This is a genomic window from Streptomyces sp. NPDC004610 (assembly GCF_040609715.1).
In the GTDB taxonomy this organism is placed as follows: Bacteria; Actinomycetota; Actinomycetes; order Streptomycetales; family Streptomycetaceae; genus Streptomyces.
The window spans coordinates 1-57,671 of sequence record NZ_JBEXLA010000037.1 but is presented as its reverse complement, the minus strand read 5'-3'; the positions used below and the strand labels follow the sequence as shown (position 1 = coordinate 57,671).

Sequence of the window (57,671 nt, the reverse complement as noted above, 5' to 3'; positions counted from 1 at the left end):
GAGCTGCGCCGCGATGTCGAGCGGCTCCAGGCGCAGTGGACCGACATCCAGAAGAAGGCCAGGAGCGGCAACGCCCCGACCCTGCTGTACGGCGAGCCGGACATGACCGTCCGGGTCGTGCGGGACATCTTCAACGAGGACTTCTCCAAGGTCATCGTCAGCGGTGACGAGGCCTGGGGGACCGTCCACGGCTATGTGGCGCATGTGGCGCCGGACCTCGCCGACCGGCTCTCGAAGTGGACCTCCGAGGTCGATGTCTTCGCCACGTACCGGATCGACGAGCAGCTCGCCAAGGCGCTGGACCGCAAGGTGTGGCTGCCGAGCGGTGGCTCGCTGGTGATCGACAAGACCGAGGCCATGGTCGTGATCGATGTCAACACCGGCAAGTTCACCGGCCAGGGCGGCAACCTCGAAGAGACCGTGACCAGGAACAACCTGGAGGCGGCCGAGGAGATCGTGCGCCAGCTGCGGCTGCGCGACCTGGGCGGCATCGTCGTCATCGACTTCATCGACATGGTCCTTGAGTCCAACCGGGACCTGGTGCTGCGGCGCCTGCTGGAGTGCCTGGGCCGGGACCGTACGAAGCACCAGGTCGCCGAGGTGACCTCGCTGGGCCTGGTCCAGATGACCCGTAAGCGGGTCGGCCAGGGCCTGCTGGAGTCCTTCTCGGAGACCTGCGTCCACTGCAACGGGCGCGGTGTCATCGTGCACATGGAGCAGGCGACCGCCGCCGGTGGCGGTGGCGGCGGCAAGCGCAAGAAGCGCGGGCGGGGCGGGGCCGAGACCCCGGACCACACCCATGAGGCCGAGCCGCTCACCCCGGCGGCCGAGACCGAGGCGGAGGTGGCCGCCGAGGTCGCCGAGCCGGTCGCGCTGACCTCCCCGGCCTTCGAGCCGGACGAGGAGCTGTTCAGCAGCATCGCCGAGGCGGAGGCCGCCGCGTCCCGGGGCGGCCGTTCCCGGCGCCGGGCCGGGCGTCGCGCGTCGGCCCCGGCGGGCGCCCCCCGCACCGAGGCGGCGGCCCAGGCCGTGGCGCCGAGCGAGGCACCGGCCGCCGCACCGGAGCCGCACGCGGAACCGGTCGCCGTGGAGGACCCGGTGGTCGAGGCCCCCGAGGCCGCCGCACCGACCCCCGAGGCCCCCGCCCCCGAGGAGAGCGCGCCGGCCGACGACGCCGCCCCCAAGGGCCGCACCCGGCGCCGGGCGACCCGGCGGGTCTCCGCACCGGCCGGAGCCCCGGAGGGCGCCGAGGCCACCGTCGTCACGGTGACCGAACCGGCCGCGAAGGCACCGGAGGCGACGGAGGCGACGGAGGCGACCACCCCGGTCGAGGCACCTGAGCCGCCCCAGGCACCCGAGGCCGCCCAGGCCCCCGAGCCCGCCGCCCCCGCCCGCCCCCGGCGCCGTGCCGTCCGCAAGGCCACCGCGCCGACCGCGTCCGAGGAGACGGCCGTCGTGGTCGTCCCGTCGGCCGCGCCGGAGGTCACCGGTGACACCCCGGTGGACGAGCCCGACGAGGCGGCGGCCGACGAGGCCCCCGCCAAGAAGACGGCGGCCCGGAAGACGGCGAAGAAGGCCACGGCGAAGAAGGCGGCCACGAAGAAGACGGCCGCCAAGAAGACCACGGCCAAGAAGACCGCCGCGAAGAAGGTCACGGCGAAGAAGGCCGCGACCAAGAAGACCGCCGCGAAGAAGACGGCGGCGGCGGAGCAGACCCTGTCCTCCGTGACCTCGGTGTCCGCGTCGACCGACGACTGAACCGAGGGTCGGAACCCACCGCGGAACCACCGCGGAACCACTGCGGAATCGATGATTCAGTAGCGGTTACAAGCCAGTTGACGGCCCGTCCGGTATTCACCGGGCGGGCCGTCGCCGTACCCCTGAGGCTGGCATGAACGCGATAGCGCCGATGATGCCTGTGAATACCAGGTGAATCTGTGATGGAGTGACAAGGTTATGATGTGGGCACAGACTGACGGTTAATTCAGAGAAAACGAGGAAGCGTGAACCTGGTTCGACCGGGTTCGACGAATCCGCGATTTCCCGCGATCAATGGGGTTTCCAGTGGTGCTAGGGGTGCGTTCGTGAAAGCTCTCGTCCTGTCCGGGGGAGCGGGCACCAGACTGCGCCCGATCACCCACACATCGGCCAAGCAGCTCGTGCCGGTCGCCAACAAGCCCGTGCTGTTCTACGGGCTCGAAGCCATCGCCGACGCCGGGGTCACCGAGGTCGGCATCGTCGTCGGCGACACCGCCGACGAGATCCGCGAGGCCGTCGGCGACGGCTCCCGGTTCGGCGTCGAGATCACCTACATCCCGCAGGAGGCCCCGCTGGGCCTCGCCCACGCGGTGCTGATCGCCCAGGACTTCCTGGGCGACGACGACTTCGTGATGTACCTCGGGGACAACTTCATCGTCGGCGGCATCACCGGGCTCGTGGACGAGTTCCGCGCGGACCGCCCCGACGCCCAGATCCTGCTGACCAAGGTCCCCAACCCCACCGCCTTCGGCGTCGCCGAACTCGACGCGGAGGGCCATGTCGTGGCCCTGGAGGAGAAGCCGCAGCAGCCCAAGAGCGATCTCGCGCTGGTCGGCGTCTATCTCTTCACCCCGGCGATCCATGAGGCCGTGCGGTCGATCAAGCCGTCCTGGCGCGGCGAGCTGGAGATCACCCACGCCATCCAGTGGCTGATCGACGCCGACCGCCGGGTCCGCTCCACCACCATCTCCGGGTACTGGAAGGACACCGGCAATGTCACCGACATGCTGGAGGTCAACCGCTCGGTCCTGGAGAGCCTCCAGCCGCTGAACGAGGGCACGGTCGACGAGGCCAGCGAGCTGATCGGCCGGGTCCGGATCGAGGCCGGTGCCACGGTCACCGGCAGCCGGATCGTCGGCCCCGCGATCGTGGGCGCCGGTTCGGTGGTCAACCAGGCGTACATAGGCCCGTTCACCTCGGTGTCCGAGGACTGCCGGATCGAGGACAGCGAGATCGAGTACTCCATCGTGCTGCGCGGCTCGTCCGTGACCGGGGTGCGCCGGGTGGAGGCATCCCTCATCGGGCGCGATGTCGAGGTCACGCCCGCCCCCCGTCATCCGTCGGCCCACCGGCTCGTCCTCGGTGATCACAGCAAGGTGCAGATCTCCTCATGACCCCGATCGACAGCACCCCCGGCTCCGGGCCCACCACCCGGATCCTGGTGACCGGCGGCGCCGGTTTCATAGGCTCCCACTACGTCCGTACGGTCCTCGGCCCCGGCGGCCCCGGCGATGTCTCGGTCACCGTCCTGGACAAGCTGACCTACGCGGGCAACCCGGCCAATCTGGACGAGGTCCGCGCGCACCCCGGATTCTCCTTCGTGCAGGGCGACATCTGCGACCCCGAGCTGGTCGGCAAGCTGATGGCCGAGCACGACCAGGTGGTGCACTTCGCCGCCGAGTCGCATGTGGACCGCTCGATCGACGGCGGCGCCGAATTCGTCCGCACCAATGTGGTCGGCACCCACACCCTGATCGACGCCGCCCACCGGGCCGGGATCAAGACCTTCGTGCACATCTCCACCGACGAGGTCTACGGCTCCATAGACGAGGGCTCCTGGCCCGAGACCCACCCCCTGGAGCCCAACTCGCCGTACTCCTCGGCGAAGGCGTCCAGCGATCTGATCGCGCTGTCCTACCACCGCACCCACGGCCTGGACGTCCGCGTCACCCGCTGCTCCAACAACTACGGCCACCACCACTTCCCCGAGAAGGTCATCCCGCTGTTCGTGACCAACCTCCTCGACGGGAAGAAGGTCCCCCTCTACGGCGACGGCGGCAACGTCCGCGACTGGCTGCACATCGACGACCACGTCCAGGGCATCGAACTGGTCCGCACCAAGGGCCGGGCCGGCGAGGTCTACAACATCGGCGGCGGCACCGAACTCTCCAACAAGGAGCTGACCGGGCTGCTGCTCGAAGCCTGCGGCGCGGACTGGGACACCAGCGTCGAGTACGTCGAGGACCGCAAGGGCCACGACCGCCGCTACTCCGTGGACTGCGCGAAGATCCGCGACGAACTCGGCTACGAGCCCCGCAAGAGCTTCACCGAGGGCCTCGCGGAGACCGTCGCCTGGTACCGCGAGAACCGCTCCTGGTGGGAGCCGCTGAAGGAGCGGGCCGCCCTGTGAGCGAGAACCGCCCCTGGCTGATCACCGGCGCGGGCGGCATGCTCGCCCATGACCTGCTGCCCGCCCTCGCCGCGGCGGGCGTCCCGGCCGTCGCCCTGGACCGCGCGGCCCTGGACCTCACCGACGACAAGGCCGTGCGCCGGGCCGTCGAGGAGCACCGCCCGGCCCTGGTGGTCAACTGCGCCGCCTGGACCGCCGTCGACGACGCCGAGACCCGGGAGAGCGAGGCCCTCGCGGTCAACGGCGACGGCCCCGCCCATCTGGCCGCCGCCTGCGCCGCCACCGGCGCGATCCTGCTCCAGGTCTCCACCGACTACGTCTTCGCGGGCGACGCCACCACCCCGTACCCCGAGGACGCCCCCACCGCCCCCCGCAGCGCCTACGGCCGCACCAAACTGGCCGGTGAGCAAGCCGTCCTCTCCGCCCTCCCCGAGACCGGCTATGTGATCCGCACGGCCTGGCTGTACGGAGCGGGCGGCCCCAACTTCGTCCGGACGATGATCCGCCTGGCCGGTGAGCGGGACACCGTCTCCGTCGTGGACGACCAGCGCGGCCAGCCCACCTGGACCGCCGATCTGGCCGCGCTGCTGCTCGCCCTCGGCCGCGGCGCCCTGGACGGCACCGCACCGGCCGGGATCTACCACGGCACCAGCGCCGGGGAGACCAGCTGGTACGGCTTCACCCGGGAGATCTTCCGGCTGCTGGGCACCGACCCGGACCGGGTCCGCCCCACCACCAGCGACGCGTTCGTCCGCCCGGCGCCCCGCCCCGCGTACAGCGTGCTCGGCCACGACCGGCTCCGCGCCGCCGGGCTCACCCCGCCCCGCGACTGGCGCGCGGCCCTCACCGAGGCGTTCCCCGCGATCCACGCGGCCCACGAGGCCCACGCGGCCCAGACGAAGGAGCGTCCGGCGTGACGGTCAAGGTCAGTGTCGTCATCGCGGTCTACAACCCGGGCAAGTACTTCGAGGACTGTGTCAACGGGCTGCTCCGGCAGAGCCTCACCCCCGACGAGTTCGAGGTCTGGTTCGTCGACGACGGCTCCACCGACGAGACCCCGGCCCGCCTCGACGAGCTGGCCGCCGAGCACCCGCACTTCCATGTCGTCCACCAGGAGTCCTCCGGCTGGTCCGGCCGCCCCCGCAACACCGGGATCGACGCGGCCCGCGGCGAGTATGTGATGTTCGCCGACCACGACGACTGGCTCGGCGACGAGGCCCTGGAGCGGATGTACGCCTACGGCCGGGCCAACGACGCGGATGTCGTCGTCGGCAAGATGGCCGGTATCGGCCGCCCGGTCCCGCAGGAGCTGTTCCGGGTCAACCGGCCCCGGGTCACCGTGGAGACCGCCCCGCTGATCGACAGCCTCACCCCGCACAAGATGTTCCGCCGGGCGTTCCTGGCCGAGCACGGCATGCGGTTCAAGGAGGGCAGGCGGCGCCTGGAGGACCATGTCTTCGTGGTCGAGGCGTATCTGCGGGCCAAGAGCGTGGCCGTGCTCAGCGACTACCTCTGCTACTACCACATCACCCGCGACGACGGCTCCAACGCCGGTTTCCAGCGCTTCGACCCGGTCGGCTACTTCAAGAACCTCCGCGAGGCGCTCGATGTGGTCGAGGACCTCACCGAGCCCGGCCCGGTCCGCGACCAGCTCTTCTCCCGCTGGCTGCGCAACGAGATGGTCGAGCGGCTGCGCGGCCAGCGACTGCTGAAACTCCCCGAGGACTACGCCGAGGAGCTGTACGGCGAGATCCGCGCGGTCATCACCGAGCGCTTCGGCCCCGGCGTCCTCGCCCGGGTCGCCCCCACCCAGCGGGTGGTCGCCGCTCTGATCACCGCCGACCGCTACGCCGATGTCCGCGCCCTCGCCCAGTGGGAGGCCGGTATCCGCCCCACCGGCCGCCTCACCTCCCTGACCTGGGAGAACGGCTCCCTGGCCATCGGCTTCAGCGCCGAGTACGAGGTCGACGGCACGCCCATGACCTACGGCCGTGACGGCGGGCGCGACCTGCTCGGGCTGCCGCTGTCCGAGGGTGCCCGCGAGGCCCTCGCCGCCCAGGACGTCTCACTGGCGGCCCCCGTGGACCGCAGCGATGTCGACCTGGTGATCCGGCACCGCGAGCAGGCCACCCAGTACTACCTCCCGCTGACCAGCGAGCGGCACCGCATCGACACCGACGGGACCGATGGCGCCTTCCGCCAGGAGATCACCGCGCGGGCGGTGCTCGACCCCGAGACCGCCGCCGCCGGGGGCCCGCTCCCGGCCGGTCTCTGGGATCTGCATCTGCGGATCAAGTCCTGCGGCTGGAGCAAGGAGACCCGGCTCGGCGCGGTCCGCGGCGACGACGTGGAGGCCACCCGGCTGCCCGCGCTCACCGGCGAGCCCCGCCGCCTGGTCCTGCCGTACTGGACCGACGGCCCCGGCAATCTCTCCCTGGACATCGACCAGCGGACCGGCAAGCTGGAGCGCGAGGCCGGGGAACTGCTGGACTGGGCTGAGGCCACCGTCGACGGCGGCACCCTGCGCCTCCCGCTGCCCCTGCACCTGGGCTCCGCCGCCGGTGCGCCGCTCCAGCTCCGCTTCGAGCGCAAGAACGTCGGCAAGTACCCGGCCGAGGCCGCCTCCGACGGCCGGGCGCTCACCGCCGCGCTGCCGCTGGAGCGGCTCACCGGCAAGCGCTGGGCCGTCCGGATGGGCATCCCGTCCCCCGCCCGGGGCGAGGTCCGCTGGACCCGGCTCCCGGTCGACGTGGTGGTGGACGCCCAGGGCCGTCCCCGGGTGATCGACCGCCACACCCCGCCCGCCAAGCCCGCCACCAGGGCCGCCGCCCGCCCGCCGCGCCCGCTGTGGCGCCGGGTGGCCGGCCGGATGAAGCGCGCGCTGGCCGGAGGACGCCGGTAGCCCCCGGCGGCGCCCGAAACCCGCCGCACCCGAAACCCAGCCGCCAGGGCGGCCCCGGCCGCCCCCGAAACCCACCCGACCCCGATCCGAGGACCCCGCGATGCGACCCCTCTCCCTTTCCGGCTCCTGGGTGCATGAGCCCAAGGTGTTCCCCGACGGCCGGGGCAGCTTCCACGAGTGGTTCAAGGCACCGCTCTTCACCGAGGCCGCCGGGCACCCGCTCACCCTCGCCCAGGCCAATATGTCCGTCTCCAGCCGGGGCACCCTGCGCGGCATCCACTTCGCGGATGTACCGCCGGGCCAGGCCAAGTACGTCAAGTGCGTGCGCGGCTCGGTACTGGACGTGATCGTGGACATCCGTACCGGCTCGCCCACCTTCGGCGAGTGGGAGGCCGTCCGGCTGGACGACCGGGACCATCACGCGGTCTATCTCTCCGAGGGCCTCGGGCACGGGTTCATGGCGCTCAGCGACGACGCCACCGTCGTCTACCTCTGCTCCGAGGGCTACGCCCCCGAGCGGGAGCACGGCATCCACCCGCTCGACCCGGCCCTCGGCATCGAGTGGCCCACGGAGCTGGCCCCGGTGCTGTCGCCCAAGGACGAGCAGGCGCCGACCCTGGCCGAGGCCCGTGAGCGGGGCATGCTGCCGTCCTACGCGGAGTGCGTGGCGTACCGGGAGAGCCTGGGCCGCTGACCCCTCGGGGCCGCTTGGGGCTCGGTTTGACCAGTCCTGGGGCGCCCCGTAACCTTGACCGTCGGTGTGTCCCTCGATATGGACACGCCACATCCCCGTAAACCTCTTCCTCCGGAAGTCGGCTATGTCCGGTGTTCTGGAGAGGCCGCCCGTGTTCGGGTGGCTGGACTTCGGGGGTGCCGTTCCCGAGCGAGAGAGTGAGATCCGCGTGTACGCCATCGTGCGCAGCGGTGGCCGTCAGCACAAGGTTGCTGTCGGTGACATCGTCGAGGTTGACAAGATTTCCACCGCCCAGGTGGGTGACACGGTAGAGCTCTCCACTCTGCTCGTCGTCGACGGCGACGCCGTGACCAGCGACCCCTGGGTCCTGGCCGGCATCAAGGTCCAGGCCGAGGTCGTGGACCACCACAAGGGCCAGAAGATCGACATTCTGCGCTACAAGAACAAGACCGGCTACCGCCGTCGCCAGGGCCACCGCCAGCAGTACACGGCGATCAAGGTGACCGAGATCCCCGCGGCTGCGAAGTAAGGGACTGAGGAGACATGGCACACAAGAAGGGCGCGTCGTCCACCCGGAACGGCCGCGACTCCAATGCCCAGCGGCTCGGCGTGAAGCGCTTCGGCGGTCAGGTCGTCAACGCGGGCGAGATCCTGGTCCGCCAGCGCGGCACCCACTTCCACCCGGGCTCGGGTGTCGGCCGCGGTGGCGACGACACGCTGTTCGCCCTCCAGGCCGGTTCGGTGCAGTTCGGCACCCACCGTGGCCGCAAGGTTGTGAACATCGTCCCGGTCGCCTGACCGGAACTCTCTGCGCGAGGCGGACCTCACTTCCCGGTCGGGAAGGCGGGTCCGCCTTTCGTGTGTTGACCTGTAGACGTCCTTGGATGCGTCTATCGATGTCATCAACCGATGACATCGACCGATGACGTATACCGATGACGTCTACCGATTCTCTGACTTTGACTTTCCGTACGTTTCTGGAGGCACCACCATGACCACCTTCGTGGACCGCGTCGAACTGCATGTCGGCGCGGGTAACGGGGGCCACGGCTGTGCCTCCGTGCACCGGGAGAAGTTCAAGCCGCTCGGCGGCCCCGACGGCGGCAACGGCGGACGCGGCGGCGATGTGATCCTCACCGTCGACCAGTCCGTGACCACGCTGCTCGACTACCACCACTCCCCGCACCGCAGGGCCACCAACGGCAAGCCCGGTGAGGGCGGCAACCGCTCCGGCAAGGACGGCCAGGACCTGGTCCTGCCGGTCCCGGACGGCACGGTCGTCCTCGACAAGGACGGCAATGTCCTCGCCGACCTGGTCGGACACGGTACGTCCTTCGTGGCCGCGCAGGGCGGCCGGGGCGGGCTCGGCAACGCGGCGCTGGCCTCCGCCCGCCGCAAGGCGCCCGGCTTCGCGCTGCTCGGGGTGCCCGGGGATCTGCGCGATGTCGTCCTCGAACTGAAGACCGTCGCCGATGTGGCGCTGGTCGGCTACCCGAGCGCCGGGAAGTCCTCCCTGATCTCGGTGCTCAGCGCGGCCAAGCCGAAGATCGCCGACTACCCCTTCACCACCCTGGTCCCCAACCTGGGTGTGGTCACGGCCGGCTCCACCGTCTACACCATCGCCGATGTCCCCGGACTGATCCCGGGCGCCAGCCAGGGCAAGGGCCTCGGCCTGGAGTTCCTGCGCCATGTCGAGCGGTGCAGCGTCCTGGTGCACGTCCTGGACACCGCGACCCTGGAGTCCGACCGCGACCCCGCCTCCGACCTCGATGTCATCGAGGAGGAACTGCGGCAGTACGGCGGCCTCGGAGACCGGCCCCGGATCGTGGTCCTCAACAAGATCGACGTCCCGGACGGCAAGGATCTCGCCGAGATCGTCCGCCCCGACCTGGAGGCCCGCGGCTACCGCGTCTTCGAGGTGTCCGCGGTGGCCCACACGGGGCTCAAGGAGCTGTCGTTCGGGCTGGCCGAACTGGTCGGCGAGGCGCGGGCCGCGAAGCCGAAGGAGGAGGCGACCCGGATCGTCATCCGCCCCAAGGCCGTCGACGACAGCGGGTTCACGGTGACCCGCGAGGACGACGGGCTGTACCGGGTGCGCGGCGAGAAGCCCGAACGCTGGGTGCGTCAGACCGACTTCAACAACGACGAGGCCGTCGGCTACCTCGCCGACCGGCTGGGCCGTCTCGGGGTCGAGGAACAGCTGATGAAGGCCGGTGCCCGCGCGGGCGACGGTGTGGCCATCGGGCCCGAGGAGAACGCGGTCGTCTTCGACTGGGAGCCGACGGTCATGGCCGGCGCGGAGATGCTGGGCCGGCGCGGTGAGGACCACCGGATGGATGCGCTGCGGCCCGCGGTCCAGCGACGCCGCGAGCGGCAGGCGGAGCGGGACGAGGCGGAGGAGGAATTCGACGGCTTCGAGCCGTTCTAAGGGGCCGGGTGAGGGTGCGGGGTGCCGGGTGCGGGTGGTGGGGTGGCTGGTCGCGCAGTTCCCCGCGCCCCTAAAAGCCTTGGTTCCGCCCAGCACCGGTCCTAGAGCTGCGGCTCCTTCCGGCGCCGGGCAGGGCCACGTCCCTTAGGGGCGCGGGGAACTGCGCGACCAGCCCCCACCACCCGCACCCGCCCACTCACCACGCCCCCCGTACCCCCAATCGGTCACCGCCCCTCCCCGAGACCGAAATGCTGCGGAATCTTAATGTGGAATTCCGCGGCACCGACCACCCCGAACCCACCCCGAACCCGCCCCGGATCGCACCCACGGCACCCCCACACCCCCCACACCACAATCACCCCTCGTCACCGCCCGGCCTGTGTAGTTACTCACAGCAATTCCGGGCCCCGATCTCACCCCAGAGGGAACTTTTCGTCCTTCACCAGCGTCAAAAGATGAATGAGAGGTTGCGTGCACATATGCGGCGGAGGTCGCTCACCTTGCATCGCGGTAACCACAAGTGGGAGCATTCGCAAGCTCCCGGACGCCCCAAGGTAGGTCACCTGTGTCACAGCACATTGCCAAGCCCCGTACCACCGCAGTGATCCTGGCCGGGGGTACCGGCCAGCGCGTGGGACTCTCGATTCCCAAGCAGCTGCTGAAGATCGCCGGCAAGGCAGTCATCGAACACACGCTGACCACCTTCGAGAAGGCCGACTCGATCGACGACATCATCGTTCTGATGGCGCCGGGCTATGTGCCCGATGTGGAGAAGATCGTCGCCAAGGCGGGCTTCAAGAAGGTCTCCCGGGTCATCGAGGGCGGCGCCACCCGCAACGAGACCACCGAGCGCGCCATCGCCGCCCTCGGTGAGGGCCTGGCCGAGGGCGAGGACCCCAATGTCCTGTTCCACGACGCCGTACGGCCGCTGCTCTCCCGCCGGGTGATCGACGACTGCGTGACCGCCCTGGAGCGCTACCAGGCCGTCGACGTGGCCATTCCCTCCGCGGACACCATCATCGTCACCCGCACCCATGGCGAGGACGGCGAGTTCATCACGGAGATCCCGGACCGCTCCCGGCTGCGCCGCGGCCAGACCCCGCAGGCGTTCAAGCTGTCCACCATCAAGCGGGCCTACGAGGTGGCGGCCGGCGACCCCAACTTCCAGGCCACGGACGACTGCACGGTCGTGCTGAAGTACCTCCCCGACGTCCCCATCCATGTGGTCGCGGGCGACGAGTACAACATGAAGGTCACCCAGCCCGTCGATGTCTTCATCGCCGACAAGCTGTTCCAGCTCGGCTCCACGGCCGCGCCCGAGCACAGCGGCGAGGACGCCTACCGCCGGCTGCTCGACGGCAAGACCCTGGTCGTCTTCGGCGGTTCCTACGGCATCGGCAAGGACATAGGCGAGCTGGCCGAGTCCTACGGCGCCACCGTCTACGCCCTGGGCCGCTCCACCACCGGCACCCATGTGGAGAACCCGGAGGAGGTCGACGACGCGCTGTCCAAGGCGTACGCCGAGACCGGCCGGATCGACTACGTGGTGAACACCGCGGGTGTGCTGCGGATCGGCAAGCTCGCCGAGACCGACAACGCCACGATCCAGGAGGCGCTGAGCGTCAACTACCTGGCGCCGGTGCAGATCGCCCGCTCCTCGTACAAGTATCTCGCCGAGACCAAGGGCCAGTTGCTGCTCTACACCTCCAGCAGCTACACCCGGGGCCGCGCCGAGTACAGCCTCTACTCCTCCACCAAGGCCGCCATGGTCAACCTCACCCAGGCGCTGTCCGACGAGTGGGCCGCCGACGGCATCCGCGTCAACTGCGTCAACCCGGAGCGCACGGCGACGCCGATGCGCACCAAGGCGTTCGGCCAGGAGCCCGCGGGCAGTCTGCTCTCCTCCGAGGCCGTCGCCAGTACCTCCCTCGATGTGCTGCTCTCCGAGCTGACCGGGCATGTGATCGACGTCCGCCAGCAGGACCCGACGGCCAGTGCCGGTCAGGCGTCCGGTTTCGAGCAGGCGCTGGCCGGGGTGCTCGACCGCCAGGACACCGTGGCCTAGCCACCCGCCCGTACCGAGTGGTTCAGCCTCCGGTACGGCGTGGCATAATCGACATCTCCTGGCCTTCTGTCATTCAGGCCCTTGTGGGTTCCGGTTCGCCGAGTATTCACAAGGGCCTGAGTCCGTACATTCCCCGTAAGTTTCCAGAACTCCACACTCTGGCTACACAGAATCTTCAGGAATTTACGGGCCTTGCCGACGCCCGCGGATTGTCGCCGAGGGCACCGCACCCCTCTCAGAGCAGGTTTTCCGTGATAACCACCGCTATTCGCGTCGCCCGGGTGGGCAGCGCCGCCGAGCTGGTCGCGGCGGCCCTGGTGATGCTGGGCTTTCCGGCGCTCATGCTGGCCGCGCTCGTGCCGAGCGTCCCCGCCTTCGCCGCCGCGGCGGCCGTGACCTACCTGGCGGACCACTATCTGCACCGCCGCGGCAGCTATCTGATCAACCGCCTGAGCAAGGTGCGCGCGGGCCTGTCGATCCGCTTCCTCATCCGTGAGCTGCTGCTGGTCCTGCTCCTGGCCCGGCTGTCCCTCTCCGACAATCTGATGTTCTACGGCGCGGTCGCCGGCTTCATCGCCTTCTACGGTCTCCAGGCCCCGCACGGCGCCCTGGTCACCCTGATCCGCAACCGCCGCCGGATGCCGGTCGCCACCCGCAATGTCGACCTCGCCTCCCGTATCCGCATCCCGGACGCCCCGCCCCAGTGGCTGCTGGACCGCTCCGCCGAGAAGATGCTCCACCTCGACCTCGCCGCCGTCGCCGGAATACTGATCTCCGCCCAGATCGACTCGACCGTCGCCGGATTCATCGGCATCGGTATCACCGTCGGCCTCGGCTGTGTCTATGTCCTCTCCCTCGCCCCCTATGTGCGCGGCAACCGCATACCGCCGCGCGCCGAGAAGGTGCTCGACGCGGTCGACGACTGGCTGCGCGGCTACCGGCCGGAGACGGTGCTGTACTTCTCCGGCTCCAAGGAGTCGGCGTACCAGGTCAACATGTGGCTGGAGACCATGGAGCAGCTGGACTCCAGGCCGCTGATCATCCTGCGCGAGCGGGCCATCCTGGAGCGGATGGCGCCCACCACCGCGCCCATCGTCTGCGTCCCCGGCGGGGTGCATCTGATGAACATGGACCTGTCGAACGTCCGGGTCGCCCTCTACGCGGCGAACGTCGGCAAGAACATCCACCTCCTGCGCGTCCCCACCATGAAGCATGTCTTCATCGGCCACGGCGACAGCGACAAGCTCGCCAGCGTCAACCCGTTCAGCAAGGTGTACGACGAGGTGTGGACCGCGGGCCGGGCCGGCCGCGACCGCTACGCCATCGCCGATGTCGGGGTCCGCGACGACGACATCGCCGAGGTCGGCCGCCCCCAGCTCGCCCCGATCCAGCTCTGGCACGGCGTCCCCGAGGACCGCATGCCGACGGTGCTGTACGCGCCGACCTGGGAGGGCTGGGACGACAACCCCGGCAACACCTCCCTCCTGCTGGCCGGCGAGAACATCGTCCGCACCCTGGTCACCACCGACCCCCCGGTCCGCGTCCTCTACAAGCCGCACCCCTTCACCGGCACCCGCAGCGCCGCCGCCAAGGCCGCCCACCAGCGGATCACGGCACTGGTCGGCCGATCCGCCGCCGAGCGCGCCACCGCCCCCGCCTTCACCGCCGACCCGGGCGCCGAGTCCGCCGCGGCGGCCGAGCTGACCCGGATCGAGGCCCGGCTCGCCACCCTGTCCAGCGCCGGTGAGGGCGGCGACGAGGCCGAGTCCACCCGGGACGGCGTGGTCGATGTGGCGAAGTTCCAGGAGATCGCCGCGCTGCGCACCGAGTGGAACGACGCCTACTGGCGCTCCTTCCCGACCTGGCAGCACCGGGTGATCACCGACGCCGAGCCCCGCCTCTACGACTGCTTCAATGTCGCCGACGCGATGGTCTCCGACATCTCCTCGGTGGTCTCCGACTTCATCGCCAGCGGCAAGCCGTACGCGGTGACGGACTCCGCCGGACTGGGCGCGGAGGAGTTCAAGCGGCAGAACACCGCCGTACGGGCCGCCGTGATCCTCGCCAATGACGCCGCCGCGCTGGACGGGCTGCTGGCCGCGGTCCGCGACCCGTCCACCGATCCGCTGGCGGTGGAGCGCGGCGAGCTGAAGCGCTATCTGCTGGGCCCGGACGAGCCGGCCTCGATCGTCCAGTTCAACACGGCGGTCAAGGACCTCGCCGCGAAGGCCGAGACCCGCAACCGGGGGCAGGAGACCCGGACGGCGACGAGCGAACTGACCGGCTGAGCGACGAGACCGCCCGCCTCATGAGCCCCGGAGAACCGAACGGACTCTCCGGGGCCTTCGGCGTTCTTCCGCTGCTTCCCCTCCCGGACCGCCGCCCGGACCGCCTTCTGTGCTTTCCCTCCCGGACCGCCTCCTGGACCGGATGAACCCCGGCCCCCTTTGTGCCGTCTTTGTAGGAGCGAAGGAGTGGACGCGGGGGGAACACCCGTGCCCCGGAGACGGCCCCCATGACCGGGAGGCGCTCGGTCCTCCTGGCCAAGACATAAGGGGAACAGGTGTGACGCAGCCTGATGTGAGCGTGATCATCGGGGCGTACGAGGCGATGCCGTATCTGATCGAGTGCCTGGCGTCCGTCGAGGCGCAGACCCTCGATCCGGGGCGCGTCGAGGTGATCGCCGTCGACGACGGCTCGACCGACGGCACGGGGGAGTACCTGGAGGAGTTCGCCGCGCGCGCCCCCATGCCGGTCACGGTGATCCGGCAGGCCAACTCGGGCGGCCCCAGCGGCCCGCGCAATGTCGGCCTGGACCGGGCGGCCGGGCGGTTCGTGTTCTTCCTGGACGCCGACGACCGGCTGGGCCCCGAGGCCCTGGAGCGCATGGTCGCCATGGCCGACCGCAACGGCACGGATGTGGTGCTCGGACGCGTCGAGGGCATCAACCGCAAGCCGCCCCGCTCGATGTGGCACCAGAGCTTCGACCGTACGGACGTCTACTCCTCCAACATCAAGTACACCCTGAGCGCGCAGAAGCTGTTCCGCCGCGCCCTGCTCACCCGGCACGGCATGCGCTTCGACGAGGCCCTGTGGACCGGCGAGGACGCGCTGTTCACGATGGAGGCGTATCTGCGGGCCGACGGCGTCTCCGTCATCGCCGACCACACCTGCTACTACCTGGTCGGCCGGGACGACGGCAAGCATGTCACCCGCACCGGCGGCTACACCCTGCGCTTCGACTCGGCCCGCGCCCTGATGGACCTGCTCGCGGAGCTGGTGCCGCCCGGTCCGCGCCGGGACGTGCTGATGCTCCGCCCGTTCCTGGTCACCCTGCTGCCCCAGTTCGGCCCGCGCTTCCTCAAGGACGGCGAGGAGGTGCGCCACCACAAACTGGAACTGGCCAAGCCGCTGATGGACGCCCACTGGAACGCGGAGGTGGCCCGCCGGCTGCGCGTCCATGAACGGCTGCGGCTGCATCTGATCGCCGAGCAGCGCGCCGATCTGCTGGTGGACGTGGTGGAGTTCGTCCACCGGAAGAAGAACCCGGCACCGCTGCTGGAGCGCCGGGGCAGCCGGGTCTACCTCCCGTACCCGCACTTCCGGGAGACCACGGCGGGGATACCGGACGCGGTCTATCTGGCCGCACCGCGCGAGGCCCGCAAGGTGCCGGGGTACCGGGAGAGCCGGGTGGGGTTCCTGATGCAGGCGGCAGCGCGGCGGGCCCGGCGGATGGTGGCGACGGACGGACGCCAGCTGACCGGAAACACCCGCTGAGGGGGCTGCGGCTGAGGGCGCCGACGGTTCGGTTCCGAGGCCCCCCGGAGACCGACCGTTCCTCTTCCCCCTGCCGCTGCCGCTGCCGCCGGTGACCGACCGCTACTGCCACGCCCCCGGAACGAACGCCCACCGTCCCTCGGAGAGCGACCGCCGCCGCTACTGCTGCCGCCCCTGGAACGCCCTCCGCAGCGGACGCCCCACCACCCGTCTCGCCCGGCGGTACACCGACCGGTCGCCGGTGCCGCCCGCCTTGCCCGCCGTACCGCGGGTCTTGGCCAGCTCCTTGCGCAGCCCGGCGTTCTCGGCGGCCAGTTCATCCATCCGGCTCTGGAGCCAGCCGAACCGGCTGCTGAGCGCGGTGATGTCGGCGTCGTTCCAGGGCCGGATGCCCGGCGGGAAGGACAGCGACCGCATCCGCTTCTCGAACGCCGCCCCGCCGTCGCCATGGGTGAACGTGTTGTCCAGGCCGTTCCTGGTCAGGAACCCGGTGAAGCGCTCGAACCGCTCCTGGTGACCGTCGATCAGCCCGCTCAGATCGGCCTCGTCGTACAGCTGCGCCGGATCCAGTTCCGGCGAGACCCGGTCGATGGTGCGGTGCGGGATGTCGAAGTAGCGGCACAGCTCCAGCGTCCGGGAGTCGGAGCAGAGCACGGTCGCGGGGGTGCCCGCCAGCAGCGCGGCGATATTGCCGTGGATGCGGGAGCCGAAGGAGTAGTCGAAGGTGCGCAGATCCTCGATCCAGGTGACCGGGTCGACATAGACCCGGACCTTGCCCTCCCGGTACATCGGATGGTCCGGGTGGGTCGGCATCGCGGTCACCCGGGCGTTCGGGCTGGACATGTCCCGCCAGTGCAACTGCCGCGCGTCGCTGAGGTTCTGGCCGATGAAACGCAGATTGGGGTAGCGCTCATGGGCCCGCCGGATCACCTGACCGAGCCCCTGGGAACGCACCGCGCTGTGCGAGCCGTTGACCGAGATGCGGGACACGGCGGTGAGCGCGGGCACCCGCTTGCGTACGGCCAGCTCCTTGCCGTGCAGGAACAGCGAGGGGCAGCCGATCACCTCGACGTCCCGGAAGCCCATGTCCTTGAGATAGCGCTCGGTGAACTCACCGCGCACCCCGATGGAGGCGCTGTGGTCGAGCACCGCCGAGACGAACGCCCGGACGGTGGGCTCCATGGGCTTGAGCCGGGCCGCGTCGTACTTCAGATTGGCCTGTGCGCCCACCCCGAGCACCACCACCGGGATCTTCAGCCGGGTGATGAGCTTGGTCAGCCGGCCGAGGGGCTCCTCGAAGGAGGGCCGGAAGGCGTTGGCGAGCGGGACGACAAAGGCGTCGTACTCCTCGTTGATCCGTGCCGCCTCCGCGATGCTGGTGCGACCGCCGTTGGAGAACACCTCGGTGTGCGGGGTCTGGAGGATCTTGTGCGAGGCGTCGCTGAAGATCAGATTGCCCGCGTTGGTCGCGATGACATCGCGGTGCAGGGCCTCCTCGACGGGGACGACGTCGTACGGGCTCTTCCCCGACCGGAGCAGGATGCGCTTCGCGCGCGGCGCGGGCTGTTCGGTGTGCGGCACAGATGTCAACCTATGTTTACTCGGGCTTTAATTTCCAGATGATCGGCGTACAACCTTTTCACTCTCTGCGGAATGTGGGCGTCCGGTTGCGGGGGCGGCGGGTGGGAGTGGGGATGGTATGGGCGATATCCGGCCAAGTGCCCGGGATCGGGGCCGGGTTGTTCGACGCGGGATCCTGCCGGGCCGTCCGGCGCGGTCCGGTGGGGCGTCCGGTGCGGTCCGGTGGAGTCTGGCGGGGCGTCCGCCGGGGCGTCGGGTGCGGTCCGGCGCGGTCCGGTGGGGCGTCCGACCGGTGAAATCGGTGCGCGGTGCACGATCCCCGTCGCGTAGATTGCCGGACGAGGCAGTGGGAGCTACGCGAGAGGCGAACACCAACGTGGCAGGGGCAAGGCAGGCCGTGCGCGAGGCCCGCAGGATCGTCGTCAAGGTGGGCTCCTCCTCGCTGACCACCGCGGCGGGCGGACTGGACGCCGACCGCGTCGACGCCCTGGTGGACGTCCTGGCGAAGGTCCGCAGCGGGGGCGAGCGGGAGATCGTGCTGGTCTCCTCCGGAGCCATCGCCGCGGGACTGGCCCCGCTCGGACTGCGCCGCCGCCCCCGGGACCTGGCCCGCCAGCAGGCCGCCGCCAGCGTCGGCCAGGGCCTGCTGGTCGCCCGCTACACCGCCTCCTTCGCCCGCTACGGCGTCCGCGTCGGCCAGATCCTGCTCACCTCCGACGACATGAGCCGCCGCGCCCACCACCGCAACGCCGCCCGCACCCTGGACAAACTGCTCGCGATGGGCGCCTTCCCGGTCGTCAACGAGAACGACACCGTCGCCACCGACGAGATCCGCTTCGGCGACAACGACCGGCTCGCCGCCCTCGTCGCCCATCTCGTCCGCGCCGATCTGCTGGTCCTGCTCTCCGATGTCGACGGGGTCTACGACGGCGACCCCAGCAGGCCCGGCACCACCCGGATCGCCGAGGTGGCCGGCCCCGAGGACCTCGCCCATGTCGAGATCGGCAGCACCGGCCGGGCCGGCGTCGGCACCGGGGGCATGGTCACCAAGATCGAGGCCGCCGGGATCGCCACCGGCGCCGGTGTCCCCGTCGTGCTGACCAGCGCGATCCACGCCGCCGACGCCCTCGCCGGACATGACACCGGCACCTACTTCCGTCCCACCGGCAAACGCTCCACCGACCGGCTGCTCTGGCTCCAGCACGCCTCCACCCCCCAGGGCGCGCTGATCCTGGACGACGGGGCGGTCCGTGCGGTCGTCGAACGCCGCACCTCGCTGCTCCCGGCCGGGATCTCCGCCGTCGAGGGCGAGTTCAGCGCCGGCGACCCGGTCGAACTGCGGGACACCGGCGGCCTCGCCGTCGCCCGTGGCCTGGTCAATTTCGACGCCAGGGAGATCCCGAGGCTGATCGGCCACTCCACCCGTGAACTCGCCCGCGAGCTGGGACCGGCGTACGAACGGGAGGTCGTACACAGGGACGACCTGGTGATCCTGCATCCGCAAAAGAGCTGATTCGTCCACCACCGGTGGGGGACGTTCCGTAAAACGGCCCCACGGAGCCTTGCGGCCTGCTCAACTTTGTCTCAGCGACACATTCGCAGGAGCACCGCGCAAGCCGTGCGGCGATGGCGCTGGGGAGCGGGACCGGGACCGGGGACGACAGGACCGAAGCACTGAGGAGGCCGCCGTGAGACGAGTGCGTCCTGCGCCGACGGCGTACCGCGCCGGCGCCACCGGGCCGGGCGCCCGCCCGCCGGGGACCTCCCGTCCCGCGGGCGAGGAACGCGCCCTGACCAGCGTCACGGCCGGCGAGTACCGGCAACCCGACGGTGACCGCGAGGAGGAGCGGCCGGCCGACGCACCCCGGCTGTGGCATGTCACCCTCAGCGTCTCCGGCGAGGCCGCCCCGCTCACCGAGGTCCGCCGCGCCCTCCAGCAGCTCGCCCACGACCACCCCTTCCTGCTGACCAGCCGCTATGCCGTCGACCACGCCGAGATCCGGTACTGGGAGGAGGCCCGCGATCTGCATGACGCGGCGGCGGTCGCCCTGCGGCTGTGGGGCGAGCACCGGCAGACGGCCGGGCTCCCGCCCTGGGAGATCGTGGGCCTGGAGGTCATCGACCGGGGCACGTACCACCAGCGGATCGCCGAGGGCTACGGCCCGCCACCGGCGTCACCGGTGGGGGTGCACCCGTTCTGAGCCGGGTACGCGGCCTCCGGGCGGGGTGCCTGCCCTCCGGGCGGGATGCCTGCCCTCCGGGTGTGGTGCCTGCCCTCCGGGTGTGGTGCGACGCCTCGCGGGCGGGGTGCGACGCCTCGCGGGCGGGGTGTACGCCTGCCGGGCTGGGTGTACGCCTGCCGGGCGAGGCACACACCTTCTGAGCGGGACGGACACCTTCTGAGCGGGACGGACACCTTCTGGGCGGGACGCCGCTGGACCCAGGGGGGCGTCACTCTCCGTGACTGGCACTCCGGGTCCCTTCGGCCATGTCTCGCGGTTCGGAACATCCGGCGAAACGGTCCGGCGGGCGCATTACCCTTCCCTCCATGACCACGCTCTCGCCGTACGACTCCATGTCCCCGGTCACCCGGGCCGCCTACCGGGCGAAGGCCGCCGCCGCCGACCTCGCCCCGCTGCCCCGGGCCGCGAAGGACGACGCGCTGCTCGCCATCGCGGACGCCCTGGAGGTCCGTACGGCGGAGATCGTCGAGGCCAACGCCGAGGACATCGCGAAGGCCCGGGAGGCCGGCACCAGCGAGGCGATCGTCGACCGGCTGACCCTCACCCCGGAGCGGGTGCGGGCCATCGCCGCCGATGTCCGGGACGTCGTCGCACTGCCCGACCCCGTCGGCGAGGTGGTCCGCGGCTCGACCCTGCCCAACGGCATCGACCTGCGCCAGGTCCGCGTCCCGCTCGGCGTCGTCGGGATCATCTACGAGGCCCGCCCCAATGTCACCGTGGACGCCGCCGCCCTCTGCCTGAAGTCGGGCAACGCCGTGCTGCTGCGCGGCTCCGCCTCCGCCTACGCCTCGAACACCGCCCTCGTCCGGGTGATCCGCGACGCGGTCGGCGGTGCCGGGCTGCCGGCCGACGCCGTCCAGCTCGTGCCCGGCGAGAACCGGGAGAGCGTGCGCGAGCTGATGCGCGCCCGCGGCCTGGTCGACGTCCTCATCCCGCGCGGCGGCGCCTCCCTCATCCGCACGGTCGTCGCCGAGTCCACCGTCCCGGTCATCGAGACCGGCACCGGCAACTGCCATGTCTATGTCGACGCCCACGCCGACCTCGACATGGCCGTCGACATCCTGATCAACTCCAAGGCCCAGCGGGTCAGCGTCTGCAACGCCGCCGAGACCCTCCTCGTCCACCAGGACATCGCCGCCGAGTTCCTGCCGCGCGCCCTGGACGCCCTCGCGGAGGCCGGGGTGACCGTGCACGCCGACGACCGGGTGCTCGCCTACGCCAAGGACTCCCGCGCGACCGTCGTCGAGGCCACGGCCGAGGACTGGGAGACCGAGTACCTGTCCTACGACATCGCCGCCGCCGTCGTGGACTCCCTCGACAAGGCCGTCGAGCACATCCGGCTGTGGACCTCCGGACACACCGAGGCGATCGTCACCACCTCCCAGCAGGCGGCCCGCCGATTCACCCAATTGGTCGATTCCACCACCGTCGCCGTGAACGCCTCCACCCGCTTCACCGACGGCGGCCAGTTCGGCTTCGGCGCGGAGATCGGCATCTCCACCCAGAAACTGCACGCCCGGGGCCCGATGGGCCTGCCGGAGCTGACCAGCACCAAGTACATCGTGACCGGCGACGGACACGTACGGCGCTGAAAACACCCGCCGCGCCCCCCGTCTCGGTCGGCGGATGAATTTCCATACCGTCTGCCCAAATTGACCCCCCAGGTCTACTCTGGAAAACGTGCCGGACGACGTGGGGGGCACGCCGTTCCCTGACGGCTGGATGCCCGACGACGACCACGACCGCGGACTGTCGGACGAAGAGTTCGCCGCCGTGGTCTTCGACGAGGACTTCGTGAAGGCGGCTGTCGTCCATGAGCCGACCGCCGTCGAGCGCCTCCTGGCCGCCGCCCAGGCGAGAGCGGAGGCGTCGGAGGCCGAGGCCCGCCGCGCCCACGCCAGAGGCGAGCACTACGACGACCCCTACGGCGACGGCCGCGATTACGGCGCCCCCGAGCTGGACGGGCTGTACGACCCCGACGCCCTGGACGACGACCACGGCCACGCGGGCTACGGCAAGCAGGTCCGCTGGCACCGCCCCGTCGCCTGGCTGCTCGCCCTGGTGATGGGCATCGGCATGGTCGTGCTGGCCTTCGCGGCGGTCTACCGGGGCGCGTCCTCCTCCAACCGCCAGGATCCGGCCCCGCCCCCGGCCACCACCGGGGTCGAACAGGGCGGCGGAGGCCGTGTCGCGGCCCCGTCCGCTTCCGCCGACTACTCCCAGCCGGCGGTCTCGGCGGTCCCCCGGACGCCCTGAGCCGCGTCCCCGGCACCTCGGGCTTTTCTGGTGAGTACCTGTCAGAAGTTGTCGCGTAGCAGGGCGTTTACCGGAGGGCCCGGCGACCTACTCTGAAGATATGGGCGGACCTGGAGACCCACCTGAGGGGACACCCGACGGCGCCCCCGGCGGTGCGGACGACGAGTACCGATCCGTGGTGTTCGACGAGTCGTTCGTCCGGGCTGCCCGGCTCCAGGAGTTCTCCGCGCAGGAGCGGATGGGCGACCACGCCCCCGCCGTCCGCCGCCGCCCCCCGATGCGCAGGGGCCTGTCCCGCCAGGCACTCATCCTCGTCCTCCTGATCGCGGTCGCCTTCGGCACGGCGGTCTACATGGGCGTCCGCACCCCCTACGGCAGCCAGGTCGCGACCGTCCCCGAGACCGTCGAGCCACTGCGGATGACGGTCGTCCCGCTCACCCCGCCCCAGGAGGTGCCCGGCACCACCGACCTCGACCGGCTGTTCGCCGCCAGCCCGGCCGCCCAGTTCCGGATCGGCGCGGAGGGGATACCGCTGCCGGCCGCCCGCAGCACCTCGCACTTCTCGGACAGCCAGGTCGTCACCGCCCTGACCACCGCCAAGGACTACCTCGTGCGCTCCTCGCTCTACCCCGAGGTGCTCACCGGCGGTGAGGTGCGGTCCGTCCGGGTGATGCTCGACCCGGACCAGCTCGACCAGTTCGACGAGAGCTTCGACCACCCCGCGGCGGACGGCCGCCACGCGGCGACCGGCTGGCTGGTCCGCTTCGACCCCGAGGCCGTCGAACTCGCCGACCCGCAGATCCGCGTCCAGGGCACCCTGGAGGCCGCGGAGACGGACTCCACCACACTGGAGGTGGTCTCCGACCACATCTTCGTCTACGCCCTGCGCCCGGCCGGGGGCGGCGCGGGCGCGGAGGCGTCGCTCTTCACCGTCCGCCGCGCGCTGCACTTCCGCTTCGACCGCGACGATCTGCGGCTGCACCAGGCCCGGCTCCAGACGTCGAACGCCCAGGCCGGCCCGCTCTCCTGCGCCGATGACTCGGCGAGCCTGCTCCGCCCCCTGCTCGCCGGCCAGACCGCGAAGGCCGGGGCCCCGGCGGGCACGGACCCATACGCCACGGGGAGCACGGCGGCGCTGTGCGGGACGCTGGCGGAACACACCCAGCCGGAGGTGTGACCGGCCCGCTCTGGGGGGCGAGCCCCTGCCGGTGCCTGCATCTGCGATGCCGCTGCGCGGGCTGGCCGCGCTGCGCGAGGTGCCGCCGCGCAGGTCTTGTCCCCGGCGGGCATGGACCCGTATGCCACGGGGAGCGCGGCGGCGCTGTGCGGGACGCTGGCGGAGCACACTCAGCCGGAGATGTGACCGGGCCCGCTCTGGGGGGCGGGTCCCCGTCGGTGCTCGCATCGTGCGATGCCACCGCCCGGGATAGCCGCTGCGCGAGGTGCCGCCGCGCAGGTTTTCGGCCTGCTGGGCGCTCACCGTGCAATGCCGCCGCCACGCAGGCTTTCAGCCCGCCGGGTGCTGCCCTGCCGGATGCTCCCGCGCCGAGCACGGCCCCGCTGGGCGCTCACCGCGATGCCACCGCCCGGGATGGCCGCTGCGCGGGGTGCATCCGAGGAGGCTCTCGGCCTGCCGGGTGCTGCCCTGCTGAGCATGGGCCCGCAGGGCGCTCACCGTGCGATGCCGCCCCGCAGGTATTCCGCCTGCCAGGTGCTGCCCTGCTGAGCACGGCCCCGCTGGGCGCTCACCGCACGATGCCACCACGCGGCTTGGCCACCACGCAGCTTCGCCGCCGCGCGGGATGCCGCCCCGCAGGCTCTCGGCCCGCTGGGCGCTGCCCCGCCGGGCACGGTCCGCCGGGCGGGGCACCGTCCGACAACGCCCGCCTCGAACGATGCCGCCCCGTCAGCCGCCGCCCCGCAGGGACCGGCCCCACCGAGCACGGCCCCACCGAGCACGACCCCGCCCGGCGCTGCCCGCCTCGAAGGGGTGCCGTCCCGCCAGCCTTCGTCCCACCGGGCGCTGCCCTACCGATCACGACCCCACCGGGCACGCCCCCACCGAGCACGACCCGGCCGAGCACGCCCCCGGCGCTGCCCGCCTCGAAGAGCCGCCCACCCACCGGTCGCCGCCCCGCAGGGACCGGCCCCGCAGGACTAGCCCCTGCGGGGAACCGCCCCGAAGGAACCGCCCTGAAGGGACCGGCCCCGCAGGACTAGCCCCTGCGGGGAACCGCCCCGAAGGAACCGCCCCAAGGCCCCCGCACTCCCGATCAGTCCTCAGGTCGTCAGCCGTCGTCGTGCCCGTTGCCGGAAGGCCGTCAGTCGTCCGTGCGGGTCGTGCCGTTGGCCGGGTTGTCCCGCGGAGCGGAACCGCCACCGGAACCACCGAAGCCGCCGAAGCCGCGCCGCACCCGGCCGCCCAGGTCACCGGCGCCGCCCGCGATGTCGCTGACCAGCTTCATCAGCGGGTCCTTGGATTCCTTCACCTGACTGGCGTAGCTGGACGCCGACTCGCGGAAGGAGTCCGTGACCGAGGTGTCCTTGTCCTCGCCGCGCCGCGGGTAGTGGCCGTCCATGATCCGCTGGTAGTCGCGGGACTCGGCCCACTTCTTCAGCTCGGCCGCGCGGACCGTGGTGAAGGGGTGGGAGCGGGGCAGCACATTCAGAATCTTCAGCACCGAGTCGCGCAGGTCGCCGCCCGCCTCGTACTCCTCGGCCTGCTCCAGGAACGCGTCCACGTTCATCTCGTGCAGATGGTTGCCGCCGGCGATCTTCATCAGGCCGCGCATCGACGCCTGGAGGTCCTGCCCGACCAGCAGCCCGGCCCGGTCGGCGGACAGCTCGGACTTGCGGAACCACTCGCGCAGCGCCGTCACGATCGCCATGATCGCGACATTGCCGAGCGGGATCCACGCCACCTTCAGCGCCAGATTGGTGAGGAACAGCAGGATCGTGCGGTACACCGAGTGGCCGGAGAGGGCGTGGCCCACCTCATGGCCCACGACCGCGCGCATCTCCTCCTCGTCGAGCAGCTCGACCAGGCCGGTGGTGACGACGATGATCGGCTCGTCCAGGCCGATGCACATCGCGTTGGGCTGCGGGTCCTGGTTGACGTACATCGGCGGGACCTTCTCCAGGTCCAGGATGTAACAGGCGTCCCGCAGCATGTCGTTGAGATGGGCGAACTGCCGGTCCGAGACCCGCACGGAGTCGGAGAGGAACAGCAGCCGGAGACTGCGCTCGGGCAGCAAGCCGCTGAGGGCCTTGAACACCGTGTCGAAACCGCTCAGCTTGCGCAGCGCGACCAGCGCCGAGCGGTCCGCCGGATGCTCATAGGCACGCGAGGAGATCCCCGGGAAACGGGTGCGCTGCCTGCTCGGCACGTTCTCGTGCCCGTTCGTCGCGTCGTTCTGGTGGCTGTCGTCGGGCATGTCATCCCCCATGTGCGTCGATTGTCCCTGTGTGCCCCCGAAGCGGAGCCCAGCCTAGGCGGAGTTACCGTGGACGGGCACTACAGCGAAGGAGCCCCCCCGTCATGCACCGCATTCCCGCGACCGCCTGGCTCACCGAGGCCGCGAACGCCGCTGAGCAGCAGGGTGCGGGGAACCTGCTGAGAGTCGTACTGATCGTGATGGTCGTGGGCTGTGTGCTGACTGCCTGGATCCTGTTGCGTGGCTACAAGCGGAAAGACGACTGAGCCGCCGCGAAGGTTCCCCGCACCCGGCCGGACCCGCCCCGGACGGCGGCCGGTGCCCCAACGGCGGAGTCGGCGTGATCGCCGATCGGGTGCCCGCTTACGATGGGCCGACGTCGTTGTCCCGCCCACACCGGATAGGTTCTGCCGAAGATGACTTTCCACAGCGCCGCTGCCCAGTTGGTCACCCTTGCCGCGCCGAGCGAGGAGCACGGCGGCAACCACCAGAGCCTGAACCCCTACTTCGTGGGCGCCAGCGCGCTGGTCATCCTGCTGATCCTGCTCTGGATCACCACCCGCTTCAACCGCGACCGCTGAGCCCACAGACCGGGCCGGTAGGGTCTGCACGCATGGGAGAGCAGGACATGCCTACCGGTCCGGCGCACACCGGCAAGCGCCGCCTGGGCGTCATGGGCGGAACGTTCGACCCGATCCACCACGGGCACCTGGTGGCGGCCAGTGAGGTGGCCGCAGCCTTCCATCTCGACCAGGTGGTCTTCGTACCCACGGGGCAGCCCTGGCAGAAGAGCCACCGCACGGTCTCCCCGGCCGAGGACCGCTATCTGATGACGGTCATCGCCACCGCCGAGAACCCGCAGTTCTCCGTCAGCCGTATCGACATCGACCGCGGCGGGCCCACCTACACCGCGGACACCCTGCGCGATCTGCGCGCCATCAACCCCGACACCGATCTGTTCTTCATCACCGGTGCGGACGCCCTCGGCCAGATCCTCACCTGGCGTGACACCGAGGAGCTGTTCTCCCTGGCACACTTCATCGGGGTCACCCGGCCCGGCCACACCCTCGCCGACCCCGGTCTCCCGGAGGGCGGTGTCTCGCTGGTCGAGGTGCCCGCGCTGGCCATCTCGTCCACGGACTGCCGGGCGAGAGTCGCCAAGGGGGACCCGGTCTGGTATCTGGTGCCGGACGGGGTCGTGCGCTACATCGCGAAACGAGAGCTGTACCGCGGCGAGTGAGCCGAGAGGGGCACCGGTGAACGACCGATTTGACGCGGGGTACGAGGGCCAGTACGAACTCGTCGGCTACGACGCGTACGGGCAGCCCGTGTACCGGCTGGTCACCCCAGAGCAGCCCGCCCAGCAGCCCTACGACCCGTACCAGCAGCAGGGCTACGCCTACGACCCGTACGCGACGGGCCAGCAGCAGACCACCCCCGGCTACGACCCCTACGGCACCGGCCAGCAGCCCCCGGCCCAGCCCCAGGGCACCGGCTACGACGCCACGGGCGCCTATCCCGCGTACGACCAGCCCTATGACCCGTACGGCCAGGCCGCGACCAGTGGGCAGCAGCCGCAGGTCGCCGAGCAGACCGCCTACATCCCGCAGCAGGCCGGACCGCCCGCGCCGCCGGAACCGGCCCCCGAGGAGCAGCGGCCCGCCCAGGACCGCGACTACCGCACCGAGCAGTTCTCCTTCGTGGAGGAGCCCGACGGCGACTCCGAGGACGTCATCGACTGGCTCGCCTTCACCGAGAACCGCACCGAGCGCCGCGAGGAGGCCAAGCGCCGCGCGCGCGGGCGCCTGATCGCCCTGGTCGTCGTCCTGGCGGTGTTCGCGGCCGGCGGCGTCGGCTACCTCTGGTACGCCGGGAAACTCCCGGGCGTGTCGTCCGGCGGGGACACGGAGGGCACCACGGCGGCGGCGGGCGCCCAGAAGCGGGACGTGATCGTCGTCCATCTGCACGACACCCAGGGCGGCGACACCTCCACGGCACTGCTGGTCGACAACACCACCACCAAGCGCGGCACGACCGTCCTGCTGCCCAACGCGCTGGCCCTCTCCGGCGACGACGGATCAGCCACCACACTGACCAAATCCGTCGAGGACGACGGCTCCGCGGGCACCCGGGAGGCCCTCGACACCGCCCTGGGGACCTCCATCCAGGGCACCTGGCGGCTCGACACGCCGTACCTCCAGAACCTGGTCGACCTCGTCGGCAACATCGAGGTCGACACCAACACCGACGTACCCGACCCGGACGCCGAGAAGGGCGAGGCACCCCTGGTCCGCAAGGGCTCCCAGCAGACCCTCGCCGGCAAGAACGCCGTCGCCTATGCCACGTACAAGGCGTCCGGCGAGACGCAGGCCGCCCAGCTGGAGCGGTTCGGGCAGGTCATGCAGGGGGTGCTGCGCAAGATGTCGTCCGACGCGCAGGCGGCGACGACCACCGTGCAGACCCTCGCCCAGATCCTGGATCCGTCCCTCACTGACAAGGACCTGGGCACCTTCCTCGCGGCCCTGTCCGACCTCGCCAAGAGCGGCGACTACAGCACCGAGACGCTGCCCGTGGAGGACGACGGCACCCTGAACGTGCAGGCCAGCGAGCCCGTCGTCAAGGACGTCCTGGGCGGCGCGGCGAAGAACCCCGAGGAGGGCACCGCCGTCCGCGTCTCCGTCCAGAACGCCACCGGCGACAAGGAACGCACCGAGGACGCGCGCGTGACCCTGCTCAACGGCGGCTTCACCTTCCTGGAGGGCGGCAACGCCTCCGCGGCCGAGGCCACCACCGAGATCACCTACGCCGACGATGCCGACAAGGAGAACGCCACCGAGGTCGCCAAGACCCTGGGCCTGAGCACCGAAACCGTCACCAAGGGCGAGGTCTCCGGCAACGCGGACGTGACGGTCGTCCTCGGCCAGGACTACGAACCCGCACAGGCGAGCTAATCGCGTAGGGCCGTGTCGGTGGTCCGTGAGACCCTGGGGGCAAGTGACCACCGACCGAAAGCCGTGTAGTGACCGCTACGGACCGCTCCCTGGAGCTCATCAGCACCGCCGCCCAGGCAGCCGCGGACAAGCTGGCCCATGACGTCATCGCCTACGACGTCAGCGACGTACTGTCGATCACCGACGCGTTCCTGCTGGCCTCCGCGCCCAACGACCGCCAGGTCAAGTCGATCGTCGACGAGATCGAGGAGCGGCTCCAGAAGGAGCTGGGCGCCAAGCCGGTACGCCGTGAGGGCGACCGCGAGGCCCGCTGGATCCTGCTCGACTACGTCGACATCGTCGTCCATGTCCAGCACAGCGAGGAGCGCGTCTTCTACGCTCTGGAGCGGCTGTGGAAGGACTGCCCCGAGATCGAGCTGCCGGCCGACGCCAAGGCGACCCGCGGCAAGGGCGCCGAGCATGACAGGACCAAGGCCGCGGAGGAGGCCGCACAGACGGGTGAGTGGCGGTGAGCGCCGCCGGTGAGGCCGCCGCCGGGTTCTCGTTCGCGGGGAGCCAGCGGGGCCGCCGGGTCATCCTGTGGCGGCACGGCCAGACGTCGTGGAACGTGGAGCGCCGCTTCCAGGGCACCACGGACGTCGACCTGACCGAGACCGGCCTCCAGCAGGCCCGCCGTGCCGCCCGGCTGCTCGCCTCCCTCGGGCCGCACGCGATCGTCGCCTCCGATCTGAAGCGCGCCTCGGACACCGCCGCCGAGCTGGCCGCCCTCACGGGCCTGCCCATCACCCGCGACGAGGCCCTGCGCGAGACCTACGCGGGCGTCTGGCAGGGCCTGACCCACGAGGAGATCATCGACCGCTACGGCGATGAGTACGCGGCCTGGAAGCGCGGCGAGCCGGTGCGCCGGGGCGGGGGCGAACTGGAGACCGAGGTCGCCGACCGCGCCGCCCCCGTGGTGCTGCGGCACGCCGAGAAGCTGCCCCCCGAGGGCACCCTCGTCGTCGTCAGCCACGGCGGCACGATCCGAACCACGATCGGCCGGCTGCTGGGTCTGGAGGCCCGGCACTGGGAGAGCCTGGGCGGGCTGTCCAACTGCTGCTGGTCCGTCCTCGGCGAGGGCGCGCGCGGCTGGCGGCTGCTGGAGCACAACGCCGGCACCCTGCCCGAGCCGGTCCTCGGCGACGACACCTGAGGCCCCGCCCGCGCGCGGGCGGCAGGTCGCAGTGGCGCCGGGCCCGGATTTCACTTTCCGGCAGGTCGCAGGCTAAAGTTCTTCTTGTTCGCCCCGCCCGACGGGGGAACGCGAGGGGCTATAGCTCAGTTGGTAGAGCGCTTGCATGGCATGCAAGAGGTCAGGAGTTCAATTCTCCTTAGCTCCACAGATGAAGATCCCGTCCCAGGCAGGGGCGGGATTTTTCATGTCAGGATTCTCGATCCGTATTGAGTCGGCAGGGGTCCGTGGGGCGTATAGGACGGTGGAGGCGCCCAGGGCGCGGGTCCGCGCGTCCGCCACAAGGGCCGCGCGCTGGTCGTGGCCGTACTGGTACCCGGGCGTCGCTGACCGTATTGGTCCGGCCGTGGCAGAATCAAACGGCCGGAAGGGGGCGCGGCCCGACGGGAGGGAGTAGCGATGCCTGCGAGCATCCCCAGGGAGGTCGGCCACCTCCTTGGCGAAGCGGCGTTGATACGGGACACGACCACTCGGCTCAGCTGCCCTTCCTGCGGTTCCGCGCATGTGGCCCAGGTCCTCGGCGACAACGGCGGGATCTCGTACGTGTGCACGGCCTGCGGCCACAGCTGGAGCTGATCGATGGGTGCACACAGGCGAAAGTGCGACTGGTGCGGCAGTGGTACGCCGATCGTTCGCGACATGGAACCGATCAACCCCGACTACCAGTACTGGTGCGAGGAATGCGCGCGGGCGCTGATCATAAAGGGCGACCCGATCGAGACCTACCGGGAACTTGAGGGCGAGCCGATCTACGGCCGTCTCCTCGAAGAGCACTGCACACTCAAACGGTTCTATTCCTTCGTCACCGCCTGACGCCCCGTAAGGCGCCGATTCGCGGCATTTCCTTACGGGTTGCCATGAGTGCCACCAGGGCGAGGAAGGCGCAGCCGGCCGCCGGGTAGAGGGCGGACAGGATCAATTCCGCCCCGCTCTGCCGCAGTTCGGGCCGGTGCGTGCCGTGCGGCACCCACCACAGGGCGTACGAACAGAACATCAGCGTCAGGGCCGCGGCCCCCGCGCGGCGGGCGCGTGAGCCGGCCAGCAGGACCAGCGGCACGCACCACACCCAGTGGTGCGACCACGACACCGGGCTGACGAGCAGCGCGGTCACCGCCACCGCGCACACCGCGACCGCCTGCCGCCCCCGCGCCTCCGCCACGACCGCCACCGCGAGCCCGCCGAGGCCGGTGAGAACCGCCGCGAGCAGCCACCAGCCGCCCGGGTCGGCGGTGTGCAGCAGCCGCGCCAGAACGCCCCGCAGGGACTGGTTCGCGGTGTCCTCCGCATGCCCGACCCGCCCCGCGCGGAACACCATCACCGACCAGAAGCGCCAGGAGTCGTAGGGCAGCACGGCCGCCGCGAGCAGGGTCGCCCCGCAGAACGCGAGGACCGCCCCGCGCGCGTGGCGCAGCAGTCCCCCGGCCGAGCCGTGCCGCGCCCGCGCGGTGAGACCGGCGGCCAGCAGGAAGACCACGAACAGGGCGGGCGTGAGCTTCACCGCCGCCGCCAGCCCGATGCCGACCCCGGCCCAGCGGGCGTCCGCGCGGCGCGTGAGATCCCCCAGGACCAGCACCGCGAGCAGCAGATTGATCTGCCCGTAGCGCAGGGTCGTCCAGACCGGCTCGCACCACACGGCCACCGCCGCCACCCACCAGACGGCCGATGTCCGGGTGTGCCCGGTCAGCCGCAGCGACAGCCGGACGAACACCACCAGCAGGGCGAGGTTCCCGGCGGTCGCCAGGGCGCGCATGACCGCCGTGTCGAGCAGGGTGAGCGGGGTGAACAGGAGCGCGGCGAACGGCGGATAGGTGGTGGGCAATTGCGCCGCCGTCGCGCGCAGGGCGTACAGATCGCCGCCCGCGCGGACCGTGGCGCCCTCCGCGCGGTACACCATCAGATCGATCATCGACACGTCCGCCGCGCGCTGGGCCAGCCAGAACGCCGTGAACGACAGCAGACAGGTCCCCAGTGCCACCGGGGCTCGGCGAGGGGCTGCGGAGAACGCGATCACGGTCACGGAGGCCGACACTAGCGTCCTTATCGGCACAGAACGGAAATGATTTGGTGCTGCACCCTGTCGAGCGTGTAATGTTGGCGTCGCCGCCGGGGGAACCCGGCCGACTCAAGCGAAAACGCGGTTGGACCGCGTGGCGCGCGGGGCTATAGCTCAGTTGGTAGAGCGCTTGCATGGCATGCAAGAGGTCAGGAGTTCAATTCTCCTTAGCTCCACAGTCTGTATCGAGCAAAGATCCCGCCGGATCCGATGATCCGGCGGGATCTTTGCTTTGTCCGCCCTGTCCCGCCCCCGCCCCCGCGCAGGAGGCGGGCCGGGTCAGCGGCCCAGGGCTCGGCGACCTCGGCCCTGGGAGAGCACCGGGAGGTTGCGGGCGGGCGCCTGCGCGCGGGTGTCCTCCTCGATCCGCAGGGCCAGCGCGGGACAGCGCCGTACCGCCCGCAGGGCCTTGGCCTCCGCGTAGCGCGGCACCTTGGCCTGGGCGACCGTCGGGAAGCCGTCGGCGCCGAGTTCGAAGACCTCCGGGAGGATGTCCGCGCACAGGCCGTGGCCCCGGCACAGGGTCCAGTCCACGAAGATCTTCTGACGGCTGGGGCCGTTCTCCTCGGACTCGCCGCCGCCCGGGATGCCGGTCGGGTTCCTGCCCCCCTCGAAGAGCGGCAGAACGCCTTCCACCGGCCGTCCGCAGCCATTGCCGAGGACATGCGCGGCCAGATCGTCGGTGAACGCCTTGACGGTCGACTCCAGGAACATCGCCGAGCCGTCCGGATGCGAGCAGGCGCCGCGCCGCTTGACGTTCCTGGCGACCTGCTTGACGGCCTCAAGGGCGGCCGGGCCGCCGCCGTTGAGGATGTCCTCCAGACCGCGCGCGGCGGCGGGCAGACCGAGGTAGCACGGGCCGCACTGCCCGGCGCTCTCCTCGGCCAGCCACTGGGCGACCCGCAGCGATTCGCCCAGCGGACAGGTCTCCTGACTGATCGGCAGAATGGCACCGGCGCCCAGCGAACCGCCCACCGCGTCCAGCGAGTTGCGCGAGACGATCGCCTCGTTGACGGTCGCCGCGTCGATCCACTTGCCGTGGTAGCCGCCGGTCAGCACCCCCTGCGGCACCGGCGGCGCGCCGGCCAGCTGAAGGACGTAGCGCAGCGGTACCCCGGTGGGGACCTCGATCACCATCGGGCGGGCGACGGCGCCGGAGACCGTGAGCAGGACCGTCCCCGGCTCGTCGTACAGGCCGGTGTTGCCGTAGCGCTCGGGGCCGATGCGGGCCGCGATGGCGAGCTGGGCGAAGGTCTCGGCGTTGGAGAGCAGCGTGGGGGCGCCGCCCACGCCGTTCTGGGAGGCGCTGACCTTGCGGCCGGGCGGGATCGCCGGGCCGCCGTCGATCGAGCGGACCAGGGAGGCCGCCGCGCCGGTGACCATGCGCACCGGGTTGCGCTGGACCCGCGCGCGCAGGACCGAGCGGCGGCCGTTGCTCAGGCCGCGTTCGGCGAGCGCCGCCTCCATGGAGCGCTGGGTGGACTCCCGGGTGACCCCCACCACGAGGGTGCGGGCGCCGAGGGCCTCGGCGCACAGCAGCGCGCCGTCCAGGATGAGGTGCGGGGCCCGGTTGATGAGGACCGTGTCCTTGCGGCAGGCCGGTTCGTCCTCGCTGCCGTTGACGACCACGACCGGGCGGACCCCGCGTTTGATCGCGGCCTCGGCGACCGAGCGCAGCTTCTTGTGGAAGGGGAAGCCCGCGCCGCCGCGGCCCTTCAGACGGATGTTCTCGGCGAGCTTGGCGAGCTGCTCGCCGCCCATGGGTTCGAGCGGCCCGTGCACCTTGAGGTGCATGGGCAGATCAAGTCTTTCGACAAGGTCGAAGCCCGACGTGAGCTGGGGAAGTCCGACCACGCGGACTTCTGGGACGTCGGGCAGGGCCTCGTTCACCTGGTGCCTCCGGACGGCGTGTTCCAAGGTTCGCCCGAACCCGGCCCCTCGAAGTCGTAGAAGCCGGGCGTCGATTCAGTGGCGGGACCGCTGTTGTACGTGTCACCCGGGTTGTACGTGTCATGGACCGTGTTCGACTCACCGGTGTCGTACACATCACGTCCGCCGTACACACCGGCGCCCGGATCGGTGTAGGTGGGGATGGTGTAACCCGTGTCCTGGAGGGGGTCGTACGCCGACGGGGGAGCCTCGCCGACCGGCGGTGGGGACGGGATCGGCCAGGAGCCCGAGGCGGAGCCCCCGGTGTCCGCGCGGGGCAGGGACTCGGTGCTCCGGAGGTCCGGCACCTCCCCGCGCGCGGCGGGCCCGCCGGCAAAAGGCTGGCCGAAGCCCTGGTCGAAGGCAGGCGGGTCGAAGGAGGGACGGTCGAACGAGGTTTGGTCGAACGAGCGCTGGTCGAACGAGCGCTGGTCGAAGGACTGGTCCGGTCGGGCCGGGCGGGAGACGGCCCGGTAGGCGGCGGCGAAACCGGCGGTGGATTCGGCGGCACCCGCGCGCGCAGGGGCGTCGTAGGCGGGGGTCTCCCGGCGTGTCGCGCGCTGCGGCTCATAGCCGGGAAGGGCGCCCGTGGACTCCCCGGCCCGCGCGCGGGCGGCGTCCAGGTCCTCACGGCCGGGCTTGTCGCCGGTCCCGAGCAGGGCGGTGATCCGGTCGGCGACCCTGCGCTTGACGGGGCGGGGGGCCGCGCGCAGGGCGAGGGCGCCCATGACACCGGCCAGGGACAGGCCGTACAGGAAGACGAAGAACGGCTTGGCCTCGCGGCCCGCGTACAGGCCGTGGACCAGGGCGGCGCACCATGCGGGGTACGCCAGCATGTGCATCGCGCGCCAGCGGGCGGCGACCGGGGCGGGGGAGGCGAAGGCGCCGCGCAGCGCACCGGTGATCCCCACGAAGATCATCATCAGGCCGGCCAGCGAGCCGAGGCCGATCAGGCCCGCGGTGCCGGTGAAGCCCAGCGAGAAGGGGATCACCGCGGCGATCGGCTCGGTGTGGTCGAGCACGATCTTGGTGGTGATGTGCAGCAGCAGGAAGGCGAGGGCGGCGACGGCCGTGGAGCGGTGTACGGCCTGTCCGACGATCCGCTGGCGGGCGTTCAGCACGATCCGGTCCTGGGCGACCAGGCCCCAGATCACCGAGCAGCTGAGGCACACCAGGGACAGCACGCCGGCGCCGAAGTTCAGGAACTCGCGGAACCTCTCGCCTCCGACGAGTACGACCACGGGGATGAGGATCAGGACGGCGGCGGAGGCCGCCCCGTAGGCCGAACGCCCTGGCCTGGGGATCGAGCTGGTATTGCGTCGAGGATTCAGTCGAGGGTTCATGGGGGCAACTCCGAGCGGTTCGGGAAAGCGGTCCCGCTGCCGCACTCTAAGTGGAGCCATACCGATGGGTACGAGGTTTGAGTTATTGCGCTGTTATCAAAGGACCATGTGACCGCGTGATGCCCTTTAGGGGTTGTTACGCGAAGTAATCCTTGAACCCTGTTCAGGTTCTGTGGGTTGTTACTGGCGGTAGCGTGTGGATTCGGTGAAGGTGACGTCCGGTGACTGGACGGCTCCGGAAAGCCCGGCGCGGCCCGCTCGGGGGCTGCGGTACCCTAGCGCCATGCGTGCCGTACGCCTTCTGCTTAGCGGGCCGCGCTGATCACTCCCGGTCCACGGTCGTCACCGTGACCGGAATCGGCGCGGCGTCCCCTCCTGTGCGAGGGGATTTTTCGTTTCTTGGGATGTCACAGCCGCAGGCAGAGACGATCGATGGAGCTTTGAGGATCATGAGCGAGACGAACCCCGCTGCCGCCTCCGAGGCGGTAGCGCCGCACCGCTACACGGCGGCCCTGGCCGCCGACATCGAGGCACGCTGGCAGGACTTCTGGGACGCCGAGGGCACCTACGAGACGCCCAACCCGACCGGTGACCTGGCCGGGGACCCGGCCGTGGTCGCCGAGCCCAAGAAGTTCTTCATGGACATGTTCCCCTACCCCTCCGGCGCCGGACTGCACGTCGGCCACCCGCTGGGCTACATCGCCACCGACGTCTACGCCCGCTACCACCGCATGACGGGCCACAACGTCCTGCACACCCTGGGGTTCGACGCCTTCGGCCTGCCCGCCGAGCAGTACGCGGTGCAGACCGGCACGCACCCGCGCGTCTCCACCGAGGCCAACATCGGCAACATGAAGGCCCAGTTGCGCCGGCTGGGCCTGGGCCACGACAAGCGCCGCTCGTTCGCCACGATCGACCCGGACTACTACAAGTGGACCCAGTGGATCTTCGTTCAGATCTTCAACTCCTGGTACGACGACGAGGCCGCCAAGGCCCGCCCCATCGCCGAGCTGATCGCCCAGTTCGAGAGCGGTGAGCGCGCCGTACCCGGCCACACGCGCGCGTGGCCCGCGCTGACCGCCGCCGAACGGGCCGACGTACTGAGCGAGTTCCGGCTGGCCTACGCCTCCGACGCGCCGGTCAACTGGTGTCCGGGCCTGGGCACCGTCCTGGCCAACGAGGAGGTCACCGCCGACGGCCGCTCCGAGCGCGGCAACTTCCCCGTCTTCAAGGCCAAGCTGCGCCAGTGGAACATGCGCATCACCGCCTACGCCGACCGCCTGCTGGACGACCTGACCGCACTGGACTGGCCCGACGCCATCAAGCTGGCCCAGCGCAACTGGATCGGCCGCTCAGAGGGCGCCCGCGTCGACTTCCCCGTCGACGGCGAGCACATCACCGTCTTCACCACCCGCCAGGACACCCTGTTCGGCGCCACCTACATGGTGCTGGCCCCCGAACACCCCCTGGTCGACAAGTTCACCCCGGCCACCTGGCCCGAGGGCACCCGCGCGGTGTGGACCGGCGGCCATGACACGCCCGCCGAGGCCGTCGCCGCCTACCGCGCGCAGGCCGCCGCCAAGTCCGATGTCGAGCGCCAGGCCGACGCCAAGGACAAGACCGGCGTCTTCACCGGGGCGTACGCCGTCAACCCGGTCAACGGCGAGCGCGTCCCCGTCTTCATCGCCGACTACGTCCTGATGGGCTACGGCACCGGCGCGATCATGGCCGTCCCCGCCCATGACACGCGCGACTTCGCCTTCGCCCGCGCCTTCGAACTGCCCATGCGCTGTGTGGTCGAGCCCTCCGACGACCGCGGCACCGACCCGTCGACCTGGGACGACGCCTTCTCCTCGTACGATGCCAAGATCGTCAACTCGGCCGGTGAGGGCATCTCCCTGGACGGACTGGGCGTGGTCGACGCCAAGGCCCGCATCACCGAGTGGCTGGCCCGCAAGGGCATCGGCGAGGGCACCGTCAACTACCGGCTGCGCGACTGGCTGTTCAGCCGCCAGCGCTACTGGGGCGAGCCCTTCCCCATCGTCTACGACGAGGACGGCACCGCCCACGCGCTGCCCGAGTCGATGCTGCCGCTGGAACTGCCCGAGGTCGACGACTACTCGCCGCGCACCTTCGACCCCGACGACGCCGACACCCAGCCCGAGACCCCGCTGTCGCGCAACGAGGACTGGGTGCACGTCACCCTGGACCTGGGCGACGGCCCGAAGAAGTACCGCCGCGAGACCAACACCATGCCCAACTGGGCCGGTTCCTGCTGGTACGAACTGCGCTACCTGGACCCGCACAACGACCAGAAGCTGGTCGACCCCGAGATCGAGCGCTACTGGATGGGCCCGCGCGCGGGCATGCCGCACGGCGGCGTCGACCTGTACGTCGGCGGCCAGGAACACGCCGTCCTGCACCTGCTGTACGCCCGCTTCTGGTCCAAGGTGCTGTACGACCTGGGACATGTCTCCTCCGCCGAGCCGTTCCACCGGCTGTTCAACCAGGGCATGATCCAGGCGTACGTCTACCGCGACAGTCGCGGTATCGCGGTGCCCGCGGCCGAGGTCGAGGAGCGCGACGGCGCCTACTTCTACCAGGGCGAGCAGGTCTCCCGGCTGCTGGGCAAGATGGGCAAGTCCCTGAAGAACGCCGTCACCCCGGACGAGATCTTCGCCGAGTACGGCGCCGACACCCTGCGGCTGTACGAGATGGCCATGGGCCCGCTGGACGTGTCCAGGCCCTGGGACACCCGCGCGGTCGTCGGCCAGTTCCGGCTGTTGCAGCGGCTGTGGCGCAATGTCGTCGACGAGGAGACCGGCGCGGTCACCGTCAGTGACGCCGAGCCCGACCAGGACACACTGCGCGCCCTGCACAAGGCGATCGACGGGGTCCGCGGCGATCTGGCGGGCCTGCGGTTCAACACCGCCATCGCCAAGGTCACCGAGCTGAACAACCAGCTGACCAAGGCGGGCGGCGCGGTGCCGCGCCCGGTCGCCGAGTCCCTGGTCCTGCTGATCGCCCCGCTGGCCCCGCACATCGCCGAGGAACTGTGGCGCAAGCTGGGCCACACCGACACGGTCGTCCACCAGGGCTACCCGGTCGCCGACCCCGCGTACGTGGTCGACGACACGGTCACCTGTGTGGTGCAGGTCAAGGGCAAGGTCAAGGCCCGGCTGGAGGTGCCGCCGGGCATCTCCGACGACGAACTGGAGAAGGTCGCCCTGGCCGACGAGAAGGTCGTCGCGGCGCTGGGCGGGGCCGGGATCCGGAAGGTGATCGTGCGGGCGCCGAAGCTGGTGAACATCGTTCCGGAGTAGTGGGGGCGGGAGTGGTGGAGCGGGGGGTGGGGTGGGGTTCCCCTGGCTAGGGGTGGGGGAGTGGTGGGTTTGTGGTTCCCGGGCTAGGGGTGCGGTGGGTCCGGGGCTCGGGCTCAGGGGTGCGGTGAGTCCGGGGCTTGGGCTCAGAAGTGCGGCGAGTGTGGCGGGTGCGGCCGGTGTGGTGGGTGCGGTTGGCGGGGGCGGTAGCCGCCCGTAGGGGAGCCCACGGGGGTGGCCGCGCCCGCTGCCGGAGATCCCCTACGGGATCCGTCGGGGGCGAGTGCGGGGTGGTTCCGGGTTCCGGTGGAACTCGCGGACCGTCCGCAGCGTTTACCGTGGAAGAGCGGCGCGTGCTGTGCCGCCGCCCGCTTGAGGAGGAGCGTCGTGGAAGCCGTGATCGCAGTGTTCGCCCTGCTCTTCGTGCTCTTCCTCGCGGTGGGCGCCTGGGCCACGGTGAAGGCGGTCGGCGCCGCCAAGCGCGGTGTGAACCGCACGGTCACCCAGGCCCGTCGTACCGTCGAGGACCACACCCTGCGTGCCAAGTCCTTCGCTCAGCCCGGCCCCGTCGGTGAGATCGCCCAGCTCAGACTGAAGCTGCGCACCTCGATGCGCGCCACCCAGGACGCGCTGCACGCGGGCGTCGGCGAGGACGAGTCGCTGAAGGAGTCCCTGTCCCTGTTCGAGCGCCTCAGCGCCCACGGCCATGAGCTGGACGCCGAGCTGCGCCGGATGGAGTCCGAGCCCGACCGGGAGACCCTCGCCGAGCGGCTGCCGGGACTGCGGGAGCGCACCGAGCGCATCACCGGCTCGGCCGACTCCCTGCGCTGGGCCGCCCGGGACCGCGCCCGCCGGTTCGCCGACGACGATCTGGACTCGCTCAGCACCCAGATCGACATGGAGGCCGGCGCCCTGCGGCACTGGGACACGGTCGCGCCGGACCCCGGTACCTCCACCCCGTCCGCTTCCGCCTCCGACGCCTCCAAAGCCACCCCGCCGCCCTGGCCCGAGGCCCCGGCCACCGCCGCCGCGACCGACGACCAGACCTGGCCGGACGACACCCGCTCACGGACCGCGGAGGAGCCCACCCGGCCCGCGATCACCCCACCCGCCCCGAGCCCGACCTACCCGTGGCAGAAGAACACCCGCCCCGAGAGCACCACCTGATCACGCCACCCCCGCGAAGGGCTCACCCGGCCGGGCTGCCGACCCGGCACTACGGCAGGTAACCTCCAGCTCATGTCCCGCCATGTCGCGATCGTCACCGATTCAACGGCCTACCTGCCGCCCCGGGCGATGGAGCGTCACGGCATCACCGCGGTACCGCTGACGGTGGTTCTCGGCGACCGCGCGCTCGAAGAGGGCACGGAGATCTCCACCCGTTCCCTCGCCCAGGCGCTACAGAAACGACGTCCCGTCACCACCTCCCGGCCCAGCCCGCGGATGTTCGCCGAGACCTACCGCCGGGTCGCGGAGTCCGGCGCGGACGGCATCGTCTCGCTCCATCTCTCCGCCGAACTCTCCGGCACCTACGACGCGGCGGTGGTCGCGGCCCGCGAGGCGCCGGTGCCGGTGCGGGTGGTCGACACCGGGATGATCGCGATGGCCCTCGGCTTCTGCGCGCTCGCGGCGGCCGAGGCGGCGGAGGCGGGCGGCACGGTGGACGAGGCCGTCACCGCCGCCGAGAAACGCGCGGCGGGCACCTCCGCCTACTTCTATGTCGACACCCTCGACTATCTGCGCCGGGGCGGCCGGATCGGCGCAGCCCAGGCCCTGCTGGGCTCCGCGCTTGCCGTGAAACCTCTGCTTCAGCTCCAAGGCGGCCGGATCGAGCCGCTGGAGAAGGTCCGTACGGCGTCCAAGGCGATTGCCCGGCTGGAGGAGCTGGCCGCCGAGCGGGCCGGCGCCGGTCAGGTCGATATCGCCGTCCACCATCTCTCCGCCCCCGACCGGGCGTCGGCGCTCGCGGACCGGTTGCGGGAGCGGGTGCCGGGGATCGCGGAGCTGCATGTCAGTGAGGTCGGGGCGGTCATCGGGGCGCACACCGGGCCGGGGTTGCTGGGGGTCGTGGTCTCCGCGCGCTGAGGGTCGGCGGGTTTCATCGAGGCGGCGGCGGGCCAGGTGAAGTTCCCTGGCGTTGCTGGGCGTTGGGCGGTTCCTCTCCCTGGGTAGGGGGCGCGGATTCACTCGTGCGGGTGACGGAGTTATCCACAATCGGTGGGTCGTCCCCGGGAATTGAGCAAGATCATCGCGGTTCGGGTGAGGTGATCCATCCTCGCCGTATGGCACTTCGAGCACGTTCACACAGCAGGTCCGCGACCAGTGGGCCCGGTCGTCGTCCGGGTTCCGACAGCCGGAGCCGTCAGCGCCGTTCGCCCGTGCGGGGCAGGGCTCGGCACGGGCATGCCTCGGCGCGGGAGCTGCGCCGCCGGGCCGATCTGATCTTCGGGGAGACGGGTGGGGTCGAGGAGGGGGCGGGGGTGGGGGTGGGGCCTCCAGGGGTTGAGGCGCCTGTGGCTGACCTGGAGTGGAGGGTGGGTCCCTCCGGGAGGGGCGGTGGAGTGTCGGCCGGGAGCCGGTGGGGGCGGGTCTCGGCGGCGGTGCGGGAGCGGATGCCGGTGTGGTTGCAGACCAGGGTGGGGCTGGAGCGCCGGAGCGTGGTGGCGCTGACGGTGGTCCTGGTGCTGGCCGCCGGGTTCGCCGTGCATCACTTCTGGACGGGGCGACCGCAGGGCGTACGGGCGCCGGAGATCGTCGAGGCCGCGGAGCCGTTCGGGAAGCGGGAGGGGGAGGCCAAGGCCGGGGCCGGGGCGGCGGCTGGGGCGGTGCCGGGTGCCGGTGAGGCGACGGGGGCGGCCGGTGGGGTCGTCGTGGTCGATGTCGGTGGCAAGGTGCGGGAGCCCGGGGTGCATCGGCTTCCGGTGGGGTCGCGGGTCGAGGACGCGTTGTCGGCGGCGGGCGGGGTGCGGCCGGGGGCGAAGCTCGACGGGCTCAACCGGGCGCGGGTGCTGGTCGACGGTGAACAGGTGGTCGTGGGGGAGCCCGCACCGCCGGGGGCGCCGGTGGGTACGGGTATGGGTACGGGTGCGGCCGAAGGTGTGCCCGGTGCGGGTGCCGCCGGGCCCGTCTCCCTCAACACGGCCACCCTGGAGCAGCTCGACAGCCTGCCCGGCGTCGGTCCGGTGCTGGCGCAGCACATCCTCGACCACCGCACACAGCAGGGCGGATTCCGGTCGGTGGACGAGTTGCGGGACGTCAAGGGGATCGGGGAGCGGCGGTTCGCCGATCTGCGGGATCTGGTCCGGCCATGACGGGGACGCGGACGGCGGGGATGCGCGGGTCCCTGGGACGCAGGGCGGTCCACGCGGACGCGGACAGTCGGCTCGGCCACGCCCATCCCCGGCAGGAGGGGCCCACGGACCTGCGGCTCGTCCCGCCCGCGCTGGCGGCCTGGGCGATGGCGGCGGTGGCGCTGGACCTTCCGCCCGGGTGGGTCGTCGGGGTGAGCGCGGGGTGCCTGGTGGGCGCCGGTCTGCTGCTGGTGCCGTGGCGGAGAGGGCACCGGGAAGGGGCGGGGGCGGGGGCGCGGGCGCGGCTGCGGGTCACGGTCGGGGCGGTGCTGCTGTGCGTCGCAGCGGCGGCGGCGACGGCCGGGATGCACGGGGCGGATCTGCGCAGAGGGCCGGTGCCGGAGCTGGCGGGCCGGTTCGCCTCGGTGACCGCGGAGGTGACGGTGACCGCCGATCCACGGCTGTCCCGGCCGAGGATCAGCGGGGATCGCGCCGTACCGGCGTCGGTGCTGGTGCCCGCCGAGGTGGTGGCCGTGGAGGCGGGGGGTGGTGGTGCGGGGGTGGCGGGCACGCGGACGCTGACCCGGACGCCGGTGCTGGTGATCGTGGACTCTGGGGAGCGGGGTGGTGGTGGGGCGGGATCCGGGGCGCGTGAGGGTGGTGCGGTGGGTTCTGGGGGGCGGAGTGGGGGCCTGGTGGGTTCCGGGGAGGGGAGTGGTGGAGGGGCGGAGTTCGGGGCTCGCGGGGATCGGGCTGATCGGGCTGCGGCTGACGGGGCCGGGCGTGAGGGTGTGGCGGTCGTGGAATCGGCCGGGCGTGGGGGCGTGGCGGTCGTGGGTGGGGCCGGGCGTGAGGGTGTGGCGGTCGAGGAAGGGGCCGTACCGGAAAGCGGGGCGGTCGTGCGGTCGCCGTGGCTCGGGTTGTTGCCCTCGACGCGGGTGCGGGTGGAAGGGCGGCTGGCGCCGGTGACGGCGGAGGGCGGGCGGCTGGCGGCGGTGCTGCGGGTGCGGGAGCCGGCGTCGTTCGAGGTGGTGGCGGGGCCCAGTGCCAGCCAGCGGTTCGCGGGGAGACTGCGGGCCGGGCTGCGGGAGGCGACCGACGGGCTGCCGGCCGACGCGCGGGCGCTGCTGCCGGGGCTGGTCGTCGGGGACACCTCGCGCATCACTCCGGAACTGGACGAGGCGTTCAAGGAGACGGATCTCACGCATCTGCTGGCGGTGTCCGGGAGCAATCTCACCATTGTCCTGGCCCTGCTGCTGGGGCCGCCGGGGCTGGCGCAACGGGCGGAACGGCGGGGCGCCGCGGCCCGGTTCGGGCTGTCGCTGCGGGCGACGGCGGTGTGCGGCGGGGTGCTCACGCTGGCCTTCGTCGTGGTGTGCCGACCGGATCCGAGTGTGCTGCGGGCGGCTGCCTGCGGGGCGGTCGTCCTGCTGGCGCTGGCCACCGGGCGACGCCGGTCACTGATCCCGGCACTGGCCACGGCCGTGCTGCTGCTGGTGCTGTACGACCCGTGGCTGGCCCGGAGTTACGGCTTCCTGCTGTCGGTGCTGGCGACCGGGGCGTTGCTGACGCTGGCGCCTCGGTGGAGCGTGGCGCTGCGGCGGCGCGGGGTGCCGTCCGGGCTCGCGGAGGCGCTGGCGGCGGCGGGCGCGGCGCAGGCGCTGTGCGCTCCGGTGGTGACGGTGCTGTCGGCGCGGGTCAGCCTGGTGGCGGTGCCGTGCAATCTGCTGGCGGAGTTCGCGGTGGCACCGGCGACGGTGCTGGGGTTCGCGGCGCTGGCGGTGGCCCCGCTGGCGCTGCCCGTGGCCGAGGCGCTGGCGTGGTGCGCGGGCTGGCCCACCGGCTGGATCGCCGGGATCGCGCGGACCGGGGCGGCGCTGCCGGGCGCCGGGATCGACTGGCCGGGGAGCTGGGCGGGGGCGGCGCTGCTGGCGCTGGTGACGGCGGGGGCGCTGTACGCCGGGCGGCGGATGGTGGCGAGGCCGTGGCTGTGCGCGGTGTGCGCGCTGCTGCTGGCCCTGATCGTGGTGCGGCCGGCGCCGCTGACCCGGGTGATCACGGGGTGGCCGCCGCCGGGGTGGCGGTTGGCGATGTGCGATGTGGGGCAGGGCGACGCGACCGTGCTGGCGGCCGGGGAGGGCAGCGGGGTGGTGGTGGACGCCGGGCCGGACCCGGGCGCGGTGGACCGCTGTCTGCGCGCGCTCGGCATCACCCGGGTGCCGCTGGTCGTCCTCACCCACTTCCACGCCGACCATGTGGCGGGGCTGCCGGGGGTGCTGCGGGGCCGTGCCGTGGCGGCGATCGAGACGACCGGGCACGAGGAACCGGCCGATCAGGCGGCGTTCGTGCGGCGGGAGGCGGCGGCCCGGGGCGTTCCGGTGCGGCGGGCGGTCGCGGGGGAGGTGCGCGGCGCGGGCGGCGGGCTCGGCTGGCAGGTGCTGTGGCCGCCGCGCGAGCCGGTGCCGCCTCCGGAGGGGCCGAACGACGCGAGTGTGACGATGCTGGTCCGCTCCGGCGGACTGCGGATGCTGCTCCTCGGGGACCTCGAACCCCCGGCCCAGCAGGCGCTGCTGAGATCTCCGGCGGCGGCCCTGCTGCGCCGGGTGGATGTCCTGAAGGTGGCCCATCACGGCTCGGCGTACCAGGATCCCGGGCTGCTGCGCGCGGTGGCGCCGAGGGTGGCGTTGATCAGCTGCGGCCGGGACAACCGCTACGGGCATCCCGCGCCGAGCACGGTCGCGGCGCTCAGATCGGCCGGGGCGCGGGTGCTGCGCACGGACCAGGAAGGGTCGCTCGCGGTGACGGGTGGAGACGGGACGCTTCGGGTGGCGGGAGACTGATGGCATGAATTCCGCACAGGTTGATGCATATCTCCGCCGACTGGGCGTCGAGCACCCGGCGTGGCCCACCGTCGACGTCCTGCGTGAGCTGCATCTGCGCCACCTCCAGAGCGTCCCCTTCGAGAACCTCTCGCTGCATCTGGGCGAGCCGATCGTCCTGGAGGAGAAACAGCTGGTGGACAAGTTGGTCGGGGCCCGCAGGGGAGGCTTCTGCTACGAACTCAACGGGGCGTTCGCCGCGCTGCTGAAGGCGCTGGGCTTCGATGTCACCCTGCTCGCCGGGCGGGTGTACGGGGACGAGGGGCGCACCGGGATTCCGTACGACCATCTGGCGCTGCGGGTGCGGACGGTGGACGGGGGCGAGTGGCTGGCGGACGTCGGGTACGGGTCGCTGAGCCACTGGCCCCTGACCTTCGGGGACCGGGGCGAACAGACCGATTCCGCCGGGGTGTTCCGGATCATCGAGGCGGGGCCGGACCGGGCCGGGGTGCGGGGTGGATCGGCGTCGGCGGACGGCGACCTGGATGTTCTCAAGAACGGCAGGCCGGAGTACCGGCTGGAGGTACGGCCGCGCGTGCTCGCCGACTTCACCGCCGGGGCCTGGTGGCACAGCACCTCGCCGGAGTCGCATTTCCGGCGGTCACTGGTGTGTTCACGGGTCACCGAGGAGGGCGGGCGGATCACACTCGGCGGGCGCAGGCTGACGGCGACGGCCCCCGACGGGACGCGCGAGGTACGGGAACTGGAGTCGGATGCGGAGGTGCTGGAGGCGTACCGGGAGCGGTTCGGGGTGGTACTGGAGGAGGTGCCGAGGGTGCGGGAGGGTTGACCTGGGGGCTGCTGAGCTGGGGACCGCCAGCCGCTCACGCGAGGACCGCCCGCTCACGCGAGGACCGCCCGCTCACTCGGGGACCGTCCGCTCACTCGGGGACCAGTAGCTCACCCGGGGACCCGATCACCCGGGACCCGCCGACCCGTGGGATCACTGACCGGCGGGCACCCCGGGGTGGTCACGAGGGAGCCTGGGGCAAGGGGGGCGGTCCGGGGTGGTCCGGGATGGTCCGAGGCGGTCCGGAGGCGGCCCGCAGTGGCTCGGGGACGGCGGGTGGCCAGCGTCGGTCGGATGCCGGATGTCCGGCCGGAATACCGTCGCTTTCTGTGTAATACCTGTGCGAAGCGTGTGTATGGGGCTACTCGGTCGTAGTACCAGCACACGTGCTGGTTTCCGGCGATGTGGACTCGTGTTGCCTCTAAAGCCCCATCGGTGGTCGAATGTTTCTTCGGTAACGGGGATGTCGAGTGGTGCAGAGGTGTCGCAGATGATCGGCCGCTGGCTCGGGAGCCGGACGAAGCGGGTGCAACGGAACAGTCCGCTGGCGGCGGTTCAGATGCCGCCACAGGCCGGGGTGCTCAGCTGCCGGGTGATCGACCCGGTCAACGAACCCGTGCGCAACGCGGAGTTCGTGGTCAGTGACGCCATGGGGCGCGCGGTGGTGAGCGGGAGAACGGACCCCTACGGGTCGTTCGTCACCGCGGTACCGGCCGGGGAGTACCGGCTGGCGGTGTCGGCCGAGGGGTTCACCCCGTTCCGGGCCAGCGTAACCGTCACCCCGGACGCGCTCGCCTCGCTGGGCGATGTGACGCTCCAGGTCGCCGCGCCGCCCCAGCTGCCGGGCTCCGGCGACTGGGAGGTGGAGCCGATGCACTCCTCCATCGCCTTCACCGCCCGGCACATCGGACTGGCCCGGATCCACGGCCGGTTCAACGCGTTCGCCGGGGCGGTGCGGATCGCGGACCAGATGGACCAGTCCGCGATGCATGTGGTGATCGACGCGGCCTCCATCGACACCAATGTCCGGATGCGGGACGACCATCTGCGGTCGGCGGACTTCCTGGATGTGGCGCGGTTCCCGACGATCGAGTTCTACAGTGACCGGTTCGTCCACCGGGGCGGGAACAAGTGGGCCGTCACGGGGGCGCTGTCGCTGCACGGCGTGACCCGTACGGTCACCCTGGAGACCGAGTACCTGGGTCTGGGCAACGGCATGGAGGGCGAGACGCGTGCCGCGTGCCGTGCCACGACCGAACTGCACCGCGATGACTTCACGGTGAGCTGGCAGACCATGCTGGCCCGGGGGATCGCGGTCGTCGGCCCGAGTATCCGGATCGAACTGGATGTGCAGATCGTGCCCAAGCAGATGGCGGCCACTGGCTGAGCCGGTCGATTCGGCGGCCGAATTGGCTGATTCGGCTGATTCGGCTGATTCGTTCGATTTGGGTGATTCGGCCGAGCGGCGACATCGGGATCCCGGCCTGGCCTGGCCAGGCCAGGCCGTGCATGGCGAGGTCGGCCGTGGCGGAAAATGGTGCCGTGAGTGATGTGAGACATGTGCTGGTGCTGCCCGACCGTGATGCCGCGGAGGAGGCCGCCGAGGCACTTCGGGAGCGGTTCGGCACCGATGAGGAACCCCGGCCGGTGCGGGACGCGCTGGCCGGTGAGGACGACGCCGAGGACGCCCAGTGGCTGCTGGTGCTGAGCGACCCGGAGGGGCGGCTGGACGCCGCCGCGCTGGACGCGTTCGCGGGGGAGTGGGACGGGTGGCGGGAGGAACCCTAGGGCCGGTCGCCGCCGCCCGGGGGCGGTGGGCCCGCGGCGTTGTCAGTGCCGCGTGCCATGCTTGTCGTGATGGCCAGGAAGACTGCTGACAACGACCCGCTCGCCCCGGTGACCATTGCCGTGGGCCAGGAGGACCTGCTGCTCGACCGCGCCGTGCAGGAGGTGGTGGCCGCCGCGCGGGCCGCCGACGCCGACACGGACGTACGGGATCTGACCCCGGACCAGTTGCAGCCCGGCACGCTGGCCGAGCTGACCAGTCCCTCGCTCTTCGCCGAGCGCAAGGTCGTGGTGGTGCGCAACGCGCAGGATCTCTCGGCCGACACGATCAAGGACGTCAAGGCGTATCTCGGGGCGCCCGCCGAGGAGATCACGCTCGTCCTGCTGCACGCCGGCGCGGCCAAGGGCAAGGCCCTGCTGGACGCCGCGCGCAAGGCGGGGGCGCGGGAGGTGGCGTGCCCGAAGATGACCAAACCGGCGGACCGGCTGGCGTTCGTCAGAGCGGAGTTCCGGGCGCTGGGGCGGTCGGCGACACCGGAGGCGTGCCAGGCGCTGGTCGACGCCATCGGGAGCGATCTGCGGGAGCTGGCGTCGGCGGTGGCGCAGCTGGTCGCGGATGTCGAGGGCACGATCGACGAGGCCGTCGTCGGGCGGTACTACACGGGCCGGGCGGAGGCGTCCAGCTTCACCGTCGCCGACCGGGCGGTGGAGGGCCGGGCCGCCGAGGCGCTGGAGGCACTGCGCTGGTCCCTCTCGACGGGCGTGGCGCCGGTCCTCATCACCAGCGCGCTGGCCCAGGGGGTGCGGGCGATCGGGAAGCTGTCGTCCGCCCGGGGCGGTCGGCCCGGGGATCTCGCCCGGGAGCTGGGAATGCCGCCCTGGAAGATCGACCGGGTGCGGCAGCAGATGCGGGGCTGGACACCGGACGGGGTGTCGACGGCACTACGGGCCATCGCGGAGGCGGACGCGGGCGTGAAGGGGGGCGGGGACGATCCCGGGTACGCGTTGGAGAAGGCGGTGGTGGCGGTGGCGCGGGCCGCGCGGATGCGGGGGCGGTGACGAGGGGGTCTCGGCGGTGGAGGGGGCGCCGCCTCGGGCGCCCGTGACCGGTCGCCGTTGCCGGTCGCTTGGCGCTGCTGCCGGTCGCGTGGTGTTGTCGCTGGTCATCCGGTGCCGCTGCTGGTTGCCGGTCGCAGGTCGCCTGGCACCCGTCGCCCGATGCCGCTGCTGGTCGCCCGGCCCCCCCTCGCCCGGCATCCGTCGCCTGACGCCGGTCACTCGACGCCGTTGCCACTCGCCGGCCGCCCGACCCCCGTCGCCGTACGCCCATTGCTCGATGCCCGATGCCCGATGCCTGCTGGCTGACCCCCGTCGTCCGACGCCGTGGGCCCGCCCCCGCCGCACCCCGCCCATGTCACACCCACCCCACCCCACCCCGTCAAAGGTGTGTGATGGACGCATCTGATGTAGCTATCGACGCATCCGAGGAGTTCGAGGAGCTGCGACCGCTGCTCTTCTCCCTCGCCTACCGGATCCTCGGCAGCGTGGCGGAGGCCGAGGACGCGGTCCAGGAGACCTGGCTGCGGTTCCAGGGCCCCGAAACCCGCCCCAGATCGGTCAGGGCCTACCTCTCGACCGTCGTCACCCGTATCTCCATCGACGTCCTGCGCTCGGCGCGGGTGCGCCGGGAGGCGTATGTCGGGCCCTGGTTCCCCGAGCCGCTGCTGAGCGATCCGTACGAGGATCCGGAGCGGTCGGCGGAGCTGGCCGACTCCCTGTCGATGGCGGCGTTGCTGCTGCTGGAGCGGCTCAGTCCGCTGGAGCGGGCGGTGTTCGTCCTGCGGGAGGCGTTCGGGTTCGGCTTCCCGGAGATCGCGTCGGCCGTGGGGCGTTCCGAGGCCGCCTGCCGTCAGCTGGCGGTGCGGGCGCGACGGCACATGGCGGCCGGGAGACCCCGTTTCGACGCCGGGCGGGAGGAGCGGGAGGCGCTGGCGGGGCGGTTCTTCGACGCCTTCCGGGAGGGGGATGTGGACGGGCTGCGGGACCTGCTCGCCGGGGATGCCACGGTGGTGGGCGACGGAGGGGGCAAGGCGCCGCAGTTCGCCCGGCCGGTCGTCGGCGCCGACAACGCGGCGCGGGTGCTGGCCGCGTTCGCCCCGCTGCTGGCCCCGGTCGGTGTGCGGATCGAGTCACGGACGGTGAACGCGGGGCCGGGAGCCGTGCTGCGGACGGCGGACGGCAAGGTGTTCGGGGTGATGGCGCTGGAGATCGCGGACGGGCGGATCCACACCGTCCGCTCGGTGATCAACCCCGACAAGCTGGCCCATCTGGGCCCGCCGGCCGACCCCTGGGAGATCAAGCGCGCGGCGACCCGGGCCCGCCGCGACCTGCCCGGGAAACCCGAGAAACCCGAGAAAAAGGAGTAGTGGACAGAGCGCGCAACGCGAAAGTCCCGCGCCCGCGCGCAACGCAAAAGCTCCCCCAGCCCGCGCGCAACACAAATGCCCCCCGCCCGCCCTCAACGCAAAAGCCCCGCCCCACCCCCTGGGGAAGGGTGGTGAGGCGGGGCCTTCGGATGATGCGGAAGGGACCGCGCCCGCGTGGCGAACGCAGGCCGCGCGCGGTCCTCGGGGTGCCGGTCGGGGGCGGATGAGAGAGGGCCCGCCCTGATCCTCCCGGCGGCCGGATCCCGCGGAGCGAAGCGAACCGCGTGGAACCGGTCGGACCCCAGCGGGGGCCCGTCAGATCATCGGGCCCCGACGGGGGCCTGTCAGATCAAGAGAGGGATCAGCCCTTGAGGGACTCGACCTTCGACGCCAGCGCCGACTTCTTGTTGGCGGCCTGGTTCTTGTGGATGACGCCCTTGGAGACGGCCTTGTCGAGCTGACGCGCGGCGGCGCGCTGGTACTCGGTGGCCTTCTCGACGTCACCCGCGGCAGCGGCCTCACGGGCCTTGCGGACCGCGGTCTTCAGGGAGGACTTGACGGCCTTGTTCCGCAGCCGGGCCTTCTCGTTGGTCTTGATCCGCTTGATCTGGGACTTGATGTTCGCCACGAATGAGCCTTTGCAGGTTCTGGTGCGGGGCCGCGGGGGTCCCGTACCGATGATGATTACCGACGATCACCGGTCGACGACCGATGATTTCTGCTGGAGTGCCTCGCGCAGAGAGGGCATGAGACACAGCGGCCCACGATACCAGCGGCTCCAGGGGCGGCCCAAACCGGCCGCCGGTCGCCGCCCATGGGACCATGGACGCGGACCATAGCGGACCATAGAAGCTACGTGTCGATACGTGTCGATCCGAGTGTCGATCCGACCCGAGGCATAAGGCGCCTCAAGAGACAGGACCCTGCGTGCCCGCGACCCCTAACCATGCGCCCGAGCCGAGCCGTACCGCCCCGGCTCTGATCCGCAATTTCTGCATCATCGCGCACATCGACCACGGCAAGTCCACGCTCGCCGACCGGATGCTCCAGCTGACCGGCGTGGTCGAGCAGCGGCAGATGCGTGCTCAGTACCTCGACCGGATGGACATCGAGCGCGAGCGCGGCATCACGATCAAGTCCCAGGCGGTGCGGCTGCCGTGGGCCCCGACCCACGACAAGACCAACACGCACATCCTCAACATGATCGACACCCCCGGGCACGTCGACTTCACCTATGAGGTCTCGCGGTCCCTCGCCGCCTGCGAGGGCACGGTCCTCCTGGTCGACGCCGCCCAGGGCATCGAGGCCCAGACCCTCGCCAATCTCTATCTGGCGATGGAGAACGACCTCACGATCATCCCCGTGCTCAACAAGATCGACCTGCCGGCCGCGCAGCCCGAGAAGTTCTCGGAGGAGCTGGCGAATCTGGTCGGGTGCGACCCGGACGACGTGCTGAAGGTCTCCGCCAAGACCGGGCTCGGTGTGGAGGCGCTGCTGGACAAGGTGGTCGCCGAGGTCCCGCCGCCGGTCGGCGTCAAGGACGCGCCCGCCCGCGCCATGATCTTCGACTCGGTCTATGACTCGTATCGCGGTGTGGTGACGTACGTCAGGGTCATCGACGGCCAGCTCAACCGGCGTGAGCGGATCCGGATGATGTCCACCGGCGCCACGCACGAGCTGCTGGAGATCGGCACCAACTCGCCCGAGATGCTCCCGGCCGACGGGCTCGGCGTCGGCGAGGTGGGCTATCTGATCACCGGGGTGAAGGACGTCCGCCAGTCCAAGGTCGGTGACACCGTCACCAGCCAGCACAAGGGCGCCACGGAGGTGCTCGGCGGCTACAAGGACCCGAAGCCGATGGTCTTCTCGGGCCTGTATCCGCTGGACGGCTCCGACTACCCCGAGCTGCGCGAGGCCCTCGACAAGCTCCAGCTCAACGATGCCGCCCTGGTCTACGAGCCGGAGACCTCCGCCGCGCTCGGCTTCGGCTTCCGCGTCGGTTTCCTCGGGCTGCTCCACCTCGATGTGATCCGGGAGCGGCTGGAGCGCGAGTTCGGCCTCGACCTGATCGCGACGGCGCCCAACGTGGTCTACCGGGTGATCATGGAGGATGGCGTCGAGCACATCGTCACCAACCCGAGCGAGTTCCCCGAGGGCAAGATCGAGGAGGTCTACGAGCCGGTCGTGCGGGCCACCGTCCTCGCGCCGACCGAGTTCATCGGCGCGATCATGGAGCTGTGCCAGACGCGGCGCGGCACCCTGCTCGGGATGGACTACCTCTCCGAGGACCGGGTCGAGATCCGCTACACGCTGCCGCTCGCGGAGATCGTCTTCGACTTCTTCGACCAGCTGAAGTCCAAGACCCGCGGTTACGCCTCGCTGGATTACGAGCCCACCGGCGAGCAGGCGTCGTCCCTGGTCAAGGTCGACATCCTGCTGCACGGCGACAAGGTCGACGCGTTCTCCGCGATCACCCACAAGGACCAGGCGTACGCGTACGGGGTCCGGTTGGTCGCCAAGCTGAAGGAACTGATCCCGCGGCAGAACTTCGAGGTGCCGGTGCAGGCCGCCATCGGCTCCCGGGTGATCGCCCGCGAGACCATCCGCGCCATCCGCAAGGACGTCCTCGCCAAGTGCTACGGCGGTGACATCTCCCGTAAGCGGAAGCTGCTGGAGAAGCAGAAGGAGGGCAAGAAGCGGATGAAGATGGTGGGCGCGGTGGAGGTACCGCAGGAGGCGTTCATCGCGGTGCTCTCCAGCGACGACGGGTCTTCGGCGAAGGCGAAGAAGTAGAGAGGTAGCGGGGGCGCTCCGCTGATCTTGCCGGGGGCCTGTCGCACGCCTGTGCGGTGGGCCTCCGGCCGGTTGCGGGGGTGGTGGCCTTGGCCTGTTCTGGGCGTGGTGGCCCTGGTCTGTTGCGGGGGTGCCCCCGGTTTATTCCGGAGGTGCCGACCTGGGAGCGTCCGTTCTGGGGCCGTCCCCGGGGCGATTCCTCTCCGTTCGTCGTGCAGGTGGTAGTCCCTTGTCCCGTCCCAGCGGGGTGGTGGCCTTGGCCCGTGACGGGCGTGGCGGCCCCGGTCTGTTGCAGGTGTGGCCTGGTCCGTGGCGGCGCCCACCTGGCTCGTTTACGGGAGCGTTCGTCCTCGGCTTGTCCCGGGGGCGGTACCTCTCCGTCCGTCCCGGGGCGATACGCCTCCGTCCGTCCTGGGAGCGCCCTCTCTCGGCCCGTCCCGGTGCAACCGCCCTCGGCCCGGCTCCGGAGGTGAAGGCCCCTCCCCGCCCCGGGAGCGAAGCCCCCCCGCCCCGGGCGGTGAAAGCCCTCCTCGCCCCGACAAGACAAGGCCCTCGCCCGCCCCGAAAGCCACGGCCGTCGGCCTACCCGGGAGCGAACGCCCCGGCCCGCGGGCGTGGGGTGCCCGCCCCCGGTGCGGGAGCGGGCACCCCACCCTCCCCGAGCGTGGACGCCTCACCGCCCGGCACTGGAGGCCCGGCACTCGGCAGTGGAGGCCCCGCCCCAGGCATGGACGCCCCGTCCCTCCCCCCCCCGGCCATGGACGCCCCACACCCCGGCCATGGTGGACCCCTGTCTTCGACGGCGCTGGCCCCCGGCACTCCCCCCGGCGCTGCCCCCCGGCACTGACCCCCCTCCCCCCAGCGCCCCCAGCCCTGGCCCCCCCGCCAAGACCACCCCCCCACCAACTCACCCAACGCGGAGCCTTACGCGCTGGCCGGTCGACCTCTACTCTGTCCCTGCCCGCTAGTTACTCGCGAGTTAAACAAGAGCGCGTGGGTAGGAACGGGTGAGCGATGACAACAGCCGCCCCGGAGGACGTCGTGACCGACACACAGACCTTGATCGAGAACCGGCCGCCGTCCGTCGCGGGCCTCTTCCTGGAGCGGGTCTCGGCCACGCCGGACGCCGAGGCGTACCGCCACCCCGTGCCCGCCGCCTCCGGTCAGGGTCCGGACGACTGGAAGTCGCTGACCTGGGCGCAGACCGCCGAGCGGGTCTACGCCATCGCCGCCGGACTGATCGAACTCGGCGTCGAGCCCGAACAACGCGTCGCGCTCGCCGCCGCCACCCGGATCGAGTGGATCCTCGCCGACCTCGGCATCATGTGCGCCGGCGCCGCCACCACCACCGTCTACCCGCAGACCAACGCCGGTGAATCGGCGTTCATCCTGGCCGACTCCGGCAGCCGGGTGCTGATCGCGGAGAACGCCGAGCAACTCGCCAAGGCGGTCGAGAAGCGCGCCGAGTTGCCCGAGCTGACCCATGTCGTGGTGATCGACGCCGAGGGCGTGGACACCGCCGACGACCATGTGCTCACCCTCGCCGATCTGGAGGCGCGCGGCGCCGCCCGGCTGGAGAAGGACCCCGACCTGGTCACCAAGCGCGTCGGCGCCATCACCAAGGACCAGCTCGCCACCCTGATCTACACCTCCGGCACCACCGGCCGCCCCAAGGGCGTCCGCCTGCCGCACGACAACTGGTCCTATATGGCGAAGGCCATCGCCGCCACCGGACTGACCGACAAGGACGACGTCCAGTACCTGTGGCTGCCGCTCGCGCATGTCTTCGGCAAGGTGCTCACCTCGGGACATATCGAGGTCGGGCACGTCACCGCCGTCGACGGCCGGGTCGACAAGATCATCGAGAATCTGCCCGTGGTGCGGCCGACGTACATGGCCGCCGTGCCCCGGATCTTCGAGAAGGTCTACAACGGGGTCGCCGCGAAGGCCCGTGCGGGCGGGCCCGCCAAGTTCAAGATCTTCCAGTGGGCGGCCGGGATCGCCCGGGAGTACGCCAAGGTCTCCCAGGACAACTTCCGGCGCACCGGGTCGGCGAGCGTGCCGTTCGGGCTCGCCGCCAAGCACAAGGTCGCCGACAGGCTCGTCTACGCCAAGCTGCGGGACGCCTTCGGCGGGCGGCTGCGCGCCTGTGTGTCGGGGTCGGTGGCGCTGGCCCCGGAGATCGGCTACTTCTTCGCCGGCGCGGGCATCCACATCCTGGAGGGCTACGGGCTGACCGAGTCCTCCGCCGCGTCCTTCGTGAACCCCGGTGAGGCGTACCGCACCGGCACGGTCGGCAAGCCGCTGCCCGGCACCGAGGTCCGGATCGCCGAGGACGGCGAGATCCTGCTGCGCGGCCCCGGCATCATGGAGGGCTACCACGGGCTGCCCGAGCAGACCGCCGAGGTGCTGGAGCCGGACGGCTGGTTCCACACCGGCGACATCGGGGAACTGTCGCCCGACGGCTATCTGCGGATCACCGACCGCAAGAAGGACCTCTTCAAGACCTCCGGCGGCAAATACATCGCGCCGACCGAGATCGAGGGCTCCTTCAAGTCGGTGTGCCCCTACGTCTCCAACATCCTGGTCCACGGCGCCGACCGGAACTACTGCACCGCCCTGATCGCCCTCGACGAGGTCTCCCTCCTCCAGTGGGCCAAGGAGAACGGCCTGGAGGGCCGCTCCTACGCCGAGGTGGTGGCCGCCCCCGCCACCGTGGCGATGGTCGAGGGGTACGTCCAGCAGCTCAACGCCGGGCTCCAGCGCTGGCAGACGATCAAGAAGTTCCGGCTGCTGCCGAGGGATCTGGACATCGAGCACGGCGAGATCACCCCGAGCCTGAAGCTGAAGCGGCCGGTGGTGGAGCGGGAGTACCGGCATCTGCTGGAGGAGATGTACGAGGGGGCGCGCGAGAAGTAGCCGGCCGGTCGCCCGAGCCGACCCCTGCCGACCCCTGCCGACCCCCATCGATCCCGTCGCCCCCCCCGTCGCCCTCTGCCGCCCCCTGTCGGTCCCCCGTCGGCCCCTTTCGACGCGGGGCACGAACTTGACCGGAGGACACCCCTTCCGCAGTCGAATCCGGCCGCTTTCATGCACCCCCTCGCCCGGGAACTCACTCAACCCGGCCCACTTCGGTAACTCGGCGCTTATGAACGGGATCGGTCTGTCACCCTGTCGGCATCGATCGCGGGGATTCGTCCGAGCTGTTCGGGGAGCTGCCCATGGGGGCCATTCCGGCGCAACGGGAGAGCGTGGGGCCGGGGAGCGGGGGGTACGGGGGGTGCGGAGGGTGCGGAGACGCGCCCGTACCGCCCCCGCGCGACCCCGGTTTCCCCGCCGCCCCCGCGAACCCGTCCCTGTCCGACCCCACGAATCCGTCCCTGCCCGATCCCGCCAACCCATCCCCGTCCGATCCCGCCACCCCATCCCCGTCCGATCCCGCGAATCCGAACCCGTCCGATCTCACCCTGCGGGCCACCCTGTGCGGCGGTCCGCTCGCCCCCGGGGCCGCTCGGGGTCTCGTCCGGGCCGCGCTCACCGAGTGGGGTGCGCGGGAGCTGCGCGGGGGAGGGCCGCGGCAGGTCGACGACACCCTCGCCGTGGTGAGCGAGCTGGTGACGAACGCCGTCATCCACGCCGGGACGGACATCGAGCTGGCCTGCCGTCTCGACATCGTCTCCGGCGACCTCCATGTCGAGGTCAGCGACCACCACCCGTCCCGCGCCCCGCGCGAGGGCCCCGCCGACGACACCCCCGAGTACGGCCGTGGCCTGCGCATGGTCGCCGCGCTCTCCGAGGAGTGGGGCGTCACCTACCGCCGGGGCGGCAAGACCGTCTGGTCCCGCCTCCCCGCCGAGGAGATCGAGCCGTACGACGATCCGCGCGGACCCGGTCTCGCCGCGCTGCTCGCGCCCGAGCCCCGCCGGGGCGACGGCGACCGCGACTGGCTCGGCCGGGGCGCGCTGACGTTTCTCGCCGAGGCGTCCGATCTGCTCGCCGGACAGCTCGACGAGGATCTCGTTGCCGCGCTCACCGGACAGCTCCTGGTCCCCCGCCTCGCCGACTGGTGCGCGATCTGGCTGGAGGACGAGGCCATGGGCCGCGGCTGGGGCGACACCCCGCCCGGCGCCCGGCTGGCCCGCGTCTGGCACGGCAGCGAGGACCGGATCGAGGAACTCCGCCGGGCCCTGGAGAAGGAACCGCCGCTGGCCGGCACCGGGATGCCGGGCGGCCCCGAGCCCTACCCCTGGCCCGGCCAGAACCTCGGCGGGCCCGGCGTGCAGGGCACCCAGGGCACGGCACTGGCGTACCGGCTGGTCGCGGGCGGACGGCCGCTCGGGACGCTGGTGATCGGGCGGTGCGGCGGCCCCCGCTTCCCCGACGAGGTCGTCGGACTGGTCGAGGATCTCGGCCGCCGGGTCGCGCTCGCCATCGGCGCCGCCCGCCAGTACGCCCGGCAGGCCACCATCAGTGCCGTGCTCCAGCGCGGACTGCTGCCCGGCGCGGTCGCCGAGATCCCCGGCGTGCGCAGCGCCCTCGTCTACGAGCCGTGCGACAAGGGCGGCCCCAGCGGTGACTTCTACGACCTCTTCCCGGCCGGTGACGGCCGCTGGTGCTTCGCGGTCGGCGACGTGCAGGGCAAGGGGCCCGAGGCGGCCGTCGTCATCGGGCTGGCCCGGCCCTGGCTGCGGCTGCTGGCCCGCGAGGGCTACCGGGTCGCCGATGTCCTGGACCGCCTCAACCAGCTCCTCCTGGACGACGCCACCGAGGCCGCCGACGCCGCGGCCCGCGCCCTCGCCGGTCCGGTCGCCCCCTTCGACGGCCCCCAGACCCGGTTCCTGTCCCTCCTCTACGGCGAGCTGACGCCGTTCGACGGCGGGGTCCGCTGCACCCTCGCCTCCGCCGGGCATCCGCTGCCGCTGCTGCTGGGGCCCGACGGCAGCGTCCGCACCGCCGCCGTGCCGCAGACCCTGCTCGGGGTGGTGGAGGACGAGACGTACACCAGCGAGACCTTCGCGCTGCGGCCCGGGGACACGCTGCTGTGCGTCACCGACGGGGTCACCGAGCGGCGCAGCGGCTCCCGCCAGTTCGACGACGGCGACGGACTGGCCACCGCGCTGTCCGGCTGCGCCGGGCTGAACGCGGAACTGATCGCCGAGCGGATCAGGCGCCTGGTCCACGATTTCGGCGGCGGCGCCCCGGAGGACGACCTCGCCCTCCTGGTCCTCCAGGCGGAATGACGGGGGGGTGCCCCTATGGGTTTGGTCAAGGTGATGGGGCAGGTTGGGGATCGTAGTAGGTGCCGTCTCGGAGCATGGCGAAGAGGACGTCGG

43 protein-coding genes and 2 tRNA genes (1 of these 45 running past the window's edge) are annotated in these 57,671 nt (G+C 71.5%); 39 read left to right on the top strand and 6 right to left on the bottom strand.

Annotation, left to right across the window (positions count from 1 at the left end; translation table 11 throughout):
• The 12 genes from ABZX40_RS32765 to ABZX40_RS32710 form a co-directional block, all read left to right on the top strand.
• A protein-coding gene (locus tag ABZX40_RS32765; RefSeq protein ID WP_355745966.1) for an Rne/Rng family ribonuclease crosses the window boundary here: on the top strand, positions 1-1,758 show its 3' end. 2,361 nt of this gene lie to the left of the window's left edge; 1,758 of the gene's 4,119 nt are visible here — the last part of the coding sequence; its start codon lies off the left edge, out of view; the stop codon is at positions 1,756-1,758.
• Between the two features lie 326 nt (positions 1,759-2,084).
• Positions 2,085-3,152 carry a glucose-1-phosphate thymidylyltransferase gene (locus ABZX40_RS32760; RefSeq protein ID WP_355745963.1) on the top strand — a complete coding sequence of 356 codons (1,068 nt, stop codon included), beginning with the start codon at positions 2,085-2,087 and terminating at the stop codon, positions 3,150-3,152.
• The gene (rfbB, locus tag ABZX40_RS32755) at positions 3,149-4,168 is read left to right on the top strand and encodes a dTDP-glucose 4,6-dehydratase (protein ID WP_355745960.1); all 1,020 of its coding nucleotides are present in this window, start codon (positions 3,149-3,151) and stop codon (positions 4,166-4,168) included. The genes ABZX40_RS32760 and rfbB overlap by 4 nt, the downstream gene beginning before the upstream one ends.
• Positions 4,165-5,085: a dTDP-4-dehydrorhamnose reductase gene (gene rfbD / locus ABZX40_RS32750; RefSeq protein ID WP_355745957.1), complete on the top strand. Its 921-nt coding sequence runs from the start codon at positions 4,165-4,167 to the stop codon at positions 5,083-5,085. Before rfbB ends, rfbD begins: the two co-directional genes overlap by 4 nt.
• Positions 5,082-7,070 (top strand): glycosyltransferase, encoded by a 1,989-nt coding sequence (locus tag ABZX40_RS32745; RefSeq protein WP_355745955.1) that lies wholly within the window; start codon positions 5,082-5,084, stop codon positions 7,068-7,070. The genes rfbD and ABZX40_RS32745 overlap by 4 nt, the downstream gene beginning before the upstream one ends.
• Positions 7,071-7,170: 100 nt before the next feature.
• Complete coding sequence (gene rfbC / locus ABZX40_RS32740; RefSeq protein ID WP_355745953.1) at positions 7,171-7,764, top strand: dTDP-4-dehydrorhamnose 3,5-epimerase; 594 nt, start codon at positions 7,171-7,173, stop codon at positions 7,762-7,764.
• Between the two features lie 208 nt (positions 7,765-7,972).
• Positions 7,973-8,293, top strand: coding sequence for a 50S ribosomal protein L21 (gene rplU, locus ABZX40_RS32735; RefSeq protein WP_007449531.1), 321 nt, complete (start codon positions 7,973-7,975; stop codon positions 8,291-8,293).
• 14 nt (positions 8,294-8,307) lie between these two features.
• A complete protein-coding gene (gene rpmA, locus ABZX40_RS32730; protein WP_029387501.1) occupies positions 8,308-8,562 on the top strand; it encodes a 50S ribosomal protein L27 in 255 nt (84 codons plus the stop codon).
• A gap of 193 nt (positions 8,563-8,755) precedes the next feature.
• Positions 8,756-10,192 carry a GTPase ObgE gene (obgE, locus tag ABZX40_RS32725; protein WP_355745948.1) on the top strand — a complete coding sequence of 479 codons (1,437 nt, stop codon included), beginning with the start codon at positions 8,756-8,758 and terminating at the stop codon, positions 10,190-10,192.
• Positions 10,193-10,757: 565 nt separating this feature from the next.
• The gene (locus ABZX40_RS32720) at positions 10,758-12,257 is read left to right on the top strand and encodes a bifunctional cytidylyltransferase/SDR family oxidoreductase (protein WP_355745945.1); all 1,500 of its coding nucleotides are present in this window, start codon (positions 10,758-10,760) and stop codon (positions 12,255-12,257) included.
• A gap of 251 nt (positions 12,258-12,508) precedes the next feature.
• Positions 12,509-14,545 carry a hypothetical protein gene (locus ABZX40_RS32715; RefSeq protein WP_355745942.1) on the top strand — a complete coding sequence of 679 codons (2,037 nt, stop codon included), beginning with the start codon at positions 12,509-12,511 and terminating at the stop codon, positions 14,543-14,545.
• A gap of 277 nt (positions 14,546-14,822) precedes the next feature.
• A complete protein-coding gene (locus ABZX40_RS32710) occupies positions 14,823-16,034 on the top strand; it encodes a glycosyltransferase family 2 protein (RefSeq protein ID WP_355745939.1) in 1,212 nt (403 codons plus the stop codon).
• 159 nt (positions 16,035-16,193) lie between these two features.
• On the opposite strand, the gene ABZX40_RS32705 is transcribed toward ABZX40_RS32710, so the two are convergent.
• Complete coding sequence (locus ABZX40_RS32705; protein ID WP_355745936.1) at positions 16,194-17,615, bottom strand: polysaccharide pyruvyl transferase family protein; 1,422 nt, start codon at positions 17,613-17,615, stop codon at positions 16,194-16,196.
• Positions 17,616-18,012: 397 nt separating this feature from the next.
• Here ABZX40_RS32705 and proB point away from each other — a divergent pair, with 397 nt between their 5' ends.
• From proB to ABZX40_RS32680, 5 genes are all read left to right on the top strand, one after another.
• Complete coding sequence (gene proB / locus ABZX40_RS32700) at positions 18,013-19,128, top strand: glutamate 5-kinase (RefSeq protein ID WP_355746049.1); 1,116 nt, start codon at positions 18,013-18,015, stop codon at positions 19,126-19,128.
• A gap of 184 nt (positions 19,129-19,312) precedes the next feature.
• Positions 19,313-19,816: a hypothetical protein gene (locus tag ABZX40_RS32695; protein ID WP_355746047.1), complete on the top strand. Its 504-nt coding sequence runs from the start codon at positions 19,313-19,315 to the stop codon at positions 19,814-19,816.
• A gap of 347 nt (positions 19,817-20,163) precedes the next feature.
• Positions 20,164-21,450, top strand: a complete 1,287-nt coding sequence (locus tag ABZX40_RS32690) for a glutamate-5-semialdehyde dehydrogenase (protein WP_355745933.1) — start codon at positions 20,164-20,166, stop codon at positions 21,448-21,450.
• Between the two features lie 88 nt (positions 21,451-21,538).
• Positions 21,539-22,114, top strand: a complete 576-nt coding sequence (locus ABZX40_RS32685) for a hypothetical protein (RefSeq protein ID WP_355745930.1) — start codon at positions 21,539-21,541, stop codon at positions 22,112-22,114.
• Between the two features lie 100 nt (positions 22,115-22,214).
• Entirely contained in the window at positions 22,215-23,291 is a 1,077-nt protein-coding gene (locus ABZX40_RS32680; protein WP_355745927.1) for a hypothetical protein, read from the top strand.
• Positions 23,292-24,435: 1,144 nt separating this feature from the next.
• On the opposite strand, the gene ABZX40_RS32675 is transcribed toward ABZX40_RS32680, so the two are convergent.
• The gene (locus ABZX40_RS32675; RefSeq protein ID WP_355745924.1) at positions 24,436-25,548 is read right to left on the bottom strand and encodes a M48 family metallopeptidase; all 1,113 of its coding nucleotides are present in this window, start codon (positions 25,546-25,548) and stop codon (positions 24,436-24,438) included.
• A 104-nt stretch (positions 25,549-25,652) separates the two neighbouring features.
• Here ABZX40_RS32675 and ABZX40_RS32670 point away from each other — a divergent pair, with 104 nt between their 5' ends.
• From ABZX40_RS32670 to ABZX40_RS32635, 8 genes are all read left to right on the top strand, one after another.
• Positions 25,653-25,814: a hypothetical protein gene (locus ABZX40_RS32670; RefSeq protein ID WP_355745922.1), complete on the top strand. Its 162-nt coding sequence runs from the start codon at positions 25,653-25,655 to the stop codon at positions 25,812-25,814.
• 150 nt (positions 25,815-25,964) lie between these two features.
• Entirely contained in the window at positions 25,965-26,129 is a 165-nt protein-coding gene (locus ABZX40_RS32665) for a hypothetical protein (protein WP_355745919.1), read from the top strand.
• 32 nt (positions 26,130-26,161) lie between these two features.
• Positions 26,162-26,788, top strand: a complete 627-nt coding sequence (gene nadD / locus ABZX40_RS32660; RefSeq protein ID WP_355745916.1) for a nicotinate-nucleotide adenylyltransferase — start codon at positions 26,162-26,164, stop codon at positions 26,786-26,788.
• Positions 26,789-26,804: 16 nt separating this feature from the next.
• Positions 26,805-28,499, top strand: a complete 1,695-nt coding sequence (locus ABZX40_RS32655) for an LCP family protein (RefSeq protein WP_355745914.1) — start codon at positions 26,805-26,807, stop codon at positions 28,497-28,499.
• A 68-nt stretch (positions 28,500-28,567) separates the two neighbouring features.
• Positions 28,568-29,011, top strand: a complete 444-nt coding sequence (rsfS, locus tag ABZX40_RS32650) for a ribosome silencing factor (RefSeq protein ID WP_355745911.1) — start codon at positions 28,568-28,570, stop codon at positions 29,009-29,011.
• Positions 29,002-29,691, top strand: coding sequence for a histidine phosphatase family protein (locus tag ABZX40_RS32645; protein WP_355745908.1), 690 nt, complete (start codon positions 29,002-29,004; stop codon positions 29,689-29,691). Before rsfS ends, ABZX40_RS32645 begins: the two co-directional genes overlap by 10 nt.
• Positions 29,692-29,805: 114 nt before the next feature.
• A tRNA-Ala gene (locus tag ABZX40_RS32640) sits at positions 29,806-29,878 on the top strand.
• Positions 29,879-30,309: 431 nt separating this feature from the next.
• Entirely contained in the window at positions 30,310-30,543 is a 234-nt protein-coding gene (locus ABZX40_RS32635) for a hypothetical protein (protein WP_006136074.1), read from the top strand.
• Here the strand turns inward: ABZX40_RS32635 and ABZX40_RS32630 are convergent.
• Entirely contained in the window at positions 30,533-31,747 is a 1,215-nt protein-coding gene (locus ABZX40_RS32630) for a glycosyltransferase 87 family protein (RefSeq protein WP_355745905.1), read from the bottom strand. The genes ABZX40_RS32635 and ABZX40_RS32630 overlap by 11 nt on opposite strands.
• Positions 31,748-31,886: 139 nt before the next feature.
• On the opposite strand from ABZX40_RS32630, the gene ABZX40_RS32625 reads away from it, so the two are divergent.
• Positions 31,887-31,959 (top strand) — tRNA-Ala (locus tag ABZX40_RS32625).
• Between the two features lie 103 nt (positions 31,960-32,062).
• Here the strand turns inward: ABZX40_RS32625 and ABZX40_RS32620 are convergent.
• Positions 32,063-33,673, bottom strand: coding sequence for an NADH-ubiquinone oxidoreductase-F iron-sulfur binding region domain-containing protein (locus tag ABZX40_RS32620; RefSeq protein WP_355745902.1), 1,611 nt, complete (start codon positions 33,671-33,673; stop codon positions 32,063-32,065).
• Positions 33,670-35,043, bottom strand: coding sequence for a cytochrome b/b6 domain-containing protein (locus ABZX40_RS32615; protein WP_355746045.1), 1,374 nt, complete (start codon positions 35,041-35,043; stop codon positions 33,670-33,672). Before ABZX40_RS32615 ends, ABZX40_RS32620 begins: the two co-directional genes overlap by 4 nt.
• 461 nt (positions 35,044-35,504) lie before the next feature.
• Between ABZX40_RS32615 and leuS the strand changes: the two genes are divergently transcribed.
• The 10 genes from leuS to ABZX40_RS32565 all read left to right on the top strand — a co-directional run bounded on the left by leuS (position 35,505) and on the right by ABZX40_RS32565 (position 49,545).
• Positions 35,505-38,378 (top strand): leucine--tRNA ligase, encoded by a 2,874-nt coding sequence (leuS, locus tag ABZX40_RS32610; RefSeq protein WP_355745899.1) that lies wholly within the window; start codon positions 35,505-35,507, stop codon positions 38,376-38,378.
• 384 nt (positions 38,379-38,762) lie between these two features.
• On the top strand, positions 38,763-39,542 hold the full coding sequence (locus ABZX40_RS32605; protein WP_355745896.1) for a hypothetical protein: 780 nt from the start codon (positions 38,763-38,765) through the stop codon (positions 39,540-39,542).
• Positions 39,543-39,614: 72 nt separating this feature from the next.
• The gene (locus tag ABZX40_RS32600; RefSeq protein WP_355745893.1) at positions 39,615-40,460 is read left to right on the top strand and encodes a DegV family protein; all 846 of its coding nucleotides are present in this window, start codon (positions 39,615-39,617) and stop codon (positions 40,458-40,460) included.
• Between the two features lie 197 nt (positions 40,461-40,657).
• Positions 40,658-41,686: a ComEA family DNA-binding protein gene (locus tag ABZX40_RS32595; RefSeq protein WP_355745891.1), complete on the top strand. Its 1,029-nt coding sequence runs from the start codon at positions 40,658-40,660 to the stop codon at positions 41,684-41,686.
• Positions 41,683-44,505 carry a ComEC/Rec2 family competence protein gene (locus ABZX40_RS32590; protein WP_355745890.1) on the top strand — a complete coding sequence of 941 codons (2,823 nt, stop codon included), beginning with the start codon at positions 41,683-41,685 and terminating at the stop codon, positions 44,503-44,505. The genes ABZX40_RS32595 and ABZX40_RS32590 overlap by 4 nt, the downstream gene beginning before the upstream one ends.
• Before the next feature lie 4 nt (positions 44,506-44,509).
• Complete coding sequence (locus ABZX40_RS32585) at positions 44,510-45,334, top strand: arylamine N-acetyltransferase (protein WP_355745889.1); 825 nt, start codon at positions 44,510-44,512, stop codon at positions 45,332-45,334.
• 490 nt (positions 45,335-45,824) lie between these two features.
• On the top strand, positions 45,825-46,721 hold the full coding sequence (locus tag ABZX40_RS32580) for a YceI family protein (protein WP_355746042.1): 897 nt from the start codon (positions 45,825-45,827) through the stop codon (positions 46,719-46,721).
• 155 nt (positions 46,722-46,876) lie between these two features.
• On the top strand, positions 46,877-47,122 hold the full coding sequence (locus tag ABZX40_RS32575) for a hypothetical protein (RefSeq protein ID WP_355745886.1): 246 nt from the start codon (positions 46,877-46,879) through the stop codon (positions 47,120-47,122).
• Positions 47,123-47,191: 69 nt separating this feature from the next.
• Complete coding sequence (gene holA, locus ABZX40_RS32570; protein ID WP_355745883.1) at positions 47,192-48,178, top strand: DNA polymerase III subunit delta; 987 nt, start codon at positions 47,192-47,194, stop codon at positions 48,176-48,178.
• 413 nt (positions 48,179-48,591) lie between these two features.
• Positions 48,592-49,545 (top strand): RNA polymerase sigma-70 factor, encoded by a 954-nt coding sequence (locus tag ABZX40_RS32565; RefSeq protein ID WP_355746040.1) that lies wholly within the window; start codon positions 48,592-48,594, stop codon positions 49,543-49,545.
• Positions 49,546-49,906: 361 nt separating this feature from the next.
• Here the strand turns inward: ABZX40_RS32565 and rpsT are convergent, their stop codons facing one another.
• Positions 49,907-50,173: a 30S ribosomal protein S20 gene (rpsT, locus tag ABZX40_RS32560; RefSeq protein ID WP_355745880.1), complete on the bottom strand. Its 267-nt coding sequence runs from the start codon at positions 50,171-50,173 to the stop codon at positions 49,907-49,909.
• Positions 50,174-50,472: 299 nt separating this feature from the next.
• Between rpsT and lepA the strand changes: the two genes are divergently transcribed.
• From lepA to ABZX40_RS32545, 3 genes are all read left to right on the top strand, one after another.
• Positions 50,473-52,338 (top strand): translation elongation factor 4, encoded by a 1,866-nt coding sequence (lepA, locus tag ABZX40_RS32555; RefSeq protein ID WP_355745877.1) that lies wholly within the window; start codon positions 50,473-50,475, stop codon positions 52,336-52,338.
• 1,041 nt (positions 52,339-53,379) lie between these two features.
• Complete coding sequence (locus ABZX40_RS32550) at positions 53,380-55,257, top strand: AMP-dependent synthetase/ligase (protein ID WP_355745874.1); 1,878 nt, start codon at positions 53,380-53,382, stop codon at positions 55,255-55,257.
• 302 nt (positions 55,258-55,559) lie between these two features.
• A complete protein-coding gene (locus ABZX40_RS32545) occupies positions 55,560-57,578 on the top strand; it encodes a SpoIIE family protein phosphatase (RefSeq protein ID WP_355745871.1) in 2,019 nt (672 codons plus the stop codon).
• The last annotated feature ends 93 nt before the right edge of the window (positions 57,579-57,671 follow it).

Bases quoted from the DNA above. Each gene is read 5' to 3' on its own strand.
- rfbC (WP_355745953.1), top strand. From the start codon at position 7,171: ATGCGACCCCTCTCCCTTTCCGGCTCCTGGGTGCATGAGCCCAAGGTG.
- ABZX40_RS32585 (WP_355745889.1), top strand. From the start codon at position 44,510: ATGAATTCCGCACAGGTTGATGCATATCTCCGCCGACTGGGCGTCGAG.
- ABZX40_RS32680 (WP_355745927.1), top strand. From the start codon at position 22,215: ATGGGCGGACCTGGAGACCCACCTGAGGGGACACCCGACGGCGCCCCC.
- rfbB (WP_355745960.1), top strand. From the start codon at position 3,149: ATGACCCCGATCGACAGCACCCCCGGCTCCGGGCCCACCACCCGGATC.
- holA (WP_355745883.1), top strand. From the start codon at position 47,192: ATGGCCAGGAAGACTGCTGACAACGACCCGCTCGCCCCGGTGACCATT.
- ABZX40_RS32600 (WP_355745893.1), top strand. From the start codon at position 39,615: ATGTCCCGCCATGTCGCGATCGTCACCGATTCAACGGCCTACCTGCCG.
- ABZX40_RS32595 (WP_355745891.1), top strand. From the start codon at position 40,658: ATGGCACTTCGAGCACGTTCACACAGCAGGTCCGCGACCAGTGGGCCC.
- ABZX40_RS32670 (WP_355745922.1), top strand. From the start codon at position 25,653: ATGCACCGCATTCCCGCGACCGCCTGGCTCACCGAGGCCGCGAACGCC.
- ABZX40_RS32545 (WP_355745871.1), top strand. From the start codon at position 55,560: ATGGGGGCCATTCCGGCGCAACGGGAGAGCGTGGGGCCGGGGAGCGGG.
- ABZX40_RS32635 (WP_006136074.1), top strand. From the start codon at position 30,310: ATGGGTGCACACAGGCGAAAGTGCGACTGGTGCGGCAGTGGTACGCCG.
- obgE (WP_355745948.1), top strand. From the start codon at position 8,756: ATGACCACCTTCGTGGACCGCGTCGAACTGCATGTCGGCGCGGGTAAC.
- ABZX40_RS32665 (WP_355745919.1), top strand. From the start codon at position 25,965: ATGACTTTCCACAGCGCCGCTGCCCAGTTGGTCACCCTTGCCGCGCCG.
- nadD (WP_355745916.1), top strand. From the start codon at position 26,162: ATGGGAGAGCAGGACATGCCTACCGGTCCGGCGCACACCGGCAAGCGC.
- ABZX40_RS32675 (WP_355745924.1), bottom strand. From the start codon at position 25,548: ATGCCCGACGACAGCCACCAGAACGACGCGACGAACGGGCACGAGAAC.
- ABZX40_RS32590 (WP_355745890.1), top strand. From the start codon at position 41,683: ATGACGGGGACGCGGACGGCGGGGATGCGCGGGTCCCTGGGACGCAGG.
- ABZX40_RS32580 (WP_355746042.1), top strand. From the start codon at position 45,825: ATGATCGGCCGCTGGCTCGGGAGCCGGACGAAGCGGGTGCAACGGAAC.
- rpmA (WP_029387501.1), top strand. From the start codon at position 8,308: ATGGCACACAAGAAGGGCGCGTCGTCCACCCGGAACGGCCGCGACTCC.
- ABZX40_RS32690 (WP_355745933.1), top strand. From the start codon at position 20,164: ATGACCACGCTCTCGCCGTACGACTCCATGTCCCCGGTCACCCGGGCC.
- leuS (WP_355745899.1), top strand. From the start codon at position 35,505: ATGAGCGAGACGAACCCCGCTGCCGCCTCCGAGGCGGTAGCGCCGCAC.